The sequence below is a fragment of the Mycobacterium sp. IS-836 genome (genome assembly GCF_001954275.1).
Classification (GTDB): Bacteria; Actinomycetota; Actinomycetes; order Mycobacteriales; family Mycobacteriaceae; genus Mycobacterium.
This window is the reverse complement of sequence record NZ_MBEU01000041.1, coordinates 57,287-97,680: the sequence shown is the minus strand read 5'-3', so window position 1 is coordinate 97,680 and position 40,394 is coordinate 57,287. Positions and strand designations below refer to the sequence as shown.

General features: G+C 66.5%; 31 protein-coding genes (1 of these 31 cut by a window edge). 15 read left to right on the top strand and 16 right to left on the bottom strand.

Annotated features, from left to right (window positions below; translation table 11 throughout):
• Window positions 1-286, top strand: a 286-nt coding sequence (locus A5747_RS12295) for an AMP-binding protein (protein ID WP_142245541.1), incomplete at its 5' end; no start/stop codon positions are given.
• Here the strand turns inward: A5747_RS12295 and A5747_RS12290 are convergent.
• Genes A5747_RS12290 through A5747_RS12280 form a run of 3 tightly spaced genes read right to left on the bottom strand, consistent with a single transcriptional unit; the run spans window position 232 to window position 4,018 of the window.
• Window positions 232-1,911, bottom strand: a complete 1,680-nt coding sequence (locus A5747_RS12290; RefSeq protein WP_076124476.1) for a condensation domain-containing protein — start codon at window positions 1,909-1,911, stop codon at window positions 232-234. The genes A5747_RS12295 and A5747_RS12290 overlap by 55 nt on opposite strands.
• 39 nt (window positions 1,912-1,950) lie before the next feature.
• Window positions 1,951-2,376 carry an acyl carrier protein gene (locus A5747_RS12285; protein ID WP_083700371.1) on the bottom strand — a complete coding sequence of 142 codons (426 nt, stop codon included), beginning with the start codon at window positions 2,374-2,376 and terminating at the stop codon, window positions 1,951-1,953.
• The gene (locus tag A5747_RS12280) at window positions 2,345-4,018 is read right to left on the bottom strand and encodes an AMP-binding protein (protein ID WP_083700369.1); all 1,674 of its coding nucleotides are present in this window, start codon (window positions 4,016-4,018) and stop codon (window positions 2,345-2,347) included. Before A5747_RS12280 ends, A5747_RS12285 begins: the two co-directional genes overlap by 32 nt.
• Window positions 4,019-4,990: 972 nt before the next feature.
• On the opposite strand from A5747_RS12280, the gene A5747_RS12275 reads away from it, so the two are divergent.
• Window positions 4,991-5,743: a class I SAM-dependent methyltransferase gene (locus A5747_RS12275; protein ID WP_076124468.1), complete on the top strand. Its 753-nt coding sequence runs from the start codon at window positions 4,991-4,993 to the stop codon at window positions 5,741-5,743.
• A 95-nt stretch (window positions 5,744-5,838) separates the two neighbouring features.
• On the opposite strand, the gene A5747_RS12270 is transcribed toward A5747_RS12275, so the two are convergent.
• Window positions 5,839-7,890: a glycoside hydrolase family 15 protein gene (locus tag A5747_RS12270; protein ID WP_076124466.1), complete on the bottom strand. Its 2,052-nt coding sequence runs from the start codon at window positions 7,888-7,890 to the stop codon at window positions 5,839-5,841.
• A 623-nt stretch (window positions 7,891-8,513) separates the two neighbouring features.
• Here A5747_RS12270 and A5747_RS12260 point away from each other — a divergent pair.
• Window positions 8,514-8,951, top strand: coding sequence for a hypothetical protein (locus A5747_RS12260; protein ID WP_142245540.1), 438 nt, complete (start codon window positions 8,514-8,516; stop codon window positions 8,949-8,951).
• Here the strand turns inward: A5747_RS12260 and A5747_RS25645 are convergent.
• Window positions 8,923-9,144: an FAD-dependent monooxygenase gene (locus tag A5747_RS25645; RefSeq protein ID WP_198938176.1), complete on the bottom strand. Its 222-nt coding sequence runs from the start codon at window positions 9,142-9,144 to the stop codon at window positions 8,923-8,925. The two genes, A5747_RS12260 and A5747_RS25645, sit on opposite strands and share 29 nt — an antisense overlap.
• Window positions 9,145-9,170: 26 nt before the next feature.
• Between A5747_RS25645 and A5747_RS12255 the strand changes: the two genes are divergently transcribed.
• The 5 genes from A5747_RS12255 (at window position 9,171) to A5747_RS12235 (ending at window position 13,523) form a co-directional block, all read left to right on the top strand.
• Window positions 9,171-9,374, top strand: a complete 204-nt coding sequence (locus A5747_RS12255) for a hypothetical protein (RefSeq protein WP_233148028.1) — start codon at window positions 9,171-9,173, stop codon at window positions 9,372-9,374.
• A gap of 310 nt (window positions 9,375-9,684) precedes the next feature.
• The gene (locus tag A5747_RS12250; RefSeq protein ID WP_076124457.1) at window positions 9,685-10,731 is read left to right on the top strand and encodes a sulfate ABC transporter substrate-binding protein; all 1,047 of its coding nucleotides are present in this window, start codon (window positions 9,685-9,687) and stop codon (window positions 10,729-10,731) included.
• On the top strand, window positions 10,728-11,612 hold the full coding sequence (cysT, locus tag A5747_RS12245) for a sulfate ABC transporter permease subunit CysT (protein ID WP_076124455.1): 885 nt from the start codon (window positions 10,728-10,730) through the stop codon (window positions 11,610-11,612). Before A5747_RS12250 ends, cysT begins: the two co-directional genes overlap by 4 nt.
• Window positions 11,609-12,427, top strand: a complete 819-nt coding sequence (gene cysW, locus A5747_RS12240; RefSeq protein WP_076124453.1) for a sulfate ABC transporter permease subunit CysW — start codon at window positions 11,609-11,611, stop codon at window positions 12,425-12,427. Before cysT ends, cysW begins: the two co-directional genes overlap by 4 nt.
• A 13-nt stretch (window positions 12,428-12,440) precedes the next feature.
• Entirely contained in the window at window positions 12,441-13,523 is a 1,083-nt protein-coding gene (locus A5747_RS12235) for a sulfate/molybdate ABC transporter ATP-binding protein (protein WP_076124451.1), read from the top strand.
• Between the two features lie 16 nt (window positions 13,524-13,539).
• On the opposite strand, the gene A5747_RS12230 is transcribed toward A5747_RS12235, so the two are convergent.
• The 5 genes from A5747_RS12230 to A5747_RS25765 all read right to left on the bottom strand — a co-directional run bounded on the left by A5747_RS12230 (window position 13,540) and on the right by A5747_RS25765 (window position 18,798).
• Complete coding sequence (locus A5747_RS12230; RefSeq protein ID WP_233148027.1) at window positions 13,540-15,489, bottom strand: gamma-glutamyltransferase family protein; 1,950 nt, start codon at window positions 15,487-15,489, stop codon at window positions 13,540-13,542.
• Between the two features lie 19 nt (window positions 15,490-15,508).
• Window positions 15,509-16,222 carry a sirohydrochlorin chelatase gene (locus A5747_RS12225; protein ID WP_076124449.1) on the bottom strand — a complete coding sequence of 238 codons (714 nt, stop codon included), beginning with the start codon at window positions 16,220-16,222 and terminating at the stop codon, window positions 15,509-15,511.
• Window positions 16,219-16,962, bottom strand: a complete 744-nt coding sequence (locus A5747_RS12220) for a phosphoadenylyl-sulfate reductase (protein ID WP_076124447.1) — start codon at window positions 16,960-16,962, stop codon at window positions 16,219-16,221. The genes A5747_RS12225 and A5747_RS12220 overlap by 4 nt, the downstream gene beginning before the upstream one ends.
• Window positions 16,959-18,626: a nitrite/sulfite reductase gene (locus A5747_RS12215; protein WP_076124445.1), complete on the bottom strand. Its 1,668-nt coding sequence runs from the start codon at window positions 18,624-18,626 to the stop codon at window positions 16,959-16,961. Before A5747_RS12215 ends, A5747_RS12220 begins: the two co-directional genes overlap by 4 nt.
• A gap of 115 nt (window positions 18,627-18,741) precedes the next feature.
• Window positions 18,742-18,798 (bottom strand): Ms4527A family Cys-rich leader peptide, encoded by a 57-nt coding sequence (locus tag A5747_RS25765; RefSeq protein WP_368072687.1) that lies wholly within the window; start codon window positions 18,796-18,798, stop codon window positions 18,742-18,744.
• 203 nt (window positions 18,799-19,001) lie between these two features.
• Between A5747_RS25765 and hemW the strand changes: the two genes are divergently transcribed.
• Window positions 19,002-20,174 (top strand): radical SAM family heme chaperone HemW, encoded by a 1,173-nt coding sequence (gene hemW / locus A5747_RS12205; protein WP_076124499.1) that lies wholly within the window; start codon window positions 19,002-19,004, stop codon window positions 20,172-20,174.
• 3 nt (window positions 20,175-20,177) lie between these two features.
• Here the strand turns inward: hemW and A5747_RS12200 are convergent, their stop codons facing one another.
• The gene (locus A5747_RS12200; protein ID WP_076124443.1) at window positions 20,178-21,395 is read right to left on the bottom strand and encodes a sodium-dependent bicarbonate transport family permease; all 1,218 of its coding nucleotides are present in this window, start codon (window positions 21,393-21,395) and stop codon (window positions 20,178-20,180) included.
• A gap of 229 nt (window positions 21,396-21,624) precedes the next feature.
• Window positions 21,625-22,866 (bottom strand): sodium-dependent bicarbonate transport family permease, encoded by a 1,242-nt coding sequence (locus A5747_RS12195; protein ID WP_076124441.1) that lies wholly within the window; start codon window positions 22,864-22,866, stop codon window positions 21,625-21,627.
• 358 nt (window positions 22,867-23,224) lie between these two features.
• Between A5747_RS12195 and A5747_RS12190 the strand changes: the two genes are divergently transcribed.
• Window positions 23,225-24,574, top strand: coding sequence for a salicylate synthase (locus tag A5747_RS12190; protein WP_076124438.1), 1,350 nt, complete (start codon window positions 23,225-23,227; stop codon window positions 24,572-24,574).
• Window positions 24,575-24,689: 115 nt separating this feature from the next.
• Window positions 24,690-26,138 (top strand): FAD-binding oxidoreductase, encoded by a 1,449-nt coding sequence (locus tag A5747_RS12185; RefSeq protein WP_076124435.1) that lies wholly within the window; start codon window positions 24,690-24,692, stop codon window positions 26,136-26,138.
• On the opposite strand, the gene A5747_RS12180 is transcribed toward A5747_RS12185, so the two are convergent.
• The 4 genes from A5747_RS12180 to A5747_RS12165 all read right to left on the bottom strand — a co-directional run bounded on the left by A5747_RS12180 (window position 26,135) and on the right by A5747_RS12165 (window position 31,684).
• Complete coding sequence (locus A5747_RS12180; protein WP_076124433.1) at window positions 26,135-28,966, bottom strand: RND family transporter; 2,832 nt, start codon at window positions 28,964-28,966, stop codon at window positions 26,135-26,137. The two genes, A5747_RS12185 and A5747_RS12180, sit on opposite strands and share 4 nt — an antisense overlap.
• Window positions 28,963-29,361 (bottom strand): MmpS family transport accessory protein, encoded by a 399-nt coding sequence (locus A5747_RS12175; protein WP_076124430.1) that lies wholly within the window; start codon window positions 29,359-29,361, stop codon window positions 28,963-28,965. Before A5747_RS12175 ends, A5747_RS12180 begins: the two co-directional genes overlap by 4 nt.
• A gap of 186 nt (window positions 29,362-29,547) precedes the next feature.
• Window positions 29,548-29,973, bottom strand: a complete 426-nt coding sequence (locus A5747_RS12170; protein ID WP_076124428.1) for a hypothetical protein — start codon at window positions 29,971-29,973, stop codon at window positions 29,548-29,550.
• Window positions 29,974-30,034: 61 nt separating this feature from the next.
• Window positions 30,035-31,684, bottom strand: coding sequence for a (2,3-dihydroxybenzoyl)adenylate synthase (locus A5747_RS12165; protein WP_076124425.1), 1,650 nt, complete (start codon window positions 31,682-31,684; stop codon window positions 30,035-30,037).
• A gap of 98 nt (window positions 31,685-31,782) precedes the next feature.
• Between A5747_RS12165 and A5747_RS12160 the strand changes: the two genes are divergently transcribed.
• The 4 genes in view from A5747_RS12160 to A5747_RS12145 are tightly spaced (each overlapping or abutting the next) and all read left to right on the top strand, a layout consistent with a single transcriptional unit that may run on beyond the window.
• Window positions 31,783-36,027 carry a non-ribosomal peptide synthetase gene (locus tag A5747_RS12160; protein ID WP_076124422.1) on the top strand — a complete coding sequence of 1,415 codons (4,245 nt, stop codon included), beginning with the start codon at window positions 31,783-31,785 and terminating at the stop codon, window positions 36,025-36,027.
• On the top strand, window positions 36,017-37,324 hold the full coding sequence (locus A5747_RS12155; RefSeq protein WP_076124419.1) for a polyketide synthase: 1,308 nt from the start codon (window positions 36,017-36,019) through the stop codon (window positions 37,322-37,324). The genes A5747_RS12160 and A5747_RS12155 overlap by 11 nt, the downstream gene beginning before the upstream one ends.
• Window positions 37,324-40,317, top strand: a complete 2,994-nt coding sequence (mbtD, locus tag A5747_RS12150) for a mycobactin polyketide synthase MbtD (RefSeq protein ID WP_076124416.1) — start codon at window positions 37,324-37,326, stop codon at window positions 40,315-40,317. The genes A5747_RS12155 and mbtD overlap by 1 nt, the downstream gene beginning before the upstream one ends.
• On the top strand, window positions 40,314-40,394 hold the 5' portion of the coding sequence (locus A5747_RS12145; RefSeq protein ID WP_076124496.1) for a non-ribosomal peptide synthetase. The gene runs 5,079 nt beyond the window's last position; 81 of the gene's 5,160 nt are visible here — the first part of the coding sequence; its start codon is at window positions 40,314-40,316; the stop codon falls past the right edge of the window. Before mbtD ends, A5747_RS12145 begins: the two co-directional genes overlap by 4 nt.

Here is a 40,394-nt window from a genome sequence, read left to right as displayed (position 1 = left end):
ACCGCAAACCCCCCCCCCCCCACACCTGCCCACACCGGACAACCTCGCCTACATCATGTACACCTCAGGATCAACCGGACGCCCCAAAGCCGTCGCCATCACCCAACGCAACGTGGTGGCATTGTTTGCGGGCCTTAAGAAGTGGATCGGTTTCCCCCGGACGGATGTCTGGGCATGGTGTCATTCACCGGCCTTCGACGTCTCGGTGTGGGAGTTGTGGGGAGCGCTGCTTCACGGCGCGCGCGTTGTGGTGGTGTCATGGGATGCGGTGCGCTCGCTGGGGTAGTTGGGGTCGATGGGCAGGTAGGCTGCGCCGGTTTTGGAGATGGCCAGTAGCGCGGTGACTAATCGGGTGGAGCGGGGCAGTGCGACCGCGACGATGGTTTCCGGTCGGGCTCCATAGGTTGTCAGTCGGGCGGCGAGATGGTTTGCGCGAGCGTCGAGTTGGCGGTAGGTCAGGGTCTCGTTGTCGTCGTTGATTGCGGGGGCGTCGGGGGTGCGGGCGGCCTGGGCGGCGAACAGTTCTGGCACGGTGGCCTGCGGTATTGGCGTGGCGGTGTCGTTCCATCGGTTCACGACTTGGTCGCGTTCGATCGCATCGATGATCTCGATCTGATCGATCCGCCGCTCCGGATCAACCGAGACAGCATGCATAAACGACGTTAGGTGAGCTGCCAAACGGATGAGATCCTGCTTGGCGTACAGCAGCCCGTTTGCATCAAGTTGGATATAAATATCGCCCGGCTGGCCCTTATCGCCTTGACGCGTATCGTAATACGCCGAGATCAAGAGATCATCGCAGGCTCCGAAAGTGGCGCCCCGAAAAACTGCACGACTTTCGCCGAATTCGATGTTTCCGAAGAATGGCAGAACATTGACGACGGGTCCAAATCGGTTGGTTCTCCCGTTCAGCAGGCCGACGTCGCGCTGAATTTCCGAGATTTGATATCGGGCATGGGCAACCAGCGTGCCGATCTCTCGATCCAATGATTTCGCAAAATTCGTGAAGCGGATCCGTGGCGCCGTGCTGATGCGGACCGGAACAACGTTTGAGAGCATGCACGGCGTGCTCCATGCGACGCCGAACCTGTTAGCGACCGCTAGTCGAATCGAAAACTCCGATGCGGACGACGCTCGACTAAAGAAACCGGCCAGGCACCCGGTCAAAAACCGAGGCAGGGATTGGCCAGCGCGACCCGCAGCCGTTCTCAGCCGAGCCGCATCGTCTCCGGTCAGAGCCAAGCTTTGATGCAAGCTTGCCGGCTGTGGGAGATTTGGGCGTTCGGAGATTGCCAGCGGCTCTGGCCAAGCAGCCGTATAGTTGGTCCAAAATTCTTTATCGGAAACAAAGCTCTCGGAGCATCTATATTGCCAGTCATCGCTGGCGATCAATTCTGGACCGCAAAATTTAGATCGGGAGGGGCTGACGCCCGACATCGCGGCCGTGTACACCTCCGCTATGCGCCGAACGGCAACAAGTAGTCCAAATCCGTCACACACGATGTGGTGGACTACCACGAATAGCGTGTGGCGCAATTCATCTACCTTGATCAGCCCCGCGCGGTACAAGATGTCATGACTTAGGTCGAACGCGCGATGAGTTATCGCCGATATTATGATGCGTCCAGCGGATTCTGGGTTGTCCGTATGGCTGACATCGAAGTAGTCCGGTTCCCAGGCGTCCGGGTCGCGCTGCGTTTGGCGCAGTCCGGCTTCGTCTTGAGCAAAGGTGACACGCAAAGTTGGGGCTTCGCGACAGACGTCACGCAAAGCTTTCGCCATGACGCCGTGATCCAGTGGGCCGAAGATTTCAAGATGGCAGGAGATATTATTCGGCACATCCGGAACTAATCCTTGGGCAAACCATAAAGCCTCCTGCGCAGATGATGCTGCGATGCGACGGTCCGACACGACTACCTCCCACAACAGACGCTGACGCCGTCAATGCGGCTATGATTTTTTGGGGTTTAGTTGGTAAAGGCAGCTATCGCCGTTAGCGTGGATACCACGCCTGGGGTTATGTGGTCGGTCCGTCGCATCGCCTTCGACTTTGGGCACAATGAGATTGGCGAGCTCGCCAATCGTGAGTTCGACAAATACCACCACTTCTCCAATTTCCAAGGCAACGTCGAGGGCGCGTTCGACTTCTAGCAGGAGCTCCACCCGGGACGCTGACTCGAGGCCCAAATCCAGCGACAGGTTGGTCTGGTCAGTTAATTCACGCTCAGAAAACGACGGGCGAAGGGCGCATACGGCGCGGATGATCTCGGCGACCACACGATCGCGGGTTAGCGGCGTGCTGCTTACCGGCGCCGGTTTTCCGGAGGTGCGAATCTCGGGTTCGTCATTGTGTGATGCGTTGGTAGAGCCGGTCATTGCCCGCCTCCATGAGATCTGCGGCAATGCGGCGCCTGCGCAGCTTGCCGCTGGTTGTCTTACTTAGCCAGTTCCGTGGTACGAATCTGACCCCCGTCAACGGCAGACCGGCCGCTCTGGCAGCTCCCAGCAGTTCTCGACGGCAGGCCATTGCCGCGTCGTCGCTGACGTCGGATCCGCTTTCGATCACTGCAACCATCTGGGTTGCCGCGTCGTGGTCCACTCCGACCACCGCAACGCGCCCTGTTTTGCCAAAGCCCGTCCGGACCAGGAAGTCTTCGACCTCGGTGGGCAAAAAATCCTGACCGGCGACCCGCACGACTTCGGCGGCCCGACCGGTGAAGACCAATTCGCCGTCAGCAATGAATCCGAGGTCGCCGGTGTGCACCGGAACCGAAGCGGGGATAACTTCGCCTCCGAAGGGGCCCGAGCACCGAGACGCTGACCGCACAACTACATCGCCGACGATCCGCTCGCCTGCCGGATGCCCCCCGACCTCGATCCATACTTCGGTATTGCGCGCGGGTGGTCCAACGGACACCAGTCGGGTGAATCGCTCGCTTCGATCGGGTGTTTCGGGCGCATCCACCGTCCGCCAGTGCCGATCCCCGGGAGCACAGGTCACCATCAGCGTCGCGTCGGCTAGGCCATAGCACGGTCGCACGACATTTTCGCCGCATCCGGCCGTTGATTCGAACGCCGTTAGGACATTAGGGCGGATGACGTCGGCGCCTACGAGCACGGCGCGCAGCGCATCGAGACGGCGGCCGCGCGATGCCAAGGCCTTGGTTGCGATATGCATCCCGGCGGGAATGACCGGCCAAAAGCCCACTCGGTGAGTCGCCATTTGTTCGATCCACTGGGCCGGTGCCGTCAGGAATTCTTCGGGGCTCCACAGCAACAAAGGGCACCCGAGCGATAAACCGAGCAACGTGCTGACGAGTCCCATGTCATGCGACAGCGGCAGCCACGAGCCCGCCACGGGGTCCGATCCGACCGCGGTGGCGTCCGCCAATATCTCCAATTGAGCACCGAGGGCGCGATGTGATATCCGCAGGGGCCGAGGGCTGCCGACACTCCCCGAGCTGAACTGTAAAAAGGCCGTTTGCTCGTGAGCGACGTCGGGTTGCGAGTGCTTTGATACCTGTTGCCACGTTCCATGCAGGTAGACGAATCGAGCGTTGACCTTTTCGGCAACGTCGTTAACGCGTCTTTGCACCGACGTAGCCGACTCGTAGGTTCGTGAGCCAGACAGCACAAGTGGCACTCCGCCGGCAAGCGCCACGGCGAAAAGCCCGGCCAAGGCGTCCTGTGGCTCCTGCACGACGATCGGTACGACAGTGCCTGCCAGATCTGGGGCCATTGCCGATTCGGCACGACCTGCGGCGACGATCTCACGCGCATCGAGCGTGGCACGGGCGCGAATGATCGGTATCGCTGTCGATCTGCCTTCGATGGACTCGCAGAGGTCAACAAGTACGGAACCCTGGGAAACGAATGTGTCCGGCAGTAGATTTGCACTCAGGGATTTCATCATCGCACCTCTCATAACCGGATCGGATTTTAAAGCGCTGTGATGCGGTGGCGCACGTAATTCGCGTTCGCAGAATCGTCCCGAAAAGCGGTCGCCACGGAACGGCATTGTGGAATTGAAAAATGGGCCCGATGATTTTCAAATATTGTTTGCCATGTACCGACACGGATGCTGGCATTCGCGCGGTTTTGCGCGGTTATAAGGAGCTGGCTTCGTGGGGTCGCGGCATAAGATATCGGGTCACCCGTTAGAGGTTTGGTGGGGCCCGATGGGACGAATGGCGCAAATCGGCAAATGCGATCGCAGCCGCTGAGCACTTGCACAAATGCTGCCCCGCTAGGCGGGCGATCGGCGTCGCGGTTGCCTTCGGCGGCGATACGCGCGAGCAACACTGTCCCCGGGTGGACCGCAAACTCGACCATCGCATCCTCCAACCGGTGCAGCACCCGCGTTTCATAGGAGGGGCGAGCGTGCTGAGCGCCGCTGAATCGTCTCTCTAACTTCCTTTCTCTCCCAGCTCATCATGGCTCATATCGCTCTTGCTGCACAAGGCCCAACTGTGTCCGCCTTCGGCCCGCCTGGAATTGGGCGCGCGACTGAGCGTCCCTTCGTGGCAAGCGGACAGAAGCGTTTCGGATCGCGCGCAGCAACCTGAAAATCGTCAGTCGCGACATGACGTCTGTCGGCGATTCCGACGCGCCGTCCACGACCCAGCTGCCCGCCTGGGCATAATGATCCGGCAAGCCTGCGGTTACCGGCACCGCGGCCCCCGCTCACGGTCGGTGACCGTTTAGCGCCTTCGTCATATCGGATCTCATCCGGTTGTCGCCAAAGTCGGGGAGTCGACCTCGAGGATCCGTTAGCGTAGGCTGCAACGTGATTATCAAGTTTGCTGTAGATGGTCGATCATTGCTCACATGTCTAATAGACGGCTCAATTCGTCGCAAGCCTAATAAAAGTACCAGAATTGATCGCACGCCTAATAACAAGGTTGAATTGTCAGAACAAGTTAATTAACGGCATCGAAGAAATTAATTAACAGACTCGAAAGAAAGTAATTTACGCGCTCGAAGAAATTAGGTGACCGATTTGACCGCAGCGTTGTCCCCGGCCTTGCGCAGGGCGCTGCAACTGCTCGCCGAGCCTCCCACCGAGCCGGAGGTCACCAGGGGCTACCTCGATTTGCTCGCAGCCGAATCGGTTGGAGAAGGCTCCCCATCGGCGAACAAACCCGCGGCGATCCAGGCGTTGTGGGCCTCCCCGATTGCGGCGATGGTCTACGACAACGCCCAAGCAGTGCTGCGCAAGCTGGTGCGGGCTTTCGAGCCCCCAGTCGAGTGGCTCGACATCCCGCGGGGCGGGATCATCCTGGACGCTGGCTGCGGCCCTGCCAGCGTCACTGCGTCTCTGGCCCGCGCCGCGGGCCCGGGCGCACTGGTGCTGGGGGTTGATCGCTCCAGGGCGATGTTGGCGCGCGCGGTCCGCGCGCAAACGGGACCACAGGTCGGCTTTCTACGCGCGGACGCACAGCAGCTTCCACTGCGCGACGAGACGGTCGATGGGGTGGTCTCGATCGGCGTGCTGCAATTCATGCCGGACCCGGCTGCCGCGCTGGGCGAGATGGCGCGCGTGCTGCGACCGGGCGGACGGCTGGGTGTGGTCGTCCCCGTCGTCCGGCATGCCGCCCCGTTCTGGCGCAGGCTACCGAGCCTCGATCCGTACGTGTTCAGCAAAGATGAGGTCGCGGACATCCTGATGGAGCACGGCTTCGCCGGCGTGCAGACCAAGAATGTCGGGCCCGTCCAGTGGGTGCGCGGCAAACGCGGGGCGTAACCTCGGCAGTAGCACGTCGGCGTGGTCGGCGTTTCGCGAAAATCCATGGAGCGCAAGGGCATACGGACGGTGGCCGCGATGGATGGGCTGAAGCGCTATGTCGGCGCGTTGGCGGGCTGGAACATCCCGGAGCCGTCGGATTCCTCCTCAGCGCGGATCACGTGCACCACCGCGTTGATCAACGCCAGGTGGGTGAACGCCTGCGGGAAGTTGCCCAGGTGCCGGCCGGTGCGCGGCTCGATCTCCTCGGCGTAGAGGTGCAGCGGGCTCGCGTAGGACAGCAGCCGCTCGCAGAGCCGCTTGGCACGGGCTACCTCGCCGATCTCGACCAGCGCCGACACCAGCCAGAAGGAGCAAATCGTGAACGTGCCCTCCTCGCCGGAAAGCCCGTCGTCGGTCTGTTCGACCCGGTAGCGCAGCACCAGGCCTTCCTCGGTGAGCTCGTTTGCGATCGCGAGCACCGTGTTGCGCACTCGCGGATCGTCGGGCGGCAGGAATCGGGTCAGCACCACCAGCAGCAGCGAGGCGTCCAGCGCGTCGCTGCCGTAGCGCTGGGTGAACACGCCGCGGGAGTCCACGCCGTGCTTCAGGATGTCGGCCTTGATCTCCTCGGCGATGTCATGCCATTGCTGGGCATAGCTCTTCTCACCCTGTCGCTTCGCCAGTTTGGACCCGCGGTCCAGGGCCACCCAGCACATCACCTTCGACGACGTGAAGTGTTGCGGCTCCCCGCGCACCTCCCAGATTCCGCGGTCGGGCTCGCGCCAATGCGCGATCGCCTCCTCGACCTGCTTCTTCAACACCGGCCACAACGTTTCCGGAACCTGCTCGCGTGACTTGGCGTGCAGATAGAACGAATCCAGGATCGAGCCCCAGATGTCGTGCTGGACCTGGTCGTAGGCGCCGTTGCCGATGCGCACCGGGCGGGCGTGGTCGTAGCCGGTCAGGTGGTGCAGCTCGTCTTCGACCAGGCTGCGTTCGCCACCCACCCCGTACATCACCTGCAGCGGATGGCGCTCGTTGCTGTTGGCGCCGGACACGTCGGCGATGAACGCGAAGAAATCGTCGGCCTCGCGGTCGAGTCCCAGCGTGTAGAGCCCCCACAACGCGAACGTCGAGTCGCGAACCCAGGCGTAGCGGTAGTCCCAATTGCGTTGCCCCTGAGGTGTTTCCGGAAGCGACGTGGTACTGGCCGCCAGCAGCGCGCCGGTGGGGGAATAGGTCAGGCCCTTCAGTGTCAGCGCGCTGCGCTGCAGGTACGCCCGCCACGGATGGTCGGGGAAGTTGCCAATGTTGATCCATTGCCGCCAGCACTCGGTGGTCTGCCACATCTTTTCCGCAGCCTCGGCATAGGTCTGCGGCGCCGGGTGCTTGGTCCAGCTGAGCGCGACGAAGACGTCGTCGCCCTCGGTCATCCGGGTGCGCGCCCGGGCCTCCCGGCCCTCGATACCGATGCGCAGGTTCGTGGTCAGCCGGAGCGTCGGGTGGGTGTCGGGTTGCCGGCCCGCTCGCGCGACGGCCTCACCGTAGGCATTGGCCGAGTAGTCCCAAACCGCGGTGTCGCGGTGGTAGTCGAACGCCGGCTCGCAGCTCATCATCAGTTCGACGGTGCCGCTGACGCACCGCACCGTGCGCAGCAGGATGTGCTCGGCATCCCAGTCCATCGGGGTGCGACGGTGCGTGTGCGAGCGACGTTCGAGGTCGTGCCAGGGCCCCATCACCAGCGCGTCGCGCACGATCAGCCAGCCGGTGTGGGTCTGCCAGGTGGTCTCCATGATCAGGCTGCCGGGAAGGTAGCGGCGGGCCGACGGCACCGAGACGCCGTAGGGGCCGAGCCGGAAATGCCCGGCGCTGCGGTCCAGGATCGCGCCGAACACGCTCGGCGAGTCCGGCCGGGGTACGCACAGCCACTCCACGGAACCGGCCGGGGAGATCAGGCAGGTCGTCTCCCAGTCGGACAGAAACGCGTAATCGGCGATCGGCGGAAACGGGTTGCGCAGCGCACCAGTGGACGCGAAGGGTGCGGGCGCGCTGAAATCGAGGGGCGACGCCAAAGCCGATTCGCGGCTGCTCTCCGGCGCCGTTTCGAGGGCTTCCCCGGGGACGGCGTCGGCGGGTTGGTCGGCAGGTTGAGCGTGCAGCACCATTTCGACATCATCGACTGTCGACCTGCTCGCCGTCCATGATTTTGCTGATAAGCGTTGGCGGTGACCTTCCCGCGCCGTAGTTGTGCTGCCCGTCGTGCCAGCGGTGACCCACGCTACGGGGCTTTGCCGGACTGCCTCATCGGCGGTGGCATCGCGTTGATGCGCCGCGTCGGCGGGGCGTGTGGCTCACCAGCATGCCGGCGCACAATTGGTGATCGTCGCTTGGCTATTGGTACACGAGTCGGACCGGCTGCGCCTCAACGATTCTCATCGCGTCGTCAGTGGCGATATCGTCGAAACCCGGGACTCGCACGTACGAGACCGACAGTGGTGGAAAGACTTTGGCAGAGCCGAACCACCGGATCAGCAACGAGGCGACGATGCGCAGCTGGCCGTTTGTGCGTATTGCGTTCTGCGCCAAGATAATACGGGTCCGGTAAGGCCTCGAGTGTTGTACGCCAGTCCAATACGCACTGACGTTGCAAAGCTGTGCCGCCGCGCATAGCGTCATCACGCGGGTGGCTCGCCCCGGCGCCTAGTCCGGGGAGGGCGCCAGATGGGTGGAGAGTCTGCCCGGGGGGATCAAGCCGGATATCCCCATTCAGCAACGAATGGAGAATGCGATGGAAACAATTCACAACCTCCGCAGATGGATTCTCGCCGCGGCCATGGCGGGTGCGCTCGGTGCTTTCGGACTGGGCGCCGGGATGGCCAGCGCTGACCCGGACAACGGCGGCAGCGTCAACGGTGGTGCCGGTGGCGGCGTTAACGTGGGTCCGGTCCAAGGCGGTGTCGGCGGCAACACGGGTGGCGGTGTCAACGCCGGTCCGGGCGGCGTCAGCGGCGGTGCCGGCACCGGCACCGGCGGCGACCTTAACTTGGGTCCGGTTCAGGGCGGCGTGGGCGGCAACACGGGTGGCGGTGTCAACGCCGGTCCGGGCGGCGTCAGCGGTGGTGCCGGCACCGGCACCCGTGGCGGCGTTGACCTGGGTCCGGTTCAGGGTGGCGCGGGCGGCCACACGGGTGGCGGCATCAACGCCGGTCGCGGCGCCGGCAGGTAATCCCTCGACAGGGCAGTGCCGGTGCTGTCGCGAATGCGGCGGCGCCGGCACTGGCGCGCTTTTCCATCACGGTGACTTTTACGCCGGCGCGAGCCGGCAGCGGGCCAACGATCATGCCAGCCGGTCCGCCGCCGACGATCAATCGTGCCCCGGACTCGGACGACGCGGCAGGCACCCGCCGACCTTGGCACATTGGTTTCCGCTGCCGGGGCGAATAGTGTGAGCCCGGTGAACGCGTTCCTGAATTGGTGGGACGGCAACGAGCTGTGGCTTTCTGGTCTGGCCTTCGTGTTACAGGCCATGGTGGTGATGCCCGTCGTGCTGGTCGTGGCCTACGTCACGGCGACTTTGCTGGACGGCCTCCTCGGCAGGGGCATCGGGTTGATGCGTCGCGCCCGCCACGCTGACGGGGCGGCCGGTTAGCCCGCATGCCCCGCTCGCACGTGACGTTGATTCTCGTCACGCTCGTGGTACTGGTGATCGTCGCGTGGCTGCTGACGCACTGACGCCGGGTGCCGATGCGGGGTCCGGTGGCGGCCCCGCGAATTCCTGTTAGGCTTCGCGCCATGCACGTAGCAACCGGTGTTTTGGACTGCTATGTATTCGTGCACTGTTGTCGCTGACTCCCAAACCCGTGCGCGGTCTGGTCTGAGTTCGTAGCTCCTACTGAAATTCTCGGCGCCTTTCCGCAGTTACGGATCGATATCAATAGTCCCGCACTGGAAGGCCATCAATGTTCGACGACATCGCAGGCGCGCTGCGCCGGCGGCGGGTTCGCTATGCCGGGGTGCTCGCGCTGGTTGCCGCTGTCGTCGCGGCGTGTCAGGGCGGCCCTAGCGACGTGGTCGGTAGCGGCGGCCCGGCGAATGCCCACACGAGCCTTACCCTGGTCGCCTACTCCGCCCCAGAACCCGGCTGGAGCAAGGTGATTCCCGCGTTCAACGCCTCCGAGGAGGGCAAGGGCGTGCAGGTGATCACCTCATATGGCGCCTCGGGCGATCAGTCGCGCGGTGTCGTCGACGGTAAGCCGGCCGACGTCGTGAACTTCTCGGTCGAACCGGACATCAGTCGTTTGGTCAAGGCCGGCAAGGTTTCCAAAGACTGGAATACCGACGCCACCAAGGGCATCCCGTTCGGCTCGGTGGTGACTCTTGTGGTGCGCGCGGGCAATCCCAAGAACATCAAGGATTGGGATGACCTGCTGCGGCCCGGTGTCGAGGTCATCACGCCCAGTCCGCTCAGCTCGGGTTCGGCCAAATGGAATCTGCTCGCCCCGTACGCCGTGAAGAGCAGCGGCGGCCAAAATGCGGATGCCGGAGTCGATTTCGTGCGGCAATTGGTGAGCGGGCACGTCAAACTGCGTCCCGGATCGGGGCGGGAAGCCACCGACGTCTTCGTCCAGGGCAGCGGTGACGTGTTGATCAGTTACGAGAACGAGGCCATCGCCACCGAGCGACAGGGCAAGCCGGTCCAGCATGTCACCCCGCCGCAGACGTTCAAGATCGAGAATCCGGTGGCGGTGGTGAGCACCAGCCCGCACCTGGATGCCGCGAGGGCATTCAAGAACTTCCAGTACACCGCGGCGGCGCAGAAGTTGTGGGCGCAGGCGGGGTTCCGGCCCGTCGACCCGGCGGTCGCCGCCGACTTCCGCGACCAGTATCCGGCGCCGGCGAAGCTGTGGACGATCGCCGAACTCGGCGGCTGGGGCACGGCGGATCCGCAGCTCTTCGACAAGAACACCGGCAGGATCACCAAGATCTACATGCAGGCCACCGGATGACGGCGGCGATCACACCGGACCCCCAGGCGACGCGGCCGGAACTCGACGGCGCCGCCGGGCGATGGGCTCCACAGGGGTGGTCCCCCCGTGGGTCGGGCACCACGTCGTTTCGGGTGGGTGTGGCGCTGGTGTGGCTTTCGGTGATCGTGTTGTTGCCGTTGGCCGCCATCGCGTGGCAGGCCGCCGGCGGCGGTTGGCGCGCGTTCTGGCTGGCGGTGACGTCGAACGCCGCGGTGGAGTCGTTCCGGGTGACGCTCACCATTTCCGCCGGAGTCACGGTCGTCAACCTGGTCTTCGGTCTGTTGATCGCCTGGGTGCTGGTGCGCGACGACTTCGTCGGCAAGAGGCTCGTCGACGCGATCATCGATCTGCCGTTCGCGTTGCCGACCATCGTCGCCAGCCTGGTGATGCTGGCCCTGTACGGGAACAACAGCCCGGTGGGCCTTCATCTGCAGCACACCGCGTGGGGTGTGGCCGTCGCGCTGGCTTTCGTCACGCTGCCGTTCGTGGTGCGTGCGGTTCAGCCGGTGCTGCTGGAAATCGATCGCGAGACTGAGGAGGCGGCGGCATCGCTGGGCGCCTCGGGGCCAAAAGTTTTCACTTCGGTGGTGTTGCCGTCGCTGACCCCCGCGTTGTTATCCGGTGCGGGGCTGGCGTTCTCGCGTGCGATCGGCGAATTCGGTTCGGTCGTGCTGATCGGTGGTGCCGTTCCGGGGAAGACCGAAGTGTCGTCGCAGTGGATCCGCACCTTGATCGAGAACGACGACCGCACCGGCGCGGCGGCGATATCCATTGTGCTGCTGGCGCTCTCGTTTCTGGTGCTGCTCCTGCTGCGTGTGGTCGGTGCGCGCGCGGCCAAACGCCAGGAGTTGTCCGCATGAGATCTTCGTCGCGGGTTCGCTACACGATCCGGTACGTCGCGCTGGCATATATCTTCGTGCTGCTCATCGTTCCGGTCGCGGTGATCCTGTGGCGCACCTTCCAGCCCGGATTCGGCCGGTTCGTCGAGTGGATCAGTACCCCGGCGGCGATATCGGCGCTGAACCTGTCGCTGCTGGTGGTGGCCATCGTGGTGCCGCTGAACGTGGTCTTCGGTATCCCGACGGCATTGGTGCTCGCGCGCAACCGGTTTCGCGGCAAGGGCGTGGTGCAGGCGATCATCGATCTGCCGTTCGCGGTGTCGCCCGTCATCGTGGGCGTGGCGTTGATCCTGTTGTGGGGATCGGCCGGTGCGCTGGGCTTCGTCGAACGGGACCTGGGATTCAAGATCATCTTCGGCCTGCCCGGCATCGTGCTCGCGAGCGTCTTCGTCACCCTGCCTTTCGTGGTGCGCGAGGTCGAACCGGTGTTGCACGAATTGGGAACCGACCAGGAGGAAGCCGCCGCAACACTGGGTTCGACGTGGTGGCAAACGTTTTGGCGGATCACCCTGCCGTCCATCCGGTGGGGCTTGACCTACGGCATCGTGCTGACCGTCGCGCGTACGCTCGGGGAATACGGCGCGGTCATCATCGTGTCGTCCAACCTGCCGGGGACGTCGCAGACGCTGACATTGCTGGTCTCGGACCGCTACAACCGTGGGGCCGAGTACGGCGCCTACGCGCTGTCGACGCTGCTGATGACCGTTTCCGTGGTGGTGCTGATCTTCCAGGTGGTTGTCGACGCCCGCCGGGCCCGCGCAACCAGAGAGGTTTGAACGAGGTGACTTTATGACAGCCGCCCAGACCGACCAGCGCGAAAATGCCATCGTCGTGCGCGAGGCAAACAAGCGCTATGGCGATTTTGTCGCGCTCGACGACGTGGATTTCGTCGTACCCGCCGGCTCGCTGACGGCGTTGCTGGGCCCTAGCGGGTCAGGAAAATCGACCCTGCTGCGCACCATCGCCGGCCTCGATCACCCCGACACCGGAACCGTCACCATCAACGGTCGTGACGTGACGCGAGTACCGCCGCAGCGCCGCGGCATCGGATTCGTATTCCAGCACTATGCGGCGTTCAAGCACATGACCGTTCGCGACAACGTGGCCTATGGGCTCAGGATTCGCAAGCGGCCCAAGGCCGAGGTCAAGGAGAAGGTCGACAACCTGCTGGAAGTGGTGGGGCTGAGCGGATTTCAGACCCGCTATCCCAACCAGCTGTCCGGTGGTCAACGACAGCGCATGGCGCTGGCCCGCGCGCTGGCCGTCGATCCGGAAGTGCTGTTGCTCGACGAGCCGTTCGGCGCCCTGGACGCCAAGGTCCGCGAGGACCTACGGGCCTGGTTGCGGCGCCTGCATGACGAAGTCCACGTCACCACCGTGCTGGTCACCCACGACCAGCACGAGGCGCTGGACGTGGCCGATCGGATCGCCGTGCTCAACAAGGGCCGCATCGAGCAAGTCGGTTCTCCCACTGAGGTTTACGACTCTCCGGCGAACGCGTTCGTCATGTCCTTCCTGGGCGCGGTTTCCGCATTGAATGGCGCGTTGGTCCGGCCGCACGACATTCGGGTTGGTCGCAAACCGGACATGGCGATCGCCGGCGGCGACGGTACCGCCGAGTCCATCGGCGTCGTGCGCGCCGTCGTCGACCGGGTGGTGGCGCTGGGTTTCGAGGTGCGCGTGGAGTTGACCAGCGCGGCCACCGGCGGCGCGTTCACCGCCCAGATCACCCGGGGTGACGCCGAGGCACTGGCCCTGCGGGACGGCGACACCGTGTACGTGCGCGCCACCCGGGTGCCCCCGATAGTCGGCAGCGACACCGTCGGCGTCGGCGACGCCGACGAAGACCAGACGACGCTGACGACGGCGTAGCGGGCGGCGGCGGCCGTTATCCGTTGTCGCCCATCACCAAACCATCGCGGCGCGGGTCGGCGCCGCCGCTCCACTTCGACGAGCTGCGGGTGATCGCCGAGAGCCCGCTGGACTGGTCGGCCAGGTTGACCTGATGTCCCAGTTCCCGCAGGCCCTGCACCAGTGGGTCGTGATCGCCGTTATCCGAGGCGTTGATTTCGGGGTCCTCGCCGCCGACGTTGGTAAATGGGGAGTTCTCGGCCCCGAAATCGACCAGGGACACGGCCTGCTGGGGGTTGAGTCCCCAATCCAGCATTGCCACAAGGGTTTTCACGACGTACTGAATGATCGTGGAACCGCCGGGCGAGCCCGTCACCGCATACAGTGGGCCCCGGCCGCCCGGCGCTGGGTCGAACACCAGCGTCGGCGCCATCGAGCTGCGTGGCCGTTTTCCGGGCTGGACACGGTTGGCCACCAGCGCTCCGTCGGGCGTGCGGGGCTCGGCGGCGAAATCGGTGAGCTGGTTGTTGAGGATGAATCCGTCGACCATGTGGAAGGAGCCGAACGACGCCTCGATGGTCGTGGTGAACGCGGCCGCGTTGCCGTAGGAATCGATGATGCTGACATGGCTGGTGCCGTGCTCCGGGGCGGGTGGCGCCACACCGGCGGGCATGCCGAAGTCGCCCGGCCTGGCGATCCCCATCGTGCGCTGCATTGAGATCAGCGCGGCGCGACCGGCCAGATAACCGGGGTCGATCAGCGCATTGAGCGAGCCGCCGGGCGGTCCGACGAAATCGGCGTCGGCGACATATTTGTCGCGGTCCGCGTAGGCCAGCCGCTCGGCTTCGGAAATCAGATGCACCCCCATCACACTCGGGCGGCCGCCGTTGAGATCGACACGGCTGGGCGGGTAGTCAGCCATCGGAAGATGCTCGAGGACTCCGAGCGTGGCCGCCACCGCGACGCCGCCCGACGACGGCGCGGGCATGCCGCAGACTTGCCGGCTGCGATACGTCGTGCACAGCGGTTCGCGTTTCTTGGCCACATAGCCCGCCAAATCCTCGCTCGTCATCTCACTTGGCGTGCGGCTCTCCGACGTGTCGGCCGCCGCCGCGACGATGTCGCGGGCGATGGCGCCGGTGTAGAAGGCGCCGATGCCCCCGGAGGCTATGGCGAACAACGTTTTTGAGTACGCCGGGTTTGTCAGGCGCGTTCCCGCGGCCCTGGGCCCGCCGTCGGGATTCAGGAAATACCCGCGCGCCTGCGCGTCGCCGCGCAGCTGCGCCGCCGAGTCGGAGATGGCGGCGGCCAACCGGGGGCTGATGTCGAAACCGCCGTCGGCCAACGCCATTGCGGAGTTGAAGAGGTCGCGCCACGGCGTGTGCCCGTGGTCGTTGTGCACGAGTTCGAGCATCCGCAGGATCCCCGGGACTCCGATCGAGCGCCCCGAGGCGCGCGCGTTGGGCCTGGGTGGGACCTGATCGTTGTCGCTGATCCAGCGCAGGTAGTTCTCGCCCGCCGCCGCGGGGGCGACTTCGCGGCCGTCGTAGGCCTGCACCGCGCCGGTATGGGCGTCGTAGTACAGCACGAATCCGCCGCCGCCGAGGCCCGAGGACTGCGGTTCGACCAGCCCCAACACCGCCTGGGCTACCACCAAGGCGTCGGCGGCCGTCGCCCCGTCCCGCAATACCCGGCAGGCCGCCTGGGTCGCTAACGGATTGGCCGTGGCGACCGCGTAGTGAGCGGTCTGCACGACGGTCATGTCGCTGCGGTAGCCGCTCGCGATCTCGGGATTCTTCGCGGTGTTCCGCGACGACGGCGCCGAAACCGCGGGCGCCGACGGCGTCTTGGACGCGGGTGTGCCATTGGCCACGATCTCGCACGGGCCCGCCGCGTTGGGCGCGGCCGCGTGGTTTCCGCCGCTACACCCAGCCAGGGCCAGCACCAGCGCAGCCAGCGCGGCTCCAATTGGCAAGGGCGTGTTCAACACCCGAAGTGTACGGGAGTCAGGCCGCAATCAGGTCGGCGCGGGCGTTGCGGGCTTCATCAAAGCGATCCAGCACGGTCTCGGCCACCAGTCGGTGCGCGCCCAACGGTTCCGCCAGCTCCATGCCGGCGTAGTCGGCGAAACTTCGCACGCGGTCCGGCAGCCGCCCGGGCGCCAGGAACCACGGCGCGATGATGATCCGTCGGGCGCCCTGCCGCCGTAACCGGCCGGCGGCCTCGGCCAGCGACGGTTCCGGACGGGTCACGAACGCCGTTGTCGCGCCCGCCCAACTCGTGCCTGCCAGCAGATGGGTTGCCACCCGCCGAGTCCGCGCGTTGGCCATGGCGTCGGACGACCCTATCGCCGCCACGAGCACACCAGCCCGGTCGTCGTGCCTTGAGACATCCACGTCGGTAACCCGCTGCCGCAGCACCGAGATCAGCCGTGGATCTTCGCCGAGCACATCGGCCAGGGCAACATCCACACCCGACTGGGCGATCTGGCGCGGTATGTCGACGCGGGCGTGGTAGGCGTTCGCCAACAGCAGGGGCGTGACGACGGCGTCGCGACAGTCGGCCAGTACGTCGGCCAGGCTGGGGGAGTTCAGCTCGCAGAACGCAAGCCGCACGTCGAGGCCGGGCCGCAGGCGCGCCACCTGGTCCGCGACGGCGCACGCATTGGCAGCCGATCGCGGATCCCTACTTCCGTGTGCCGTGAGCACGAGGGTGGTCACGACGCGTGCAACCCACATTCGGTCTTCGACAGTCCCTGCCAGCGGCCGCTGCGCGGGTCGGCGCCCTCAACGGGTTTGGCGGTGCAGGGAGCGCAGCCGATCGACGGATAGCCTTCGTAGACAAGGGGATTGACCAACACGTCGTGCTCGTCGATGTAATTCTGCATATCCTGATCGCTCCACGCCGCCAGCGGGTTGATCTTCACCAGCTTGAACGCCTCGTCGAAGCTGATCAGCGGCGCGTTGGCGCGCGTCGGCGCCTCCACGCGACGAAGTCCGGTCACCCAGGCGGAGTAACCGCGCAGCGCTTTGCCCAGCGGGGCGACCTTACGCAGCCGGCAGCACTCACCGGGATCGCGGGCGAACAGGTCTTTGCCCAGCAGTTGGTCCTGTTCGGCGACGCTGTGTTCCGGCGTGACGTTGAGAACCCGGACGTCGTATACGGATTCAATCGCGTCGCGGGTGCCGATGGTTTCGACGAAGTGATAGCCGGTGTCCAGGAACAGCACCGGCACACCCGGCCGCACCTTGGCGGCCAGGTCGACCAGCACTGCGTCCTGCATGTTTGAGGCCACCACGTAGTTGCACGTGGCCCAGCCGCGGGGTCCGTTGATGCCGCCGAAGTTCTCGTCGGTCCACCGCAGGAGGTCGGATGCGCTAGCGCCTTCGAGCTCCGCGGCGCCGCGCTCCGCCAGCTCACGCAGAGCGGCCTCGCTCGGCACGGTCGATTGATCGCTCATCGCAGATCGGCCTCCTCCGCGCGAATCGCCCACTGCGCGAACCGTTCACCTTCGTTGCGGTGCTTGATGAAGTTACGCACCACCCGGTCGATGTAGTCGCTCACCTCGTCGCTGGTGACCTTGTGCTGACGCAGCTTTCGGCCGAATCCGCTGTCCAGGCCGAGGCTGCCGCCCAGGTGGACCTGGAAGCCCTCGACCGAGCCGCCATGGCCGTCGTCGACCATCTGACCCTTGAGCCCGATGTCGGCGACTTGGATTCGCGCGCACGAGTTCGGGCAGCCGTTGATGTTGACGGTGATCGGCACGTCCAGCTGGGAGTTGATGTCCTCGAGACGGCGCTCCAGCTCGGGCACCAGACCCTGCGCCTTGCCGCGGGTTTCGGCGAAAGACAACTTGCAGAATTCGATCCCGGTGCACGCCATTAGGTTTCGGCGCCAATGCGAGGGCTTGGACTGCAGCCCCAGCGCCTCGACGCCGGCGATCAAATCGTCGAGCTTGTCGTCGGGGACGTCGAGCACCACCAGCTTCTGGTAGGGGGTGAACCGGATCCGGTCGGACCCGGCCCGCTCGGCCAGCTCGGCCACCGTCGAGAGGATGGTGCCGGACACCCGGCCGGCGATCGGAGCGAACCCGACGGCGTTGAGCCCGTTCTTGAGCCGCTGCACCCCGACGTGATCGATCGGATGCTTGACCGGCTCGGGCGCCGGGCCGTCGATCAGGCGACGCTTGAGGTATTCGGTTTCGAGAACTTCGCGGAACTTTTCGATGCCCCAGTCCTTGATCAAGAACTTCAGGCGTGCCTTCGACCGCAGCCGCCGGTAGCCGTAGTCGCGGAATATCGACGTCACCGCCGCCCACACCTCGGGCACCTCGTCCAGCGGGACCCAGGCCCCGACCCGCTGGGCCAGCATCGGGTTGGTGGACAGCCCGCCGCCGACCCACAGGTCCAGCCCCGGGCCATGCTCGGGATGGTTGACGCCGATGAACGCGATGTCGTTGATCTCGTGCGCGACGTCCTGCAGACCGGAGATGGCGGTCTTGTACTTGCGCGGCAGGTCGGCGAAGTCGGGCTGGCCGATGTAGCGGCGCACGATCTCGTCGATCGCCCAGGTGGGATCGAGCACCTCGTCGAGTGACTCGCCGGCCAGCGGCGAGCCCAGAATCACGCGCGGGCAGTCACCGCACGCCTCGGCGGTCTGCAAGCCGACATCGGCGAGCCGGCGCCAGATTTCCGGGACGTTCTCCACCTCGACCCAGTGGATCTGCACGTTCTGGCGGTCGGAGATGTCGGCGGTGTCCCTGCCGAACTCGGTCGAGATCTGGCCCACCGTGCGCAGCGCGGCGCTCGACAGCGCGCCGCCGTCGCAGCGCACCCGCATCATGAAGTACTGGGCTTCGAGCAACTCGGCATTGTCGTCGCCGGTGAACGTGCCGTCGTAACCCTGCTCGCGCTGCGTGTACAGGCCCCACCAGCGGAAACGACCCCGCAGGTCGCTTTTGTCGATGCTGTCGAATCCGCCCTTGGCATAGATGGTCTCGATGCGCTCGCGGACCTCGAGGGGGGCGCCGGCCTGCTTCATTTCTTCGTTGGGGTTCAGCGGCTCGCGATCACCCAGCGCCCACTGGCCCTCACTACGGGGCTTTGCGGGACGTGCGGTGGTCATTCGGGGGGTTCTCCTTCGCGAACGTTGTCAGCCATCAGCGCGCAGGAAACCGGTATCTCCGGGCTGCGCAGATCCGGGGGCCAGCTGGAGGTACAGGTGGGCTGGGTCTACGACATCAAGGCAGACAGCAACAGCTACAGACGCGCTTGAGGTCGATATGCCGCCGCGCCACGAGGGCGATACGCAGGCTGCGGTTGGCGACGGTCACGCGCCCATTCTGCCATGAATACCGACGAGCTTCGCAACCAGGTGAAATTTCTCCTCACGGTGATTAAAACTAGCGATCCATCCTGGGCGAACGGGTTGCGAAAGCGGAGTATTCCCTGGGAGGAATCGGGCATCCGGCCGATCCCGCCCGCCGTGGGATCATTTGGCATGGCACTTCCCGACGTATCGGCCGACCTGCCCGACATGCAGGCGACGCGTGGGCGGCCGTTCGGGCTGTATGTGCATGTCCCGTTCTGCATCACTCGCTGCGGTTACTGCGACTTCAACACCTACACGCCCGCGGAGTTGGGTGGCGTCAACCCCGACGCCTGGCTGGAGGCGCTGCGCGCGGAGCTCGAACTCGCGGCGGCGCGGCTGGACGCACCGACGGTGAACACGGTGTTCGTCGGGGGCGGGACGCCGTCGCTGCTGGGCTGCGAACGCCTGGCCGCGCTGCTGGGCATGGTGCGCGACCAGTTCGTACTGGCACCCGATGCCGAGGTGACCACCGAGGCCAACCCCGAGTCGACGTGGCCGGAATTCTTCGATGCCATCCGCGCGGCCGGATACACGCGCGTGTCGCTGGGCATGCAGTCGGTGGCCCCACGGGTGTTGGCGACCCTCGATCGCGTGCACTCGCCCGGGCGCGCGGCCGCCGCGGCCGGCGAGGCGATGGCCGCGGGCTTCGAACACGTCAACCTCGACCTGATCTATGGAACCCCCGGGGAAACCGACGACGACCTGATGCGTTCGGTCGACGCGGCCCTCGAGGCGGGCGTCGATCACGTGTCGGCCTATGCCCTGCTCGTCGAGGAGGGCACCGCGCTTGCCCGGCGGGTCCGGCGCGGCGAGCTCGACGCCCCCGACGACGATGTGCTGGCGCATCGCTACGAGCTGGTCGACGCCAAGCTGTCGGCGGCCGGGATGGCCTGGTATGAGGTGTCCAACTGGTCGCGGCCCGGCGGCGAGTGCCGGCACAACCTCGGCTACTGGGACGGCGGCGAATGGTGGGGGGCGGGCCCCGGCGCGCACGGCTACGTCGGCGCGACGCGATGGTGGAATGTCAAGCACCCCAACACTTATGCCGAGATGCTGGCGCGCGCCGCGGTGCCGGTCGCGGGCTTCGAGCAGCTCGGGCCCGACGCCCTGCACACCGAAGACGTGCTCCTGAAAACTCGCCTGCGCCAAGGACTTCCGCTGGACCGGCTGGACTCCACCGAACGCGAACGTGCGCAAGCCGTCGTCGCCGACGGGTTGTTGGAGCCCGAGGGCGAGCGCCTGGTCCTCACGGCGCGCGGGCGGCTGCTTGCCGACGCGGTCGTGCGGACGCTGCTGGGGTAGTGCTCAGGTAGCCGGGAACCAGTGCCCGACAACGCGAACCATCTCGATGTACAGCGGAATCCCGATTGTGACGGTGTAGGAAAACGTCAAACCCAACGAGGCGGCCAGCGGCAAGGTAGGGCTGGCCTCGGGGATGCCCAGGCGCTGCACCGCCGGGAGCGTGATGTAGGACGCGCTGCCGCACAGCACCGCGAACAGCACGTAGGTGCCCGGCTGGAAGTGGGTGTCGGTGAGGTAGGAGTAGGCCTGGGCGGCCAGGATGCCAAGCGCGGCATACAAATTCGGCGCCAGCAAGCCGAAGAAGATGAACCCGCTGCCGGCGAGCCTGAGATCCCGCAACTTGCGCGACGCCGACATGCCCATCTCGAGCAGGAACAGGCAGAGCACTCCCTGGAACGCCGCGACGAAGAGCTCGTTCTGGTCGTGAACGACCTTCTGTCCCTGCAGTGCACTGATGAAGCCGATCGCGATGCCGCCGACGAGCAGAATCAGGCCGGGATTAAGGAACACCTCCTGCAGGATTTCGCGCGAGAACAGCGGAGCCTTCATGCGCTCCGGTGCCGCGTACCACTCGGGGTGCGCCCGCTTTTCCAGGGAGAACTCCAGCTCCTCCTCGATGCCGCGCTCGGCGTCGTCGGTGAGGCTGCCGACTCGCTGGGTGGCCGCGCCCGGCCCGACCCGCGCGGGGGCCGCGTATCCGACCTCGTCCGGCATGAACCCCGCCTCGTCCATCCCCCTCTGCCGCATCCGAGCTACCAGGTACAGCGCCACCAGGCAGCCGGGAATCTCCATGAAGGCCAACATGACGGGCATGTAGGCGTCGAAGGCCATGCCGAGGCCCGCGAGGACGGCCACGCACGTGGCGAACGTTCCCGCCGAATCGGATCCGTAGTAACCGGCGACCGTCGCCCTGTCGATCCGCCGCAGCCGGGTCAGGTACCTCAGCACGAAATAGGTCAGCGCGCCGATCACGAAATTCGACGCGATGCCCACCGCCACGAAGCCGGCGATGTTGTCGATGTCGGCGGGTTTGACTTTGGCGAGTTCTTCACCGCCCTGCCAGCCGATCGCCACCAGCAGGTACATGGTGAGGCCTTGGTAGATCGCGTAGGGAAACTCGAACCGCACCTTGAGGATTGGGATCAGGAAGCCGAAGTAGAAGAACAGCAGCAGCGGCTTGAAGAGATTGTGGGTGAAGTTCAGCCACAACTCCTGAACCATCGCGCCTCCTGGTGAGCTGGCCCGGCCGAGTCGGGAGCGGCAACTGACGCGCGGCGTCCGAGGACTCACTAAAACCTTGAGGACTCACCGCAGCGGAGTCAACTTAGTGAAGCCCTCTTTACGAACAATTAACACGCTCGCATCGCGGAGGAAGCGCAGGGCATTGCGTCGTCGGCACCGCGGTAATCGCGACGGCCGAATCCCGCTGCGGCCGCGCCGATTTTGTCCGTTACGTGCCCGGGAACCAGTGCCCGACGATCCGGACGATCTCGATGTACAGCGGGATCCCGATGGTGACGTTGTAGGAGAACGTCAGACCGAGCGAGGCGGCCAGCGGCAACGTCGGGCTTGCTTCCGGGATCGCCAGCCGCTGGACCGCCGGTACGGCGATGTAGGACGCCGCACCGCACAGCACCGCGAAGAGCACGTAGGTTCCGGTCTTGAAGTCGGTGTGGGTCAGGTAGGCGTAGGTGTAGGCGGCGAAAATCCCCAGCGTCGCAAAGAGATTCGGCGCCAGCAGGCCGTAGAAGATGAAACCGAAGCCCGCGCTTCGCAGGTCCTTCAACTTGCGCGACGCCGTCATGCCCATCTCCAACAGGAACAGACACAGCACGCCCTGGAATGCCAACACGAAGAACTTGTCGTCGTCCGCGACGACCTTCTGCCCCTGCAACCCGCTGATGAGGCCGATGACGATGCCGCCGAACAGCAGGACCAGCCCAGGGTTGAGGAAGACTTCCTGGAAGAGCTCGCGGGAGAACAGGGGCGCCTTGGCCTGCACAGTCGCCGCGCTCCGCTCGGGCTCCCACTCCGGATGCTCCATCTTCTCCAGCGAAAGCTCCAGCTCCTGCTCGAGGGCGCGCTCGTCCTCGGACTCAAGGCTCGCGCCCTGTGGCGGCCGCGCCGGCGTGCCGGGACCGACCCCGACCTTGACGGCCGGCGTGTATCCGGCCTCGTTGGGCATGTAGCCCGCCGAATCCAACCCCCGGTGTCGCAAGCGCGCCACCAGGTACAGGGCGACCAAGCAGCCGGGCACCTCCATGACGGCCAACATGACGGGCATGTAGGCGTTGAAGGCGATGCCAACGGCGGTCAGGACTGCCACGCAAGTGGCAAATGTTCCCGCGGAGTCCGACCCGTAGTAGCCGGCCACCGTTGCGCGGTCGACGCTTCTCAGGGATGTCAGCCAATTCAGCAGCAAGTAGGCGATGCCGCCGATCACGAAGTTCAGCACGAAGCCCAGCACCATGAATCCCACGATGACCCCGACGCTGGAGGCATTGATCTTGGCGAGTTCTTCGCCTCCGTGCCAGCCGATGGCCAGCAGCAGGTACATCGTCAGGCCCTGGTAGATCACGTACGGGAATTCGAACCGGACCTTGAGGATCGGGATCAGGAAGCCGAAGTAGAAGAACAGCAGGAGCGGCTTGAACAGGTTGTGCGTGAAGTTGTGCCAGAACTCTTGCAGCATTGGTGCCTCTCTTGTTTAAGCGACGATCAGGGGAAGCACCGTCCGCAACCGGGCCACCAAGAATTCCCAAGACCGTGCAAGAATTTAACCCCGCCGGTGGGCGTCCGCCACTCGGACACAGCGCGAAGCGTCAGGGTTTAACACAGGCGTATCCAAATGGCTGATTCCGCCAAAGTTCGTGGTCACAGCGCCGCTGGTGGGCCGGTGTAAGCGACGCTCGACGTGAATCCGCTGTGACTTTTCTGGGGATTCACTGTGTGGCGTTGGTGTCGCCCGGACACGCCGGGGGAGGGCGGCACCGACGCCGCGCGGCCGGGGGTTGCGCGCGCTTACATAGGTTAGGCTACATTTACTAACCGTGACCGACGTCAGCGTTTCGCCGAGTTCCGCCGGTACCACGTCACCACCGATTCCGCTCCCCGCCCATATCGACCCCGCCGACCTGGCGGCGGAGCTGGCTGCGGTGCTGCCCGAGCGGTTGGGCGAGGAGTACCTGCTCTACGAGCACGGTGGTCAATGGGTGCTGGCCAGCGGTGTGCAGGCCATGGTCGAACTGGACAGCGACGAACTGCGCGTCGTCCGCGACGGCGTGATTCAGCGGCAACAGTGGTCCGGTCGGCCGGGCCCGGTCCTGGGTGAGACCGTCGATCGGTTGTTGCTGGAAACCGACCAGGTGTTCGGCTGGATCGCGTTTGAATTCGGCGTCTACCGCTTCGGGCTGCAGCAGCGGCTGTCACCGCGAACCCCGCTGGCCCGATTGTTTTGGCCACGCACCCGCATTGTGGTGACCTCGGAGACGGTTCAGCTTTTAAACGCGGGCACATCTCACCGCGAGGCGGTGCTCGGCCTACTCGAAGCCGGTGTTCCGCGCGCGGGCGACGCCCGCGAAGTCGGGGTGACCGCCGACCCGTCCGGCTACCGCGATCGCGTGGCGACGGCCGTCGGCGAGATCGGCGCGGGCAACTACCACAAGGTGATCCTGTCTCGTTGCGTTGAAGTGCCTTTCGCGGTGGACTTCCCGGCCACGTATCGGCTGGGCCGCCGGCACAACACCCCGGTGCGGTCGTTTTTGTTGCGCCTGGGCGGAATTCGCGCCGTCGGCTACAGCCCCGAACTTGTCGCCGCCGTCCACGAAGGCGAGGTGGTGACCGAACCCCTGGCCGGAACCCGCGCGCTCGGTCGCGGTCCCGCCCGGGATCGCGAGGCTCGTGACGATCTCGAATCGAATTCGAAAGAGATTGTCGAGCACGCGATTTCGGTGCGCAGCTCGCTGCACGAGATCACCGAGGTCGCCGTGCCGGGCACACCGGTGGTCACCGATTTCATGACCGTGCGGGAGCGGGGCAGCGTGCAACATCTCGGCTCGACGATCAGCGCCCGGCTGGACCCCTCGCGCGACCGGATGGACGCGCTGGAAGCGCTCTTTCCGGCGGTCACCGCCTCGGGCATCCCGAAGGCGGCGGGTGTCGAGGCCATCCTGCGCCTCGACGATCACCCGCGTGGCCTGTATTCCGGTGCGGTGGTGATGATTTCAGCGGATGGCGGGCTGGACGCCGCGCTGACGCTGCGGGCGGCCTACGAGCGCGACGGTGCGACGTGGCTGAGGGCGGGCGCGGGCATCATCGCGGCGTCGGACCCCGAACGCGAATTCGAGGAGACCTGCGAGAAGCTCTCAACGCTGGCGCCGTATTTGGTTGCGCGTCGCTAGCGGTCCAGCCGAGTAACGGTTGGGGCACGTTTGTGTCACCCCGCGTCACGTCGCGAGGCACCGCGGTTTTCGTGGTCGAGAATGCCGAACATGACGCAATCGCGGGAGCCCGACGATGGCGCGTGAAATCTCGCGGCAGGCGTTCCTGCGGGGCGCCGCCGGGGCATTGGCCGCCGGCGCGGTGCTCGGATCGGGCCGCATCGGCTGGGTGCGCGCCACCGCCGCTCCGAACGCCACCGGCTGGGACGGTCTGTCGAACGCCCTCGGCGGGGAGGTATTGCTACCGGGCAGTCCCCAATTCGGCTCGGCCAAGCAGGTTTTCAACACCAACTACAACGGCTATACGCCGGCGGCGATCGTCACCCCGAAATCGGCGGCCGACGTGCAAAAGGCGATGGCCTTCGCCGCCGCCAACAACCTCAAGGTCGCCCCGCGCAGCGGTGGGCACTCCTATATCGGGGCGTCCACCGCGAATGGCGCCATGGTGCTCGACCTGCGACAGCTGCCCGGGGACGCCAACTACGACGCCTCCACCGGGCAGGTCACCGTGACGCCGGCGACCAGTCTGTACACGATGCACCGGACCCTGGCCGCGGCCGGCCGCGGCGTCCCGACGGGTACTTGCCCCTCGGTCGGGGCCGCGGGGCACGCCCTGGGCGGCGGAATGGGCGCCCAGTCCCGGCACGCGGGCCTGCTGTGCGACCAGTTGACGTCGGCATCCGTGGTGCTGCCCAGCGGCCAGGCGGTCACCGCGTCCGCCGGCAGCAACCCCGATCTGTTCTGGGCGCTACGCGGCGGCGGTGGCGGCAACTTCGGCGTGACGACCGCGCTGACCTTCGCGACATTCCCGACCAAGGACGTCGACGCCGTCAACCTCAACTTCCCGCCGCAGTCGTTCGCCCAGGTGCTAGTCGGTTGGCAGAATTGGCTGCGCACCGCCGACCGGAACAGCTGGGCACTGGCCGACGCCACCGTCGACCCGATGGGCACGCATTGCCGGATCCTGGCCACCTGCCCGGCCGGATCGGGAAACGGCACCGCCGCGGCCATCACCCGAGCGGTGGGAATACAACCGTCCGGCACCGAGAGCCACACGTTCAACTACATGGACCTGGTGAACTATCTCGCCGTCGGGAACCTCAACCCGTCGCCGCTGGGATACGTCGGCGGATCCGATGTCTTTCCGACCGTCAACGCCGCGGTCGCCCAGGGGATCGCCTCGGCCGTCAATGCTTTTCCGCGCGGCGCGGGCCGCATGCTCGCCATCATGCACGCGCTCGATGGTGCCCTCGCCAGCGTGGCACCGGGCGCCACGGCATATCCGTGGCGCCAGCAGTCCGCCCTGGTGCAGTGGTACGTCGAGACCGGTGACCCGACCGCCGCGACCAGCTGGCTCAGCACGGCACACCAAGCGGTACAACAGTATTCGGTGGGCGGCTACGTGAACTACATTGAGGCCAACCAGCCGCCGTCGCGGTACTTCGGCCCGAACCTGGCCCGGCTGACCGCCGTACGGCAGAAGTACGACCCCAGCCGAATCATGTTCTCCGGGCTGAACTTCTAGCCCGCTCGCTGGGGTAATGGGCGCGACCGCACCAGGGTTGGCCACCAGAACCACGGCCCGAGGATCCGCAGGATGCACGGCACGATGAACGAACGCACGATCAGCGTGTCGAGGAGCAGCCCGATGCAGACGGTCGAACCCACCTGGCCGACGGTGCGCAGATCGCTGGTGAGCATTGCCAGCATGGTGAACGCGAACACCAAACCGGCGGAAGTCACTACGCCGCCGGTGCTTCCGAGCGCGCGGATCAGGCCGGTGTGGATTCCGGCGTGCAGCTCCTCTTTGACACGAAGGATCAACAGCAGGTTGTAGTCCGAACCCACCGCCACCAGGATGATGAACGTCAGCGGCAATACCAACCAGTGCAGCGGCAGGCCGATCAGGTGCTGCCACACGAGGATGGAGAGCCCGAACGCCCCGGCGTAGGAGAAGGCCACCGTGCCGGGGATGACAACGGCCGCCATCAGGCTTCTGGTGAGGAACAACATGATCAAGAAGATCAGCACGAAGGCGGCGATCGCCACGATCAGCAGATCGGACGCCGCGTACTGCTTGATGTCCTTGTTGGTTGATCCCGAACCGCCGATATAAACCTTCGAGCCGGCCAGCGAAGTCTCTTTGAGTGCCACGGTTATCGCCGTGGGGAACTGTTCTACGTGCTGCACGCCTTCGGGGCCGTTGGCATCGCCCTCATGGGTGATGATGAGCCGGGCCGCCTTGCCGTCGGGCGACATCAGCAGCTGCATACCGGTTTTGACGTCGTCGTTGTCGAAGGCCTCGTGCGGGATGTAAAAGAAGTCGTCGCTGCGGGACTGGTCGAAGTCGAGCCCCACATTGATCTGGTCTTCGAACGTCTGGTCGGTCTGGGTGGACTGCAGAGAAGACTGGCCGTAGGTGCTGACCAATAGCGAGGCTAACGCCTCCGAGTCGTCGGCCGTGAGTTTCAGCTGCGTGATGATTTGCGGCAAGGTCTTGTCGATGACCTCGAGAGAATTTACGGCGTCCTTGATGTCGTCGGCCATTTTGTCGAGGCCGTCGACCGATTCGAACAGCGACCTGAATGCGTAGCAGATGGGAATGTCGAAACAGTGCTTCTCCCAATAGAAATAGCTGCGCATCGGCCGGAAGAAGTCCTCGAGGTTGGCAAGGTTCGACCTCAACTCGTCGGTGACCTGTTGCATGTCTTCCATGGTGATGACCGTCTTGTGCATCTCATCCGACATCGTTTGGAAGAAGCCGATTTCTTTGCGCAAGACCGCGACCGTGTGCTGCGTAATCTGTGCCTGCTCGTTGGTATTGGCGTTTTGCTGCTTGGTGAACGGGAGCTGTTGACCGCTCCCGCTGCCTTGTGTGGTGAACAAGTAGGGAATGGTGGCATGTTCCAAAGCTCGGCCCATCGGCCTGGTGATGCTTTGCACCATCGCGACGCCGGGAAGGCGTTCGAGGGCCTTGGCCGCGCGGTCTAATGAGATGAAGTCACCCGAGTTCCGCATGTCGTGATCTGACTCGATCATCAGCATCTCGGAGAACAGCTTGCTCTTCGGGAAGTGCCGGTCGGCAGCCTGGAAACCGAGGTTGGCCGGGGAGTCGTGCGGCTGGTACTGGCGGTCGTCGTAGTTCTGCCGGTACGTCGGCACGAAGATCGCCCCAAGCAGAACGGCGGCGGCGCTGGCGAAGAGGATCGGCACCGGCCACCGGACCACGCTCGTCCCGAACCGCCGATACAGATGCGCCTTGGCCTTGCTCCTTGGGTCGAAGAGCCCAAAAAGACTGCCCACCGTCAAGAAGGCCGGGCCCAGCGTCAGCGCTGCGGCGATGGTAAACAGCATGCTGATCGCGACGGCCGGCCCCATGGTGTGGAAATAGTTGAGCCGCGCGAAGGTCAGGCAGTAACAAGCCCCCGCGATCGTCAGCCCCGAGCCGAGGATGACGGGTGCGACGCTCTTGTACGCGGTGTAAAACGCCTGCTCCCTGCTTTCGCCGTCGTGCCGGGCCTCGTGATAGCGGCCCATCAAGAAGATGCCGTAGTCCGTCCCCGCTCCCAGCGTCAGCGCGACGACGATGTTCACTGCGAATGACGAGAGCTCGATGTACCCGAGATGCCCAAGGGTGGCGATAACCCCCTTCGCGACCAGCATCTCGAACAGAACTCCGGCCAACGGCACAAACAGGTTGACGATGGAGCGGTACACCAGCAGCAACATCGCAATGATGAGGAAGATCGTCACGATCGTGATGTTGTTCAGGCTCGAATTCGCAATAGCCACAGTGTCTTTGGCGAGCGGGGCCGCGCCGCTGACATAGACCCTGAGCCCGGGCGGCGGCGCGTCCTTGTCGACGATATCCCGAACGGCGGCAACGGACTCATTCGCTTGCATCTGGCCGATATCGCCCGCGAGACGCAACAGCACGTATGCGCACTTGCCGTCGAGGCTCTGGGCCCCTGCCGCGGTGATCGGCTTCCCCCACAGATCCATGGCGTACTGCACATGCTTGGGGTCTTGCTTGAACCGGCGCATCAGATCGTCGTAGTACCGATGATCCGCGTCGCCCAACGGCCGGTTGGCTTCGAGCACGATCATGGCCAGGCTGGTCGAATTCGACTCGTGGAACTTCGCGCCGATGCTTAGCAGCGCGCGCTGTGACGGCGCGTAGTGCGGGACCAGTGGCCCCGCGAGCTCTTCCGCAACCCTCTCGACCTGCGGCATGAAGGTGTTCGTCGACACGGCGAGCAGGCCCCAGAAGGCGATGATCGGTATCGCGAAGATGCGGACCATCCTGGGGACCAAGGGGCGCTTCGCCCGAGGCTGCGCCTGGTGTTCGCTCATGCGGATTTCACCAGGCAATAGACGTGTGCGTCCTGATGAGCATCGGATTGTTCAGCGCGGACAACGCCATTTACCCGCAACCGGCAGCCGACTTGACCACCATGAACCTGCGCCGAGATGCTGCCGGACACCACCGTGAGTGTGGTCAACTCCGTATGCGACCACGGCAAGGTCGTGAGATCGACCTGGTGTGGATGTCCGTTGATGTCCACCCAGACGAGCATCCCGCCATCGCCGACGGAGCCGAACAACTCGTACGTGAGCCGTTTGATACTGAACTCCGGAGGCGCTGCCGGCTCATTGACGGTGATGACGGGCGGGGGATTAGAGAACTGGTGCACCTTCACCATGGCCACCGCGCCCACGCCGATAGCAATGACCGCCACCAATGGCATCCAGACGCGTGCCAAGACGGTCCTGCCGACCGAACGAGGGCTCACTCGATCACCTCTCCGAACTTCGGTTCCGGATCTCGTCTGCGCATCCCGCCCCCGCCTTCATGCCCATGCAGATAGTAGACGGTCATGTGCCTAACGGGAAATGGGAGCGCGCCCAGACGATCGGCACTGCGCCGGAACGCCTCAGTACGCCTTGCGCAGGTGCCTTTTCAGCCTTGCGCTTCTGAGAACCTGAACCGTGAGGTTCGTCCCGGCCAGCATGGGGAAAACCCCGAGAAATGTCCGCTCGGAGGGCGTCGCCCCATGCAGGTGGTAAAGGCTGCCGAACACATAAAAGCAGCCCACCATGAATAGAGCGCCGGGGATGCACAACGCCATCAACGAGCTGCGAGCGGCGATGATTTGCCGCGCATAGTCCAACTCATCGGGTGACAGCGGTTCGCGTTTGCGCACCTTTTGCGTGACCGCCCTGGCGCTGCCTATTTCTTCGCCTATCGCGGTAGGCGGTCGGTTGCGCAACTGCATTGTGAAGACGAAAGCAACCGCCGCGAACACCAGCGCCAGCACGAGGGCGAGTACCGTCAGAAAACCCCATAAAGCTTCACCCATTGTTCGGCTCCTTCGCGCCTGCCGTCGAACTTAGCATCGCGCACGCGACCGTCGCTTGGCGTCAGCCTACGGCGCCGACCTGTCGGGCGATCGCCTTTTTGTCGACCTTGCCGATGGGTGTGGTCGGCAGCGAGGGCATCGCGACCAACATGTCGGGCCGGGCGTGCGCGGCCACACCGCGTCGGTCGAGATAAGTGTTCAGTTGCGCCAGGCTGAGGGGTTCGCCGGTGAAAACGACGGCGACGCAAATCTTTTCGCCAAGGTAGGGGTCGGGCAGCGCGACGGCCGCGGCAGAGAAGATCGCGGGGTGGCTGAGCAGCTGCTCTTCGAGGTCCGCGGCCGCAATGGTCTCACCGCCGCGGCAGATCACGTCCTTCACCCGCCCGGTGACCACCAGGTAGCCGTCTTCCCGGCGGCGGACCAGGTCGCCGCTGCGGAAGAACCCGTCGGGATCGAAGCAGCGCTCGTTGTCGCGCTCGGCACGGAAGTAACCGTTGAACGTATAGGGGCCGCGCACCAGCAGCTCGCCCTCTTCGCCGGGCGCCACCGGCTCGCCCGCGCCGTCGACGATGCGCAGTTCGTCAGCCGCGCACAATGGCCGGCCCTGGGTGCCGTCGAGCAATTCCGGCTGATCGCCGGGACGGGTGAAATTGAGCAATCCTTCCGCCATCCCGAATACCTGCTGGAGGCCCGGGGTCAGCGTCGCGCGCACCCGTTGGGCGTCCTCGGGTTCCAGTTTGGCACCGCCAACCTGCAAGAGCCGCAACGACTTCGGTGTCAGCGGTTCCCAGTCGCAGGCCTGTGCCCACAGTTTGGCCAGCGCAGGCACCACGGCGGTGACGGTGACGACGTGCCGGTCGATGGCGGCGAAGGCCGCCTCCGGGCTGGGGTCGGTGCCGAACACGGTGGTGGCGCCCACCGTCATCGCACCGAGTAGCCCAGGACAGGCCAGCGGGAAGTTGTGGCCCGCGGAAAGCACCACCAGACAGACGTCGTCGGCGGTGAGCCCGCAGACGTCGGCGCTCGCGGTCGCGTTGAACACGTAGTCGTTGTGCGTGCGGGGAATGAGCTTGGGCAGGCCGGTGGTTCCGCCGGAAACCAGTAGCAGGGCAGGCGATTCCGGATCCACCGGCGCTTCGGTATCCGGAGCCGCCGCCGACTCGCACAGCCGCCGCCACGAAACGAACGAACCGGGGTCGCCGTCGACGATGACGTGCTGGAGCGTGGGGTGATCCTCGGCGAGCTGGCGTGCCATCGCCCGATAGTCGAAACCGTTTGCGGCGTCGGCAATTAACAGCGCGCTGGCTTGACCGACAGCGGCAAAGTGTCCCAACTCGGCGGCCCGATGACCGGGCAGACACATCACCGGGATCGCCCGCGCGCGCAACAGCCCGAACAACGCAACCGCGAATTGGCAACCGTTCGGCAGCTGCAGCAACACCCGGTCGCCCCGTCCGATGCCCAGACCGCGCAGCCCCGCCGCAGCACGGTCGGCCCGCTCGTCGAGTTCGGCATAGCTGAGTTGCTCACCCGGCACTGCATCGAGCACGGCGATCCGGTCGGGCCAGCGCCGGGCCGCGTCGGCGAGGATCGCGTCCACGGTCCGGCCCGTCCAATACCCGGCCGCCCGGTACGCGGCGGCCCGATCGGAGGGGAACGGCACGAATCCCTCCAGGCCTGTTGCCGCCGGCTGTGCGGTGTGTGCGGGCATCGGACTCCTCAATGGGGGGCTAGTGGCGGCGACCCGGTGATCGAGGATAGGGTACCCAAAGAAATTAGGGCAGCCTTTGCTAATTCCGAGGAGGGTTCGTGGTACGTGCCCCGGCGTGCTCGGAGGACATCCGCGCGGAGGTGGCCGAGCTGCTCGGCGTCCCCGCCGACACGGTTCAGCCTGGGAGCAACCTTATCGGCCAGGGCCTCGACTCGATCCGGATGATGACGCTGGCCGGTCGCTGGCGCCGCCACGGCATCGGAATAGATTTCGCCACGCTGGCCGCGACACCGACCATCGAGGCGTGGTCGGAGTTGGTGACGGCCGGCTCGCCGCCAACCATTGACACGCTAGCCGACCCGCCCGCCCCCCATGACGGCGCTTCCGACGAGCCGTTTCCGCTCGCCCCGATGCAGCACGCGATGTGGGTCGGCCGCCAGGACAACCAGCCGTTCGGCGGGGTGGCCGGGCACCTCTACGTCGAGTTCGACGGCGGCGCTACCGACCCTGACCGGCTCCGCGCGGCGGCCACCCGGCTGGCGCGTCGTCACCCGATGCTGCGCGTGCGGTTCGGATCCGACGGCACCCAGCGCATCGCCTCGACCTCGGAATGCCCAGACTTCCCCGTCACCGTCGAGGACCTGCGCCACCTCGACGATGATCTCGTCGAGCGGCGCCTGGCCGAGATCCGCGACGCCAAATCACACCAGCAGCTCGACGGGGCGGTGTTCGAACTGGCGTTGACGCTGCTGCCAGGTGAGCGTTCGCGGCTGCACGTCGACCTGGACATGCAGGCCGCCGACGCGATGAGCTACCGCACCCTGATGTCGGACCTGGCCGCCCTCTATCTCGGCCGCGACCTACCCGAATTGGGTTACAGCTACCGGGAATACCGCCAGGCCGTCGCGCGGGAGGAGACGCGCCCGCAACCCGCCCGCGACGCCGACCGCGAGTGGTGGGCGCAGCGCATCCCGCGGCTGCCCGACCCGCCGGCGCTGCCCTCGAGCGGGGGCCGCGAGTCACGCCGGAGCACCCGTCGTTGGCACTGGCTGGACCCGGCGACCCGCGACGCGCTGTTCGCCCGCGCCCGGGCACGCGGCATCACCCCGGCGATGGCGCTGGCCGCGGCGTTCGCCAATGCGCTGGGGCGGTGGTCCGCCTCGCAACGGTTCCTGCTGAACGTCCCATTGTTCGCCAGGCAGGCGCTGCACCCCGACGTCGACCTGCTGGTCGGCGACTTCACCTCGTCCCTGCTGCTCGACGTGGACCTGACCGGCGCGGGGACCCCCGCGGCCCGGGCGCGAGCGGTGCAGGACGCCATGCGGCTGGCCGCCGCCCATTCCGATTACCCCGGGCTGTCGGTGTTGCGCGACCTGAGCCGCCACCGCGGCACGCAGGTGTTGGCGCCGGTGGTGTTCACCAGCGCGCTGGGGCTCGGTGAATTGTTCAGCGCCGATGTCACAGGGCAATTCGGCCGCCCGGGATGGATCATCTCGCAGGGCCCGCAGGTGCTGCTCGACGCGCAGGTCACCGAGTTCGACGGCGGGGTACTGGTGAACTGGGATGTGCGCGACGGCGTCTTCGCACCCGGCGTCATCGACGCGATGTTCGCCCACCACGTCGACGAACTGCTCCGGCTGGCCGCGGCCGACGATGCCTGGGATGCGCCCGGCCCCGCGGCGCTGCCGGCCGCGCAGCGCGCGGTGCGTGACGCGGTCAACGCCCGCGCCGCCGCGCCCAGCAGTGAGGCGTTGCACCACGGGTTTTTCCGGCAGGCCGGGCTGCGGCCGGACGCGCCCGCGGTGTTCGCCAGCTCCGGCGACCTCAGCTACGCGCGGTTGCGCGATCAGGCGCTGGCGGTGGCGGCGGCGTTGCGGGCGAGCGGGATCGGCGCTGGCGACACGGTCGCGGTCATGGGCCCCAAGACCGCCGAACAGGTGCCGGCGCTGCTGGGGATCCTGGCCGCGGGCGGCGTGTATCTGCCGATCGGGGTCGACCAACCCCGCGACCGCGCACGGCGCATCCTCGAAACCGGAGGAGTGCGTCTGGCCCTGGTGTGCGGCGGGAAGCCGCTGTCGTTGTCGGTGCCGGAGTTGACGATCGCCGACGTGCTGCGCGACGCATCCGCCGCGCCGCCGGACGTCATGCCCGCGGGCGGCGATCCGGCCGACCTCGCCTACGTGCTGTTCACCTCGGGTTCGACCGGGCAACCCAAGGGCGTCGAGATGACGCACGACGGCGCGATGAACACCGTCGAATTCCTCACTCGCCACTTCGATATCGGCACCACCGATCGGTGCCTGGCCCTATCGACGCTGGAATGCGACATGTCGGTGCTGGACGTCTTCGCGACGTTGCGCGCGGGCGGGGCGATCGTGGTGGTCGACGAAGCACAGCGACGTGACCCCGACGCGTGGGCCCGGCTCATCGCCGACCACGGCGTAACCGTGCTGAACTTCCTGCCGGGCTGGCTGGAGATGCTCGTCGAGGTCGGCCACGAGCGGCTGTCGTCGCTGCGGGTGGTGCCCACCGGCGGCGATTGGGTGCGGCCCGGGCTGGCTCGTCGGTTGCGGGCCCTGGCACCGAACGTGCGCTTCGCCGGGCTGGGCGGCGCGACCGAAACCGCCGTCCACGCAACCATTTTCGAGGTGAGCGACGACCTGCCGGCCGATTGGACCGCCGTGCCCTACGGCGTCCCGTTCCCGAATATCGCATGCCGGGTCGTCAACGACGCCGGCGCCGACTGTCCCGACTGGGTCGCGGGGGAGCTGTGGATATCCGGACGGGGCATCGCCCGGGGTTACCGCGGCCGCGGCGAACTCACCGCGGAACGTTTCGTTCTCCGCGACGGCCGGATCTGGTACCGCACCGGTGATTTGGCCCGCTACTGGCCGGACGGCACCCTCGAGTTCGTCGGCCGCGCCGACTACCGGATCAAGATAAGCGGCTATCGCGTGGAGCTCGGCGAGATCGAGGCGTCGCTGCGCCGCGTGCCCGGGGTGCGCGCGGCCGTGGCCGCCCTGGTTCCCGCGCCGGGCGGCGCCGAGGTGTTGGCGGCCCACGTCTGCCTCGACGACGTCGCCCTGGACGCCCGGCGGATTCGCGAGGTCCTCGTCGAACTCGTTCCCGCACACATGATTCCGGCATACATTTCCGTGGTCGAGCGCATCCCCTTCACCGACGGCGGCAAGATCGACCGGCGCACCGTCGGTGGCGAGCTGGCCGCCGCGGTGGCCGACCAGGCCCGCGACACGTCGGCGCACTACGGGGCGCCGCGAACGCAGCTGGAACGGGCGCTGTGCCACATCGTCGCGGGGCTGCTGAACCGCGACGCCGTGGGGGTGCACGACGACTTCTTCTCCCTCGGCGGCGATTCCGTGCTTGCGACGCAGGCCGTCGCGGCGATCCGCCAGTGGCTCGATTCGCCGAGCCTGATGGTCGCCGACGTCTTTGCCGCCAGGACCGCCGCCACGCTGGCGCAGCTGCTCATCGCCCGGGACTCCGACGCCGAACGACTCGAGCTGGTGGCCGAGGTGTACCTGGAGATCGCGGACATGTCGCGCGCCGACGTGTTGTCCGCGCTCGATGCACCGACCGACCAACCCATCCGGCGGGAATTCCAGCCCTGGGTGAAGCGGTTTACCGGCGCTACGGCGAACGGCTCGGTGGTCGTGTTTCCCCACGCCGGCGGTGCCGCCGCGGCGTACCGGTCGCTGGCTAAAGCGTTGTCGGCCAACGGCGTCGACGCCTACGTGGTGCAGTACCCGCAGCGCGCGGACCGCCGGCATCACCCCGCCGCGGAGAGCATCGGTGCGCTGGCAACCGAGTTGTTCGACGCGGGCGACTGGGCCGCGGCCGCTCCGCTGAGCCTGTTCGGCCATTGCATGGGCGCGGTGGTGGCCTTCGAGTTCGCCCGGGTGGCCGAGCGCAACGGGGTGCCGGTGCGCGTGCTGTGGGCTTCCGCCGGGCAGGCCCCGTCAACGGTCACCGCGTATGGGCCGTTGCCAACCAGCGCCAGCGGCGTGCTGGCGGACATGGTGGACCTCGGTGGCACCGATCCCGCGCTGTTGGAGGACGAGGAATTCGTCGAACTCTTGGTGCGGGCGGTGCAGGCCGACTACACCGCCCTGAACGCCTATTCGTGCCCGCCGGACGTACGCATCCGCGCCGACATCCATGCGGTCGGTGGCAGCCGCGACCACCGCATCAGCCGGGAAACGTTGGCCACGTGGCAAACTCACACATCCGGCCGGTTCACGCTGACGGATTTCGAGGGCGGCCACTTCTACCTCAACGACCATCTCGACGCGGTGGCCCGGATGGTGAGCGCCGATGTCCGATAACGACCCGGTGGTGATCGTCGGGCTGGCACTCGAAGCGCCCGGCGGGATCGAAACCGTCGACGATTTCTGGGCGTTGCTGTCCGAGCAACGGGAAGGACTCGGCCCGTTCCCCACCGATCGGGGCTGGGCCCTTCGCGAGCTGTTCGACGCATCGCGGCGAGACGGATTCAAGCCCATCAGCAACCTTGGTGGATTCCTGTCCAGCGCACCGGCATTCGATCCCGAGTTCTTCGGCATCTCCCCGCGGGAAGCGACGGCCATGGACCCCCAGCAGCGGGTCGCACTGAGGGTCGCGTGGCGCAGCGTGGAGAACAGCGGGATCAATCCCGACGACCTGGCCGGTCACGATGTCGGCTGTTATGTCGGCGCCTCGGCGCTCGAATACGGCCCCGGCCTGTCCGAATTCTCGCATCACACAGGGCATCTGATGACCGGGACGTCGCTGGGTGTCATCTCGGGGCGCATCGCCTACACGCTGGACCTGGCGGGGCCCGCGCTGACCGTCGACACCGCGTGCTCGTCCGCGCTGGCGGCGTTCCACACCGCCGTGCAAGCGATCCGGGCCGGCGACTGCGACCTCGCGCTCGCCGGCGCCGTGTGCGTGATGGGCACTCCCGGCTATTTCGTCGAGTTCTCCAAGAAGCACGCGCTGTCCGATGACGGCCACTGCCGGCCCTACAGCGCGCACGCCAGCGGAACCGTCTGGGCGGAGGGTGCGGCCATGTTCGTCCTGCAGCGCCGGTCCAGGGCGGTCGCCGACGGGCGCCGCATCCTCGCCGAGGTGCGCGCCAGTTGCGTGAACTCCGATGGACGCAGCAACGGGCTGATGGCGCCCAGCGGCGACGCGCAGCTGCGACTGTTTCGGCGCGCCATCGCCCAGGCCGGGGTCAAGCCCGTCGACGTCGGGATGATCGAAGGGCACGCCACCGGAACCCGGCTCGGCGACCGGACGGAACTGCTGTCGATGGCGGCGAGTTACGGGACCGCACCGCCCGGGCGCGGACCGCTGCTGGGGTCGGTCAAGTCGAACATCGGGCACGCGCAGGCCGCGGCGGGCGCGTTGGGTCTCGCCAAGGTCATCCTGGCCGCCGAACACGCCGCGGTGCCTCCGACGTTGCACGTCGACGAACCCAGTCGCGAAATAGACTGGGACAACCAAGGTTTGCGGTTGGCGGACAAGCTCACCCCGTGGCGGGCGATCGACGGATGGCGCACCGCCGCGGTGTCCGCGTTCGGGATGAGCGGCACCAATACCCACCTGATCGTCTCGATGCCCGACACCAGCAGGGTCGCGTGATGGCCCGGTTGCCCGACGGGCGCATCCCGGTACTGCTCAGCGCGCACGCCGACGAACTCGTCGTCGCGGATGCCCGGGCGATCGCCGACTACCTCGACCGCGTTCCGGAAACGACTGTGCCGCAGGTGGCTCGGCAACTGCACAAGACCCGACGGGTGCGCAAGCACCGCGCGGTGCTCCGCGCCGCGGACCGCCTCGAGCTCGTCGACGGGTTGCGTGCGCTGGCCGCGGGGCGCGAGCATCCCCTTGTCGCCGGTTCGGCGCTGGGTTCGGCGCCCCGGCAGGCGTTCGTGTTTCCCGGTCAGGGGGGACACTGGCCGGGCATGGGCGCCGTCGCCTACCGGTCGCTCCCGCGCTATCGGGCGGCGACCGATGGCTGCGTCGCCGCGTTCGACGCCGCCGGCATCGCGTCGCCACTGCGCTACCTGACGGCCGCGGACGATGCGCGGACCTTCTGCGAAATCGAGGTCCAGGGAGCCCAATTCGTCCACGCCGTCGCCCTGGCGGAGGTGTGGCGCTCCTGCGGCGTGGTTCCCGACCTCACCATTGGCCAGAGTCTCGGTGAGGTCGCCGCCGCCGTCGTCGCCGGCAGCATCACGCTGCCCGACGCCGTCGCCGTGGTCGCGGCCGGCGCCGGCGTCGTCGACCGGCTTCCGGGCCACTACGCGATGGCGACGCTGGGTATCGGCGCCCGGGAGGCCGAGGCGCTGATAGCGGCCACCGACGGCTGGGCGGAGGTGTCGGTGGTCTACTCCGCATCCACCGTCGCGGTATCCGGCGACCGCGACGCGGTGCTCGCGATGGCCGACGCGGTTCGCGGCAACGGCCGGTTCGCCCGCGAGATCAGCGCCGGCTTCCCGGGGCACACCAGCCTGCTCGAGTCGCTCCGCGACGAATTGCAAACGCGACTGCCGTCCTCGGAATTCGCCGAAGCCCCAGTGCAATTCATCGGGGGCACCACCGGCGACGTCGTGGCGCCGAACACGCCCTTCGGCGACTACTGGTATGCGAACCTGCGCAACACGGTGCGGTTGGACCGCGCGTTCGAGTCGGCAATCCGTTGTGGCGCCGGGTCGTTCATCGAGTTGTCAGCGCATCCCGCGCTGCTGTTCTCGATCGGCCAGATCTTCGAGGCGGATCTACCCGACGACCCGGCGGTGCTGGTCGGTTCAAGTCGCCGGGATGAGTCGTTGGTCGACACGCTGTCGGCCAACATCGCCACAGCGGCGGTCGCGGACCCCGGCTACCCCTGGGGTGACCACCTGAATGCCGACGGCATCGCAGGCTTGAGGGGATTCCCGAACGCGCCAATGCGCGCAACCCCGATGTGGGCGCACCCGGAGCCGCTGTCCGCCGTGCCCGCGACACCGGACGGGCTCACCATCTCCGTCGAGCACTGGGAGCCCACATCGCCGCCGATACCGGGAGCGCCCGTGCCGATCGCGGTCATGGACCTGGGCGCCGACGGGGCGCTGGCGAGCGCGCTCGTCGCGGCGATCGACTCCCACCCGGTAGCCCAGCTCAGTCAACCGCGGGATGCGGAGATCGTCGTCGCGATCGCGCCCGCCCTCGAATGCGCCGGGGCCTACCAGGCCGCCGAGGTGCTGCCCGAGGTGATCGGGTCCGGTGTGCTCGACTTCGCGAACGCGCCGGGCCCCCGATGCCACACCGTGTGCCTGATCACCGTGGCGGCCGAGCGGGTGGGCCAGCTCGATGCGCCGCCGTCGGCGGGCCACGCGGCGCTGGCCGCGATGCACCGCAGCATCGGATTCGATTATCCCGAGCGGGCTTTCACCCATCTCGACCTGCCGTCGGCGGAACTGGCGCCAGCGGCCGGCCTCGCCGCCGTGGACGCACTGATCGCCGGTGTCGGTGAAGCCGTGTTGCGCGGTGTCGCCAACGGGTACGCATTGTTCGAGCGCACCTTCCGCGATGCGCCCGCCGCCCCGGAATGGCCAGCGGACTCGCGGCTGCTCGACGACGTCGTGATCACCGGCGGCGCCGGCACCATCGGCCTGCACTACTCCCGCTACCTCGCCGAGCGCGGCGCGCGGCGCATCACGCTGCTGAGCCGCCGCCCCGCGGATCCCCAAGTGCTGAGGACGTTGGCGGCCGAATACGGAACCGAACTGCTGTCACCGCCGTGCGATATCACCGACCCGGCCCAATTGTCGCTTGTCGCAGCCGAATACGGCGGGCCCGGCGCCTCGCTGATCGTGCACGCGGCGGGCACCGCCACCTTCGGCACCTTGGAAGGGCGGCGCGCCCTCACGCCGGGCGCGGTCGCCGACACCTTCGCCGCCAAGGTCGGCGGCCTCGCCCATCTGACCGAGCTGTGGCCCACCCGACCGGACGCGCGAATGCTGTTGTGTTCGTCCGTATCCGGACTGTGGGGCGGACGCGGGCACGCGGCGTACTCGGCGGCCAACCGCCTGCTGGACGCCATGGCCGCCGAGCTGCGCGCCGGTGGCAGGCACTGCGTCGCGGTGAAATGGGGGCTGTGGCAGGGCTCGGGCATCCTGGATTCGACCGAGCGCGCAGACATCGAGCGGTCCGGTCTGCGCCCGATGGCGCCCCAAGCAGCGATCGGGGCGAGCCTTCGCGAGTGGCGCGACGACCCGCTGGTGTTCTCCGCCGACGCGACCCGGTTGCGGATCTTCCTCGACGCCAAGCGATCCGAGGAAGCCGACCAGCCTTCCGCGAACAACTCAGTACCGATCGTCGACGCGGTGCGCGGCCAATTGGCGGCGGTGCTGGGCATCGCGCCGGCCGGCGAATTGAACCTCACTGAATCGCTCTTCGATCTGGGCATCGACTCGATGCTGGCGGTCGAACTGCGCAAACGCCTCAAAAGGACGACCGGCCGGACGGTGTCGCTGGCCACGCTGATGGGTGAGATCACCGGCGACGAACTTGTCGAACAACTCGAGCGTGCAGACGAGCGCTCCGAAGCGGCACAGAAAGTGGACCTGAAAAATGGACAATGCGCGTGACTGACATCGCCGACACCGCCGCCGGGCTCGACGCGGCCCGACTGGAGCTGCTTCGTCGCAGGCTTGCCGAACGCGGT

Bases quoted from the DNA above. Each gene is read 5' to 3' on its own strand.
- A5747_RS12285 (WP_083700371.1), bottom strand. From the start codon at position 2,376: ATGACCGGCTCTACCAACGCATCACACAATGACGAACCCGAGATTCGC.
- A5747_RS12280 (WP_083700369.1), bottom strand. From the start codon at position 4,018: ATGCCGTTCCGTGGCGACCGCTTTTCGGGACGATTCTGCGAACGCGAA.
- A5747_RS12270 (WP_076124466.1), bottom strand. From the start codon at position 7,890: ATGGTGCTGCACGCTCAACCTGCCGACCAACCCGCCGACGCCGTCCCC.
- A5747_RS12260 (WP_142245540.1), top strand. From the start codon at position 8,514: ATGGAAACAATTCACAACCTCCGCAGATGGATTCTCGCCGCGGCCATG.
- A5747_RS25645 (WP_198938176.1), bottom strand. From the start codon at position 9,144: ATGTGCCAAGGTCGGCGGGTGCCTGCCGCGTCGTCCGAGTCCGGGGCA.
- A5747_RS12250 (WP_076124457.1), top strand. From the start codon at position 9,685: ATGTTCGACGACATCGCAGGCGCGCTGCGCCGGCGGCGGGTTCGCTAT.
- cysT (WP_076124455.1), top strand. From the start codon at position 10,728: ATGACGGCGGCGATCACACCGGACCCCCAGGCGACGCGGCCGGAACTC.
- cysW (WP_076124453.1), top strand. From the start codon at position 11,609: ATGAGATCTTCGTCGCGGGTTCGCTACACGATCCGGTACGTCGCGCTG.
- A5747_RS12235 (WP_076124451.1), top strand. From the start codon at position 12,441: ATGACAGCCGCCCAGACCGACCAGCGCGAAAATGCCATCGTCGTGCGC.
- A5747_RS12220 (WP_076124447.1), bottom strand. From the start codon at position 16,962: ATGAGCGATCAATCGACCGTGCCGAGCGAGGCCGCTCTGCGTGAGCTG.
- A5747_RS12215 (WP_076124445.1), bottom strand. From the start codon at position 18,626: ATGACCACCGCACGTCCCGCAAAGCCCCGTAGTGAGGGCCAGTGGGCG.
- hemW (WP_076124499.1), top strand. From the start codon at position 19,002: ATGGCACTTCCCGACGTATCGGCCGACCTGCCCGACATGCAGGCGACG.
- A5747_RS12200 (WP_076124443.1), bottom strand. From the start codon at position 21,395: ATGGTTCAGGAGTTGTGGCTGAACTTCACCCACAATCTCTTCAAGCCG.
- A5747_RS12195 (WP_076124441.1), bottom strand. From the start codon at position 22,866: ATGCTGCAAGAGTTCTGGCACAACTTCACGCACAACCTGTTCAAGCCG.
- A5747_RS12185 (WP_076124435.1), top strand. From the start codon at position 24,690: ATGGCGCGTGAAATCTCGCGGCAGGCGTTCCTGCGGGGCGCCGCCGGG.
- A5747_RS12180 (WP_076124433.1), bottom strand. From the start codon at position 28,966: ATGAGCGAACACCAGGCGCAGCCTCGGGCGAAGCGCCCCTTGGTCCCC.
- A5747_RS12175 (WP_076124430.1), bottom strand. From the start codon at position 29,361: ATGCCATTGGTGGCGGTCATTGCTATCGGCGTGGGCGCGGTGGCCATG.
- A5747_RS12170 (WP_076124428.1), bottom strand. From the start codon at position 29,973: ATGGGTGAAGCTTTATGGGGTTTTCTGACGGTACTCGCCCTCGTGCTG.
- A5747_RS12165 (WP_076124425.1), bottom strand. From the start codon at position 31,684: ATGCCCGCACACACCGCACAGCCGGCGGCAACAGGCCTGGAGGGATTC.
- A5747_RS12155 (WP_076124419.1), top strand. From the start codon at position 36,017: ATGTCCGATAACGACCCGGTGGTGATCGTCGGGCTGGCACTCGAAGCG.
- mbtD (WP_076124416.1), top strand. From the start codon at position 37,324: ATGGCCCGGTTGCCCGACGGGCGCATCCCGGTACTGCTCAGCGCGCAC.